Annotated in this window: 51 protein-coding genes, 8 pseudogenes and 1 CRISPR repeat array (1 of these 60 only partly in view); of the genes and pseudogenes, 24 read left to right on the forward strand and 35 right to left on the reverse strand. The window is 59.5% G+C overall.

What is annotated here, in order from left to right:
- Positions 1–71 precede the first annotated feature (71 nt).
- Positions 72–545, reverse strand: a pseudogene (locus HMPREF9371_RS06805) (CRISPR-associated endonuclease Cas3''); the annotation flags it as partial.
- Between the two features lie 261 nt (positions 546–806).
- Between HMPREF9371_RS06805 and hisB the strand changes: the two are divergent.
- The 3 genes and pseudogenes from hisB to HMPREF9371_RS06820 all read left to right on the forward strand — a co-directional run.
- Positions 807–1,397, forward strand: a pseudogene (gene hisB / locus HMPREF9371_RS06810) (imidazoleglycerol-phosphate dehydratase HisB); the annotation flags it as partial.
- A gap of 162 nt (positions 1,398–1,559) precedes the next feature.
- Entirely contained in the window at positions 1,560–3,491 is a 1,932-nt protein-coding gene (locus HMPREF9371_RS06815) for an ATP-binding cassette domain-containing protein (protein ID WP_009119276.1), read from the forward strand.
- A 13-nt stretch (positions 3,492–3,504) separates the two neighbouring features.
- Positions 3,505–4,026 carry a hypothetical protein gene (locus tag HMPREF9371_RS06820; RefSeq protein WP_009119277.1) on the forward strand — a complete coding sequence of 174 codons (522 nt, stop codon included), beginning with the start codon at positions 3,505–3,507 and terminating at the stop codon, positions 4,024–4,026.
- Positions 4,027–4,316: 290 nt separating this feature from the next.
- Here HMPREF9371_RS06820 and HMPREF9371_RS06825 read toward each other — a convergent pair whose 3' ends face one another.
- The 3 genes from HMPREF9371_RS06825 to HMPREF9371_RS06835 form a co-directional block, all read right to left on the reverse strand.
- Positions 4,317–5,780: a DegQ family serine endoprotease gene (locus HMPREF9371_RS06825; protein WP_009119278.1), complete on the reverse strand. Its 1,464-nt coding sequence runs from the start codon at positions 5,778–5,780 to the stop codon at positions 4,317–4,319.
- Positions 5,781–5,884: 104 nt separating this feature from the next.
- On the reverse strand, positions 5,885–6,106 hold the full coding sequence (locus HMPREF9371_RS06830; protein WP_156787002.1) for a DUF1653 domain-containing protein: 222 nt from the start codon (positions 6,104–6,106) through the stop codon (positions 5,885–5,887).
- A 96-nt stretch (positions 6,107–6,202) separates the two neighbouring features.
- The gene (locus tag HMPREF9371_RS06835) at positions 6,203–6,406 is read right to left on the reverse strand and encodes a cold-shock protein (RefSeq protein ID WP_009119280.1); all 204 of its coding nucleotides are present in this window, start codon (positions 6,404–6,406) and stop codon (positions 6,203–6,205) included.
- Positions 6,407–6,735: 329 nt separating this feature from the next.
- Here HMPREF9371_RS06835 and clpS point away from each other — a divergent pair, with 329 nt between their 5' ends.
- The 6 genes and pseudogenes from clpS to HMPREF9371_RS13480 form a co-directional block, all read left to right on the forward strand.
- Positions 6,736–7,047: an ATP-dependent Clp protease adapter ClpS gene (clpS, locus tag HMPREF9371_RS06840; RefSeq protein WP_009119282.1), complete on the forward strand. Its 312-nt coding sequence runs from the start codon at positions 6,736–6,738 to the stop codon at positions 7,045–7,047.
- 3 nt (positions 7,048–7,050) lie between these two features.
- The gene (gene clpA / locus HMPREF9371_RS06845) at positions 7,051–9,351 is read left to right on the forward strand and encodes an ATP-dependent Clp protease ATP-binding subunit ClpA (protein ID WP_009119283.1); all 2,301 of its coding nucleotides are present in this window, start codon (positions 7,051–7,053) and stop codon (positions 9,349–9,351) included.
- Between the two features lie 129 nt (positions 9,352–9,480).
- Positions 9,481–10,212, forward strand: a complete 732-nt coding sequence (locus HMPREF9371_RS06850; RefSeq protein WP_156787003.1) for a hypothetical protein — start codon at positions 9,481–9,483, stop codon at positions 10,210–10,212.
- On the forward strand, positions 10,209–10,388 hold the full coding sequence (locus tag HMPREF9371_RS06855) for a hypothetical protein (protein ID WP_009119285.1): 180 nt from the start codon (positions 10,209–10,211) through the stop codon (positions 10,386–10,388). Before HMPREF9371_RS06850 ends, HMPREF9371_RS06855 begins: the two co-directional genes overlap by 4 nt.
- Before the next feature lie 227 nt (positions 10,389–10,615).
- Positions 10,616–11,728 (forward strand): bifunctional diaminohydroxyphosphoribosylaminopyrimidine deaminase/5-amino-6-(5-phosphoribosylamino)uracil reductase RibD, encoded by a 1,113-nt coding sequence (gene ribD, locus HMPREF9371_RS06860; protein WP_009119286.1) that lies wholly within the window; start codon positions 10,616–10,618, stop codon positions 11,726–11,728.
- A 4-nt stretch (positions 11,729–11,732) separates the two neighbouring features.
- Positions 11,733–11,938 (forward strand): annotated as a pseudogene (locus HMPREF9371_RS13480) (hypothetical protein); the annotation flags it as partial.
- A gap of 135 nt (positions 11,939–12,073) precedes the next feature.
- Here the strand turns inward: HMPREF9371_RS13480 and HMPREF9371_RS06865 are convergent.
- From HMPREF9371_RS06865 to hpnD, 3 genes are all read right to left on the reverse strand, one after another.
- Complete coding sequence (locus tag HMPREF9371_RS06865; RefSeq protein ID WP_009119288.1) at positions 12,074–12,790, reverse strand: SDR family oxidoreductase; 717 nt, start codon at positions 12,788–12,790, stop codon at positions 12,074–12,076.
- 77 nt (positions 12,791–12,867) lie between these two features.
- A complete protein-coding gene (gene hpnE / locus HMPREF9371_RS06870; protein WP_009119289.1) occupies positions 12,868–14,181 on the reverse strand; it encodes a hydroxysqualene dehydroxylase HpnE in 1,314 nt (437 codons plus the stop codon).
- A complete protein-coding gene (hpnD, locus tag HMPREF9371_RS06875) occupies positions 14,178–15,029 on the reverse strand; it encodes a presqualene diphosphate synthase HpnD (RefSeq protein ID WP_040660317.1) in 852 nt (283 codons plus the stop codon). The genes hpnE and hpnD overlap by 4 nt, the downstream gene beginning before the upstream one ends.
- A 30-nt stretch (positions 15,030–15,059) precedes the next feature.
- On the opposite strand from hpnD, the pseudogene HMPREF9371_RS13485 reads away from it, so the two are divergent.
- Positions 15,060–15,279 (forward strand): annotated as a pseudogene (locus HMPREF9371_RS13485) (ATP-dependent exonuclease).
- Between the two features lie 44 nt (positions 15,280–15,323).
- Here HMPREF9371_RS13485 and purF read toward each other — a convergent pair.
- The 9 genes from purF to HMPREF9371_RS06920 all read right to left on the reverse strand — a co-directional run bounded on the left by purF (position 15,324) and on the right by HMPREF9371_RS06920 (position 24,134).
- Positions 15,324–16,847: an amidophosphoribosyltransferase gene (purF, locus tag HMPREF9371_RS06880; protein ID WP_009119291.1), complete on the reverse strand. Its 1,524-nt coding sequence runs from the start codon at positions 16,845–16,847 to the stop codon at positions 15,324–15,326.
- 7 nt (positions 16,848–16,854) lie between these two features.
- Positions 16,855–17,361, reverse strand: a complete 507-nt coding sequence (locus HMPREF9371_RS06885; RefSeq protein ID WP_009119292.1) for a CvpA family protein — start codon at positions 17,359–17,361, stop codon at positions 16,855–16,857.
- Positions 17,361–18,425, reverse strand: a complete 1,065-nt coding sequence (locus tag HMPREF9371_RS06890) for an SPOR domain-containing protein (RefSeq protein ID WP_009119293.1) — start codon at positions 18,423–18,425, stop codon at positions 17,361–17,363. Before HMPREF9371_RS06890 ends, HMPREF9371_RS06885 begins: the two co-directional genes overlap by 1 nt.
- A gap of 3 nt (positions 18,426–18,428) precedes the next feature.
- Entirely contained in the window at positions 18,429–19,739 is a 1,311-nt protein-coding gene (folC, locus tag HMPREF9371_RS06895) for a bifunctional tetrahydrofolate synthase/dihydrofolate synthase (RefSeq protein WP_009119294.1), read from the reverse strand.
- 62 nt (positions 19,740–19,801) lie between these two features.
- Positions 19,802–21,181 carry an FAD-binding oxidoreductase gene (locus tag HMPREF9371_RS06900; protein ID WP_009119295.1) on the reverse strand — a complete coding sequence of 460 codons (1,380 nt, stop codon included), beginning with the start codon at positions 21,179–21,181 and terminating at the stop codon, positions 19,802–19,804.
- 263 nt (positions 21,182–21,444) lie between these two features.
- Positions 21,445–22,425: a lipoyl synthase gene (gene lipA, locus HMPREF9371_RS06905; protein WP_009119297.1), complete on the reverse strand. Its 981-nt coding sequence runs from the start codon at positions 22,423–22,425 to the stop codon at positions 21,445–21,447.
- 46 nt (positions 22,426–22,471) lie between these two features.
- Positions 22,472–23,209, reverse strand: coding sequence for a metallophosphoesterase family protein (locus HMPREF9371_RS06910; RefSeq protein WP_009119298.1), 738 nt, complete (start codon positions 23,207–23,209; stop codon positions 22,472–22,474).
- 47 nt (positions 23,210–23,256) lie between these two features.
- On the reverse strand, positions 23,257–23,865 hold the full coding sequence (gene lipB / locus HMPREF9371_RS06915; RefSeq protein WP_009119299.1) for a lipoyl(octanoyl) transferase LipB: 609 nt from the start codon (positions 23,863–23,865) through the stop codon (positions 23,257–23,259).
- Positions 23,865–24,134 (reverse strand): HP0495 family protein, encoded by a 270-nt coding sequence (locus HMPREF9371_RS06920; protein WP_009119300.1) that lies wholly within the window; start codon positions 24,132–24,134, stop codon positions 23,865–23,867. Before HMPREF9371_RS06920 ends, lipB begins: the two co-directional genes overlap by 1 nt.
- Positions 24,135–24,332: 198 nt before the next feature.
- Here HMPREF9371_RS06920 and xseA point away from each other — a divergent pair, with 198 nt between their 5' ends.
- On the forward strand, positions 24,333–25,685 hold the full coding sequence (xseA, locus tag HMPREF9371_RS06925; protein ID WP_040660930.1) for an exodeoxyribonuclease VII large subunit: 1,353 nt from the start codon (positions 24,333–24,335) through the stop codon (positions 25,683–25,685).
- 131 nt (positions 25,686–25,816) lie between these two features.
- Here the strand turns inward: xseA and HMPREF9371_RS06930 are convergent, their stop codons facing one another.
- Positions 25,817–26,017 carry a hypothetical protein gene (locus HMPREF9371_RS06930; protein ID WP_009119303.1) on the reverse strand — a complete coding sequence of 67 codons (201 nt, stop codon included), beginning with the start codon at positions 26,015–26,017 and terminating at the stop codon, positions 25,817–25,819.
- A 309-nt stretch (positions 26,018–26,326) separates the two neighbouring features.
- On the opposite strand from HMPREF9371_RS06930, the gene HMPREF9371_RS06935 reads away from it, so the two are divergent.
- Positions 26,327–27,502 (forward strand): extracellular solute-binding protein, encoded by a 1,176-nt coding sequence (locus tag HMPREF9371_RS06935; RefSeq protein ID WP_009119304.1) that lies wholly within the window; start codon positions 26,327–26,329, stop codon positions 27,500–27,502.
- 78 nt (positions 27,503–27,580) lie between these two features.
- Positions 27,581–27,776: pseudogene (locus HMPREF9371_RS14025) on the forward strand (ATP-dependent exonuclease).
- 44 nt (positions 27,777–27,820) lie between these two features.
- Here the strand turns inward: HMPREF9371_RS14025 and HMPREF9371_RS06940 are convergent.
- Positions 27,821–29,053, reverse strand: coding sequence for a D-alanyl-D-alanine carboxypeptidase family protein (locus HMPREF9371_RS06940; RefSeq protein ID WP_009119306.1), 1,233 nt, complete (start codon positions 29,051–29,053; stop codon positions 27,821–27,823).
- Positions 29,054–29,430: 377 nt separating this feature from the next.
- Between HMPREF9371_RS06940 and ilvA the strand changes: the two genes are divergently transcribed.
- Together ilvA and HMPREF9371_RS06950 are read left to right on the forward strand one after the other, a co-directional pair.
- Positions 29,431–30,975, forward strand: a complete 1,545-nt coding sequence (gene ilvA / locus HMPREF9371_RS06945; RefSeq protein ID WP_009119307.1) for a threonine ammonia-lyase, biosynthetic — start codon at positions 29,431–29,433, stop codon at positions 30,973–30,975.
- Between the two features lie 18 nt (positions 30,976–30,993).
- Positions 30,994–31,395, forward strand: a complete 402-nt coding sequence (locus tag HMPREF9371_RS06950) for a hypothetical protein (protein WP_009119308.1) — start codon at positions 30,994–30,996, stop codon at positions 31,393–31,395.
- Between the two features lie 12 nt (positions 31,396–31,407).
- On the opposite strand, the pseudogene HMPREF9371_RS13490 reads toward HMPREF9371_RS06950, so the two are convergent.
- Positions 31,408–31,556 (reverse strand): annotated as a pseudogene (locus HMPREF9371_RS13490) (signal peptidase); the annotation flags it as partial.
- Between the two features lie 68 nt (positions 31,557–31,624).
- Between HMPREF9371_RS13490 and HMPREF9371_RS06955 the strand changes: the two are divergent.
- Positions 31,625–32,431, forward strand: a complete 807-nt coding sequence (locus HMPREF9371_RS06955; protein ID WP_009119309.1) for a carbon-nitrogen hydrolase family protein — start codon at positions 31,625–31,627, stop codon at positions 32,429–32,431.
- Between the two features lie 153 nt (positions 32,432–32,584).
- Here the strand turns inward: HMPREF9371_RS06955 and HMPREF9371_RS06960 are convergent, their stop codons facing one another.
- The 3 genes from HMPREF9371_RS06960 to HMPREF9371_RS06970 form a co-directional block, all read right to left on the reverse strand.
- Complete coding sequence (locus HMPREF9371_RS06960) at positions 32,585–34,045, reverse strand: protein adenylyltransferase SelO (RefSeq protein WP_009119310.1); 1,461 nt, start codon at positions 34,043–34,045, stop codon at positions 32,585–32,587.
- An 82-nt stretch (positions 34,046–34,127) separates the two neighbouring features.
- Entirely contained in the window at positions 34,128–34,511 is a 384-nt protein-coding gene (locus HMPREF9371_RS06965) for a YkvA family protein (protein WP_009119311.1), read from the reverse strand.
- A gap of 66 nt (positions 34,512–34,577) precedes the next feature.
- The gene (locus HMPREF9371_RS06970; protein WP_040660320.1) at positions 34,578–35,063 is read right to left on the reverse strand and encodes a SixA phosphatase family protein; all 486 of its coding nucleotides are present in this window, start codon (positions 35,061–35,063) and stop codon (positions 34,578–34,580) included.
- A 70-nt stretch (positions 35,064–35,133) separates the two neighbouring features.
- Here HMPREF9371_RS06970 and HMPREF9371_RS06975 point away from each other — a divergent pair, with 70 nt between their 5' ends.
- From HMPREF9371_RS06975 to HMPREF9371_RS06995, 5 genes are all read left to right on the forward strand, one after another.
- Positions 35,134–35,649, forward strand: a complete 516-nt coding sequence (locus HMPREF9371_RS06975; RefSeq protein ID WP_040660322.1) for a chorismate--pyruvate lyase family protein — start codon at positions 35,134–35,136, stop codon at positions 35,647–35,649.
- 55 nt (positions 35,650–35,704) lie between these two features.
- Positions 35,705–36,061 carry a DUF1294 domain-containing protein gene (locus tag HMPREF9371_RS06980; protein WP_198003618.1) on the forward strand — a complete coding sequence of 119 codons (357 nt, stop codon included), beginning with the start codon at positions 35,705–35,707 and terminating at the stop codon, positions 36,059–36,061.
- Positions 36,062–36,211: 150 nt separating this feature from the next.
- A complete protein-coding gene (locus tag HMPREF9371_RS06985) occupies positions 36,212–36,496 on the forward strand; it encodes a hypothetical protein (protein WP_009119315.1) in 285 nt (94 codons plus the stop codon).
- 17 nt (positions 36,497–36,513) lie between these two features.
- Positions 36,514–37,404: a 4-hydroxybenzoate octaprenyltransferase gene (gene ubiA / locus HMPREF9371_RS06990; protein ID WP_009119316.1), complete on the forward strand. Its 891-nt coding sequence runs from the start codon at positions 36,514–36,516 to the stop codon at positions 37,402–37,404.
- Between the two features lie 261 nt (positions 37,405–37,665).
- Positions 37,666–38,814, forward strand: a complete 1,149-nt coding sequence (locus HMPREF9371_RS06995; protein ID WP_009119318.1) for an iron-containing alcohol dehydrogenase — start codon at positions 37,666–37,668, stop codon at positions 38,812–38,814.
- A 738-nt stretch (positions 38,815–39,552) separates the two neighbouring features.
- Here HMPREF9371_RS06995 and hisF read toward each other — a convergent pair.
- The 4 genes from hisF to hisH all read right to left on the reverse strand — a co-directional run bounded on the left by hisF (position 39,553) and on the right by hisH (position 42,393).
- The gene (hisF, locus tag HMPREF9371_RS07000) at positions 39,553–40,320 is read right to left on the reverse strand and encodes an imidazole glycerol phosphate synthase subunit HisF (RefSeq protein ID WP_009119319.1); all 768 of its coding nucleotides are present in this window, start codon (positions 40,318–40,320) and stop codon (positions 39,553–39,555) included.
- Positions 40,321–40,446: 126 nt separating this feature from the next.
- A complete protein-coding gene (locus HMPREF9371_RS07005) occupies positions 40,447–40,815 on the reverse strand; it encodes a hypothetical protein (RefSeq protein WP_009119320.1) in 369 nt (122 codons plus the stop codon).
- 39 nt (positions 40,816–40,854) lie between these two features.
- Complete coding sequence (gene hisA, locus HMPREF9371_RS07010) at positions 40,855–41,595, reverse strand: 1-(5-phosphoribosyl)-5-[(5-phosphoribosylamino)methylideneamino]imidazole-4-carboxamide isomerase (protein WP_009119321.1); 741 nt, start codon at positions 41,593–41,595, stop codon at positions 40,855–40,857.
- A gap of 147 nt (positions 41,596–41,742) precedes the next feature.
- Positions 41,743–42,393 carry an imidazole glycerol phosphate synthase subunit HisH gene (gene hisH / locus HMPREF9371_RS07015; protein WP_040660324.1) on the reverse strand — a complete coding sequence of 217 codons (651 nt, stop codon included), beginning with the start codon at positions 42,391–42,393 and terminating at the stop codon, positions 41,743–41,745.
- Between the two features lie 219 nt (positions 42,394–42,612).
- Here hisH and HMPREF9371_RS07020 point away from each other — a divergent pair, with 219 nt between their 5' ends.
- Positions 42,613–42,831, forward strand: coding sequence for a hypothetical protein (locus HMPREF9371_RS07020; protein WP_040660326.1), 219 nt, complete (start codon positions 42,613–42,615; stop codon positions 42,829–42,831).
- A 14-nt stretch (positions 42,832–42,845) separates the two neighbouring features.
- On the opposite strand, the pseudogene HMPREF9371_RS12765 reads toward HMPREF9371_RS07020, so the two are convergent.
- From HMPREF9371_RS12765 to HMPREF9371_RS07045, 6 genes and pseudogenes are all read right to left on the reverse strand, one after another.
- Positions 42,846–42,991 (reverse strand): annotated as a pseudogene (locus tag HMPREF9371_RS12765) (lipoprotein signal peptidase).
- A gap of 77 nt (positions 42,992–43,068) precedes the next feature.
- On the reverse strand, positions 43,069–43,407 hold the full coding sequence (locus tag HMPREF9371_RS07025; RefSeq protein WP_009119324.1) for an AzlD domain-containing protein: 339 nt from the start codon (positions 43,405–43,407) through the stop codon (positions 43,069–43,071).
- On the reverse strand, positions 43,404–44,105 hold the full coding sequence (locus tag HMPREF9371_RS07030; RefSeq protein ID WP_009119325.1) for an AzlC family ABC transporter permease: 702 nt from the start codon (positions 44,103–44,105) through the stop codon (positions 43,404–43,406). Before HMPREF9371_RS07030 ends, HMPREF9371_RS07025 begins: the two co-directional genes overlap by 4 nt.
- A gap of 144 nt (positions 44,106–44,249) precedes the next feature.
- Complete coding sequence (gene bfr / locus HMPREF9371_RS07035) at positions 44,250–44,723, reverse strand: bacterioferritin (protein ID WP_009119326.1); 474 nt, start codon at positions 44,721–44,723, stop codon at positions 44,250–44,252.
- Positions 44,724–44,748: 25 nt separating this feature from the next.
- A complete protein-coding gene (gene bfr, locus HMPREF9371_RS07040) occupies positions 44,749–45,213 on the reverse strand; it encodes a bacterioferritin (RefSeq protein ID WP_009119327.1) in 465 nt (154 codons plus the stop codon).
- 684 nt (positions 45,214–45,897) lie between these two features.
- Positions 45,898–47,226, reverse strand: a complete 1,329-nt coding sequence (locus tag HMPREF9371_RS07045) for a DUF445 domain-containing protein (protein ID WP_009119328.1) — start codon at positions 47,224–47,226, stop codon at positions 45,898–45,900.
- Positions 47,227–47,568: 342 nt separating this feature from the next.
- Here HMPREF9371_RS07045 and HMPREF9371_RS13495 point away from each other — a divergent pair.
- Positions 47,569–47,735, forward strand: a pseudogene (locus HMPREF9371_RS13495) (ATP-dependent exonuclease); the annotation flags it as partial.
- A 465-nt stretch (positions 47,736–48,200) separates the two neighbouring features.
- On the opposite strand, the gene HMPREF9371_RS07050 reads toward HMPREF9371_RS13495, so the two are convergent.
- The 3 genes from HMPREF9371_RS07050 to HMPREF9371_RS07060 all read right to left on the reverse strand — a co-directional run bounded on the left by HMPREF9371_RS07050 (position 48,201) and on the right by HMPREF9371_RS07060 (position 54,826).
- Entirely contained in the window at positions 48,201–50,093 is a 1,893-nt protein-coding gene (locus HMPREF9371_RS07050; protein WP_009119330.1) for an aminotransferase class I/II-fold pyridoxal phosphate-dependent enzyme, read from the reverse strand.
- 856 nt (positions 50,094–50,949) lie between these two features.
- Positions 50,950–52,439: direct repeats of the CRISPR family, unit length 32 nt; unit sequence GTTTCAACACGCAGCCGCCCGTGGGCGGCTGA.
- 247 nt (positions 52,440–52,686) lie between these two features.
- Positions 52,687–54,150, reverse strand: a complete 1,464-nt coding sequence (gene der, locus HMPREF9371_RS07055) for a ribosome biogenesis GTPase Der (protein WP_009119334.1) — start codon at positions 54,148–54,150, stop codon at positions 52,687–52,689.
- 238 nt (positions 54,151–54,388) lie between these two features.
- Positions 54,389–54,826 carry a hypothetical protein gene (locus HMPREF9371_RS07060; RefSeq protein ID WP_040660329.1) on the reverse strand — a complete coding sequence of 146 codons (438 nt, stop codon included), beginning with the start codon at positions 54,824–54,826 and terminating at the stop codon, positions 54,389–54,391.
- Between the two features lie 287 nt (positions 54,827–55,113).
- Here HMPREF9371_RS07060 and uvrA point away from each other — a divergent pair, with 287 nt between their 5' ends.
- A protein-coding gene (gene uvrA, locus HMPREF9371_RS07065) for an excinuclease ABC subunit UvrA (protein ID WP_040660941.1) crosses the window boundary here: on the forward strand, positions 55,114–55,579 show its start. It continues 2,366 nt past the right edge of the window; 466 of the gene's 2,832 nt are visible here — the first part of the coding sequence; its start codon is at positions 55,114–55,116; the stop codon falls past the right edge of the window.

The following is a 55,579-nucleotide window of genomic DNA, read 5'->3' on the forward strand; positions in this document are numbered from 1 at the left end:
TTTTACATTGACCGGCTAAGATATTATCTGAAGGACTTGGCATATTTGTCTGCAGAATCGGCAACGCCAAACTTGACGCCCGGCATCGGCAATTTTTCAGGCAGCTGAATCTCTTGCCGCCACACCTCATCCAGCTTGGGAATATCGTGGATGCCTGTACCGAACGGCACGGCCAAGCGTTGGGTCAAGGTGCGGCGGTTGTCGCCTTCGCCGTCTCCATTGGCCAAGCCTGCGTGATGACCGGCGATGCAAAACGCCATCAGTCTGCCCTGCAAGCCCCAGCGCTCAAAGGCGATTTTTGCGCCAGCCGTGGCATGGTCCACCGATGGGCCGCCATGCAGGCGGCGGTTAAACTCCGGCGTGTATTTGCCCAAATCGTGCAGTTGGCCGGTGTAACGCGCCATTTCCTGCGCGCCAAAAAAAGCGGCAAACTCTGCGGCCGTATCACCCACATTGTGGGCATGGCTGCGCATGGTTTGCCAGTATTCGTAAGGTTGGTTTTCGGCGGAATGGGCGTAGTAAGTTTGGATAGGCTGAACAACCATGACGAAATATTCCTTGTAGAATAATTTTTATTTTCGTTATTTTAAGTTAATAAAATTTATAAGAGTAGATATACCACAACGCTGCCAGTAAGTGTGGCTGCTATCTTCTCAATCCCCAACTTGCTCACTGAATCCTCCTCTTTCTTCTTAAGAACGAAATTTCAAGCAAATAGGCCGGATCACAAAAATCCGCTAAAATAAGCGTTTTTCGTTTTCAGGTAGCCTCCGCTTCCGACACAGCTCTATCAGGATCACGATATGCGCACCGCCACCGTTACTCGCAACACCAACGAAACCCAGATTACCGTTTCCCTCAATCTCGACGGCTCCGGCCGTGCCAAATTCGATACCGGCATCCCGTTTTTGGAGCACATGCTGGACCAAATCGCCCGCCACGGCCTGATTGATTTGGACATCCACTGCAAAGGCGATCTGCACATCGACGACCACCACAGTGTGGAAGACATCGGCATCACCCTCGGCCAGGCATTGAAGCAGGCGCTGGGCGACAAAACCGGCATCCGCCGCTACGGCATGAGCTATGTGCCACTGGATGAAGCCTTAAGCCGCGTGGTGTTGGATTTGTCCGGCCGCCCCGGTCTCACCTACAACATCGAATTCACCCGCGCCATGATCGGCCGCTTCGATGTGGATTTGTTCAGCGAATTTTTTCACGGCCTGGTGAACCACAGTATGATGACCCTGCACATCGACAATCTGCGCGGCATCAATGCCCACCACCAAGCCGAAACCGTCTTCAAAGCCTTCGGCCGCGCCCTGCGCATGGCGGTGGAACACGATCCCCGCATGGCCGGCAAAATGCCCTCCACCAAAGGCACACTCACTGCATGATCTGCGGCCGCAACACAACAAAGGCTACCTGAAATCCTGTTTCAGGTAGCCTCAAACTTCAGCCACTACGGTTTGCTATCCCGACACCGCATCCGGTACACCAACCTTTATTACAGCTTGCCCAAGCTGCCCGAACCCCGTTTCAGGTAGCCCGTATTCCTCATGATCGAAATCAAAAACCTCTCCCTGCAACGCGGCTTGAAAGTTTTGCTCCAACAAGCCCAAGCCCAAATCACGCCCGGCCGCCGTGTCGGCCTAATCGGCAAAAACGGCAGCGGCAAATCCAGCCTGTTTGCCCTCATCAAAGGCGAAATCGTGGCCGATGGCGGAGACATCCGCCTGCCAGCCGGCTGGCGTTTGGCCTCCGTTGCCCAAGAAACACCCGCTCTGGAAACATCCGCACTCGATTATGTATTGCAGGGCGACGCCGAACTGCAACACTGGCAATCGGCCTTGCAAAGCGCAGAACAAAGCGGCGACGGCATCCGCATGGCCGAATGCCATGCCCGTCTCGAAGAAATCGGCGCCTATACCACCGCCGCCCGCGCAGCCAAACTGCTCAGCGGCTTGGGCTTCAGCCAGGAAGAACACGGCAAACCGGTCAGCGCTTTTTCCGGCGGCTGGCGGATGCGCCTGAACCTCGCCCAGGCCTTGATGTGCCGCGCCGATCTGCTGCTGCTCGACGAACCCACCAACCACTTGGATTTGGAAACCGTATTGTGGCTGGAGAACCATCTGGCCGCCCTGCCCTGCACCCAAATCATCATCTCGCACGACCGCGACTTCCTCAACGCCGTCACCACCCACACCATCGAGCTGGCCGGCCAGAAACTGGAAAGCTACGGCGGCAACTACGATTTCTACCAACAGGAACGCGCCCAAAGGCTGGCACAACAGCAGGCGGCCTACAGCAAGCAGCAAGCCCACATCAAACACCTGCAATCCTTCATCGACCGCTTCAAAGCCAAAGCCACCAAAGCGGTACAGGCCCAAAGCCGCATGAAAGCCCTGGCCAAACTGGAGCGCATCGCACCCGCCCATTTAGACAGCAGTTTCTCCTTCTCTTTCGAGCAGCCCGAACACCTGCCCAATCCCCTGCTCAAGCTGGATCAGGTCGATTTGGGCTACGGCGGAGAAACCGTGCTGCACAACACCAACCTGTCGCTGGAAAGCGGCGCCCGCTACGGCCTGCTCGGCGTCAATGGCAGCGGCAAATCCACCCTGATCAAAGCCCTTTCAGGTAGCCTTACCCCGCAAGCCGGGCAGATCATCCGCGCCGACAAACTGAACATCGGCTATTTCGCCCAACACCAGCTCGACATCCTGCGCGAAGACCAAAGCCCCGTCTGGCATATCCAACAGCTCTCGCCCGACGTGCGCGAGCAGGACATCCGCAACTTCCTCGGCGGGTTCAATTTTGTCGGCGACATGGCCATGCAGCCCATCGCCCCGTTTTCCGGCGGCGAAAAAGCCCGTCTGGCCTTGGCCATGATCGTGTGGCAGAAGCCCAACCTGCTGCTGCTCGACGAACCCACCAACCACCTCGACTTAGACATGCGCCACGCCTTAACGCTGGCCTTACAAAGCTTCCAAGGCGCCCTAATCGTGGTGTCGCACGACCGCAACCTGCTCGAAGCCACCACCGACCAATTCCTCCTCATCCACCAAGGCCGCCTACAAACCTTCGACGGCGACCTCAACGACTACCGCCAATGGCGTTTGACCCAAGAGCAGACCGCCGAACAACCCGCCGCTTCCGCCGCCGGACAAAGCCGCAAAGACAACAAACGGCTGGAAGCCCAGCTGCGCCAAGAACGCACCCGCCGCTGCAAACCGCTGCAGCAGAAAATCGAGCGGGCCGAGCGCGAAATAGCCGAGCTCGACCGGCAACGTCAGGAAAGCGAAGCCTTTCTGGCGCAGGAAGATGCCTATACGGAACACAATAAAGCCAAATTGCAAGAACACTTAGCCAAGCTGGCCGCGCTCAAAGTACAATTAAACGGCTTGGAAGAAAACTGGCTGCTCTGGCAGGAAGAACTGGAGCAGACCCGGCTGGCGGTTGAGCAGGAATTTGCCGCCACCGGCTTAAAATAAAAGGGAAAACAAAATGAAAACATCTGTTTTGCTGGCCTTGTGTGTGTTGCTCAGCCTGCCTGCAACCGCAGCTGTGTACGAATGCGGCGACGGCCGCTACAGCAACAAACCCGGCCCCGGCTGCCGGTCTGCCGATCTGCCGAAAATCGGCTCCTACAGCAGCGAACGCCCGCGCCCGGTGCGGCAGCCGCAGGCCGAAACCGCTGCTGCGCCCGCCCCGCAGCGCGCCGCCGCACCGGTACGCACGCCCGCCGCTTCACAACGCGCCGCTTACCAGGCGCCTGCCGCCCCCGTGGTCGCCCCACCCACCACGCGCACCAACAGCGGCCGCCGCATGATTCTCGAACAAGAGCTGGCCAACGAACGCCGGGCGCTGGCCGATGCGCAAAAAGCGCTCACCGAAAGCCGCACCCTGCCACGCGGCAACGGTGCCGCCTACGCCGCCCACCAGGCCCGCATCAACAGCCTACAAAGCGATGTGCTCGACCGCCAACAAAACATCCAAGCCTTGCAGCGCGAATTGAGCCGGATGTAGTGCAAAACTCCGCCCGCAACCTTCGCTCATGACATCTCAATACCAACAGGCTACCTGAAAACGAGCTGCGCGAGTTTCTGCGTAGCTAAAGCGTTTCAGGTAGCCTGAGACCTTTGCAAAACCCCCATCTGCGGCGCAGTTCTGCGTTGTGCGTTTATGCCCTATGGGTACTGCTCGCTCGCTTGCCTATCGTGTGATATGTCTGCGCTCGCTGCGCTGCTACGCCTTGAACTGCATCCACATCTGGGGGTTTTGCAAAGGTCTCAGCCTGTTTGCCGTAAAAGCCCGGTTTAACCGCGCAAATCCAAAGCCACAAAAACTTTGCTGTCGCCTCGGCGCACCAGCAAGGCCACTGTGTCATGCGCCTCGCCCAAAGCCCGAAGGAAGCTTTCCTTATCGTGCACCGGCTGGCGGTCCACCATCAACACCACATCGCCGCGACGCAAGCCGGCGCGCTGGGCCGGTCCGCCGGCCTGAATCACCGCCAAACCCTGTGCCGTGGGCAGCAACTGCAAACCAGCCTGTTCAACGGCAAAACCGCCGCCCTCGCCTACGATATATTCCGGCAGGCTTTCACGCGCAGACAGGGTATGATTCTCCTGGCTCGCGGCCAACACCACAGCCACATCCTGCTGTTTGCCGTCGCGCCAAATGCCCAAAGTCAGCGTGGTGCCGGGCGGCATCATGCCCACCAACACCGGCAAATCATTGGAGGACTTAACGGCTTCGCCGTTCACGCTCAACACAATATCACCGGGCTTCAAGCCGGTCTGGGCCGCCGGCCCGTCCGGCATCACCTCGGCAATCAGCGCGCCGTTGGCCGATTCCAAACCGAAAGATTTGGCCAAATCGTAGCTGACTTCCTGAATCACCACGCCGATGCGTGCACGCTGCACCTTGCCGGTGGTACGCAGTTGTTCGGCCACACTCATGGCCACATCAATCGGAATCGCAAACGAAATGCCCATAAAACCGCCGGACTGGCTGTAAATCTGCGAATTGATGCCGACCACCTGCCCTTTCAGATTAAACAGCGGGCCGCCCGAATTGCCGGGGTTGATCGCCACATCGGTTTGGATAAACGGCGTCATATGGCTCTCGTTCGGCAGGCTGCGGCCCTTGGCCGACACAATGCCTGCCGTCACGCTGTTGTCGAAACCGAAAGGCGCACCGATTGCCGCCACCCATTCGCCCACGCGCAAGGCTTTCACATCGCCTACTTTTACCACCTGCAGGTTCTGTGCGTCGATTTTCAGCAAAGCCACATCGGATTGGGTGTCCGACCCCACCAACACGGCCCGGTACTCGCGCCGGTCGTTCAGCACCACTTTAATGTTGTCCATGCCGCTCAGCACATGGGTGTTGGTCAGAATATAGCCGTCGGGGCTGATGATGAAACCGGAACCGAAATTGTGATTGTCTTCTTGCTCGGCAGGATCGGCGTGCGGCTGCAGCCGCTTGAAAAACTCGTAAAACGGATCGTTCTCCGGCAGGCCGTCCAGAGGCATTCCGGTGTCGGCCATGGCCTGTTCGTCGCGGGAAGCTTGAATACTGACGACTGCGCCCCCCTCCTGCTCCACCAGTTTGATAAAGTCCGGCAGCAGCATGGTGGCGGTGCCGCCTTGTCCGTCGGGCACGGCAACGGTTTGCACCAATACCTCGGACGCAGCCTGCTCATCATGACCGCCGCCGCAACCGTGCAGCAGAAAAACGGCGGCTAAAGCCAGTGCGGAATAAGGAAAAACAAATTTCATGGCAATTTCGGCAGTGTATGATGAAAATCAAAAGGGAGCGGATTGTAACGAAATTTTTAAAAAACCGCCAGCGATACCAAATGCTTAGATGGCTTTCAGGTAGCCTAAAAAGCCTTTTCCAAAGCAAAACGGGGCACCTCGCCCTCAGGCGTGGCCACCGGCTCGAGAAACAGGGTCACAGGCCGCACCCACAAACCGTAATCGCCATACAGGGCACGATACACCACCAGCCATTCCTCGCTTTCCGAGTGGCGGGCCACGTCCAATACTTCGTACCGCTTCCCTTTATAATGTCGGTAAATGCCCCGCCTTATTTTGCTCTGCACGTTTTTCCTTCCTTGGTTTACAATCAGACCCCCGCCCAATGCGCGAAACACGGCCGTAAAAAAAGCAGGCCGTGCCTGCTTTTCCCTCAGCGGAGATTAAACCGCTTGAATATTGGCGGCCTGTTTGCCTTTCGGGCCGGTGGTCACATCGAAAGAAACTTTTTGACCTTCTTTCAGAGTCTTGAAGCCGTTCATATTGATGGCTGAGAAGTGGGCGAACAAATCTTCGCCGCCTTCGTCGGGAGTGATGAAACCGAAACCTTTGGCATCGTTAAACCATTTAACAGTACCTGTTGCCATAGAAAAAATCCTATTCTGAATAAAACAAAAACAAAAAAGCAAAGCGGCAGAGCAGGTAAACGACAATATCCGTAAGGTGGCTTAAGCTGCTTGTTCTGAAAAAACTTTCAAGCTGCCTGGTTTGCGGAAGACTTTTTACCTAGCTTCCCAACTCTAGTCAAGCAATGTTTGAATGAAAAGTTAAAAATAGCAAAAAAAACACAGAAAGATGATTTTCTTCCCATATATTGCCTTCATCGGCGTGTTGCCGCCCGCCGTTTTCAGGTAGCCTTCCATCGTTTCTTTTATATATATTTTCACCCAACACCCGCACTACTCTAAATATCAATATGCCCGCCCCCCATACCGACACCACCCGGCAACAAGACCGGCTCGAACAACACACGCCGCCGCCCAAACAATACGGCGTTTTTCTGATTAACGACGACTACACCCCCATGGATTTCGTGGTCGGCATCCTGCAAGACATTTTCCGACTGCCCGAAGAACGAGCCGTGGCCGTGATGCTGCAAGTACACCACGAAGGCAAGGGCCTGTGCGGCATTTATCAGAAAGACATTGCCGAAACCAAAAGCCATCAAGTGCACAGCCGGGCCAAGCAGGCCGGCCATCCGCTGCTCAGTACCGTCGAGGAGGTTTAAACCGTGCTTTCCGAACAACTCGAACACATCCTGCAAATCACCTATGCCGAAGCCCGCGCCCGGCATCACGAATTCATCGGCATCGAACACTTGCTGCTGTCGCTGATCCGCGAAGACCGTGATGCGGAAGCCGTGCTGCAAGGCTGCGGTGTCAATCTGACCCTACTCGGCAAACAACTGGCCGAAAGCATTGAAGAAAACACCCCGCTGCTGCCCGAAGCCGCGCTGCCGCGCACCGAAACCGAACCTACCTTAGGCTTCCAGCGCGTGATGCAACGTGCCATTCTGCACGCCCAATCGGCCGACCAACGCCTGGTGCGGCCGGTGGACGTTTTGGTGGCCATATTGTCTGAAAAAAGCAGCCATGCCGTGTATTTCCTTGATCTGCAAGGCGTTGGCCGCAGCGAAGTGCTCAACTACATCGCCCACGGCATCCGCCCCGATTCGGAACAGGACAAGCAGGAATCGCCCAAAAACGAAGCGGGCGAGCCGGCCGAAGACACGCAAAACGCCTTGGGCAAATACACCGTCAATCTCAACGAAGAAGTCCGCGCCGGCCGCATCGATCCTCTCATCGGCCGCCAAGCTGAAATGGAGCGCCTGCTGCAAACCCTGTGCCGCCGCCGCAAAAACAACCCGCTGCTGGTGGGCGAAGCCGGCGTGGGCAAAACCGCGCTCGCCGAAGGCTTGGCATACCGGCTGGTTCACGGCGACATCCCCGAAGCCCTGGCCGGCAGCACCGTTTTCGCCCTCGACATGGGCGCCCTTTTGGCCGGCACCAAATACCGCGGCGACTTCGAAGCCCGCATCAAAGCCGTACTCAAACAACTGGCCGACACCGACAACGCCATTTTGTTCATCGACGAAATCCATACTATCATCGGCGCCGGCAGCACTTCCGGCGGCACGCTGGATGCCTCCAACCTGCTCAAACCGGCCTTGGCCAAAGGCCAGCTGCGCTGCATCGGCGCCACCACCTACAGCGAATACCGCACCATTTTCGAAAAAGACCACGCCCTCAGCCGCCGCTTCCAGAAAATCGACATCAACGAACCCAGCGTGCAGGAAACCGTACAAATCCTCAAAGGCCTCAAACCCGCCTTCGAAGCCTTCCACCAAATCCGCTTCAGCCCCAACGCCCTGCAAGCTGCGGCCGAGCTGTCGGCACGCTACCTGAACAACCGTTTCCTGCCCGACAAAGCCATCGACCTCATCGACGAAGCCGCCGCCGCCCAGCGCATCCTGCCCAAATCCAAGCAGCGCAAAACCATAGACAGCGCCCAGATTGAAGCCGTGGTGGCCAAAATCGCCCGCATTCCCGAAAAAACCGTTTCCCAAGACGACAAAGAAACCCTGCGCCACTTGGAACGCAACCTCAAGAGCATGGTATTCGGCCAAGACGCCGCCATCGAAGCGCTTGCCGCCGCCATCAAAATGTCGCGCGCCGGCTTGGGCCACAGCGACAAACCCATCGGCAGTTTCCTGTTTTCCGGCCCCACCGGCGTGGGCAAAACCGAAGTGGCGCGCCAGCTGGCCTACACCCTAGGCGTGCCGCTGCACCGCTTCGATATGTCGGAATACATGGAACCGCACGCCGTGGCCCGCCTCATCGGTGCGCCGCCCGGCTACGTCGGCTTCGAACAGGGCGGCCTGCTCACCGAAGCCGTCAGCAAACAGCCCTTCTGCGTGCTCCTGATCGACGAGTTGGAAAAAGCCCATCCCGACATCTACAACATCCTCCTGCAGGTGATGGACTACGGCACGCTCACCGACAACAACGGCCGCAAAGCCGACTTCCGCAACGTCATCATCATCATGACCACCAACGCCGGCGCCGAGAGCCTCAGCCGCCCCACGCTGGGCTTTACCGCCAAACGGCAGGCCGGCGACGAAGGCGAAGCCCTCAAGCGCACCTTCAGCCCCGAATTCCGCAACCGCCTCGATGCCGTGATTGCCTTCGCTCCGCTGGATGGCGAAATCATCGCCAAAGTAACCGACAAATTCCTGCTGGCCTTGGAACAGCAACTGCTCGACAAACAGGTGGAAGCCCGCTTCACGCCCGAACTGCGTGCCTATCTGGCCGAAAAAGGCTTCGACCCGCACTTGGGCGCCCGTCCGATGCAGCGCCTGATTCAAGACAAAATCCGCCGCGCCCTGGCCGACGAGCTGCTGTTCGGCCGCCTGAGCAACGGCGGCGAAGTGTTGATCGGCTACGATGCCGAGCGCGACAGCGTGACCCTCAGCATCCGCGACACCCCACCCGCCGCGGCCAAAACCGCCGGCGAAACCGCTCCCTCTGTTTAATCCTGACCGCACAGGCTACCTGAAACCCATCCTTTGATTGAGATTGCTAAAATATTAAGGTTTTTACTACCATAAAACGCTTATTACAGTAGAATGAAGGCTCCCAAACGTCTACAAGGAGAAAGCACCGTGATGCACAAAATACCCATATTGGCCGCCCTGCTGATTGCAGGCAGCGTGCAGGCTCAAAACGCTGCCCAGCAGCAGATGAACCGGGCAGCACAAGAGAGACTCCGGCAAGATATTTATCATCACCACATTCGACCCGGCCTGCAAACCCCTGCTCAAAACGGCACCAATCAGGGCGGCGTACGCATTACCGGCTATTATTATTTCAACGACGCCCGCCATGTCGCCTTTGCCATTGGCGCACAGCCGCACCGCGAAGAGCGGCATCGTGCAGGCCACCGCATCATCGACAGCCGCGCGGCCAGCTACGGCACCAATGCCGCACGCGGCGAACCCAATCTCGAACGGGTGCGGCACGAAACCTTGCAACGCTGCGCAGACGATGCAAACAGCCGCTGCCGCATCATTGCCGAAGCGGGCAACAGCTGCGTGGCGGTGGCGGAAGGTTTTGCCCATCCCTCAGGCAATCAGATCAACCGCTACCGTGCCGACGGCGAACTCTACCGCCGCTTCTACGTTGCACACTTAAGCGCGGAGGAGCGCGGCAATCCGCAAAGCGCAGTGAGTGATGCGCAAGTAACGGCCTGGCGGCAGATGCTGGCCGCCCGCGCGCGGCAGATGTGCCAGGCGGATCGCGCCCACCCCGTGCATGAGTGCCAACCGCTGAAAGAAGTGTGGGCCATGTGCGGCATAGACAGTGTGGCGCGTGGCGCCACGGGAGTGTATCAATGAAAAAGAAATGGTTTATCGGTTTATTGACAGCGTTGAGCGTATTCGCCCTTTCCGGCTGCGCCGCGACGGTCGGCCACAGCAGCCCCGACCATGTGCGCCTGAATCCCATGCATCAAGTGGGTGCCGATGGCGATGTGTGGGAGTGCAAAATGGGCAATTGCCAAAAAATACGCTGAAATCGTGGTTTCACCATGATGAAACGCTAAGCATTGCAGCATGTTCCTGCTAGCCAAACTGAGATTTGGTCCTAGTGAACCACGAAAATGCTCGCAAGATGCCCGATCTTGCGGGCATTTCCATTGCTCCGCAGAGGGCGATGCCCCCGGTGGGGAAGTTCTCCCATACCGTCTCCACGCTTTCTGACAACACGCTCCGAATAGCCCTTCCCCTTTTACCACCGCCCATGACCCCAAACAATTTCTCCCCGCAAGACCACGCCCATATGCGGCACGCCCTCGCCCTCGCCGAACAAGGGCGTTTTTCCACCTCGCCCAATCCCCGCGTCGGCTGCGTAATCGCCCTCGGCGGGCAAATCATCGGCCAGGGCTTCCATCTGCGCGCGGGAGAACCGCACGCCGAAGTGCACGCCCTGCGCCAAGCAGGAAGCGCCGCCCGCGGCGCCACCGCCTACGTTACCCTCGAACCCTGCGCCCATCACGGCCGCACCCCGCCCTGTGCCGCCGCCCTCATCCAAGCCGGCGTGGCCCGTGTGGTGGCCGCCATGCGCGACCCCAATCCCCTGGTGGCCGGTAAAGGCTTGGCCATGCTGCGCGAAGCCGGTATTCAGGTAGCCTGCGGTTTGTACGAAGCCGAAGCCCGCGAGCTCAACCGCGGCTTTCTCTCCCGCATCGAACGCGGCCGCCCCTTCGTGAAACTGAAAACCGCCGCCAGCCTGGACGGCAAAACCGCGCTGGCCGACGGCCGCAGCCAATGGATCACCGGCCCCGCCGCCCGCCAAAACGTGCAAACCCTGCGTGCAGAAAGCTGCGCCGTGCTCACCGGCGTCGGCACCGTGCTGGCCGATAACCCGCGCCTCAATGTGCGCAGCTTCCCCACCCTGCGCCAGCCGCTGCGCATCGTGCTCGACAGCCGCCTGCGCACGCCCGTACACAGCCACCTCATCCAAGACGGCCAAGCCACCCTCATCCTCACCGCCGCCGAAGACGACGGCCGTTTCGCCGCCTTCCCCGCCGTTCGCCTGCACCGCCTCCCCACAGATGCCGACGTTCGGCCTTCCCTTCCCGCCCTGCTCGCCTACCTGGCCGAACAAGGCATCGGCGAGTTGATGCTCGAAGCCGGCCACACCCTCCACACCGCTTTTCTGGCCGCAGACCTGGTGGACGAAATCGTCTGCTACCAAGCCCCCAAAATCCTCGGTCACAGCGCCCGCGGCCTGTTCGGGCTACCTGAAAACCCGGACGTGCTCAGCCGTGCGCCCCAATGGCAAACCCGCAGCGTCGAGATGCTCGGCGACGACATCAAATGGGTGCTGCGGCGGCGGTCTGATCCGGCTTGAACCCATGCCGGAGGCACGGCCAGAGACCTTTGCAAACCCCCATCTGCGGCGCATTTCTGCGTTGTGCGTTTATGCCCTATGGGTACTGCTCGCTCACTTGCCTATCTATATGATATGTCTGTCCCACAGGGATTCCTGACGTTCACGCTCGCTGCGCTGCTACGCCTTGAACTGCATCCACATCTGGAGGTTTTGCAAAGGTCTCGGCCAACCGCTCCGCTCCGATTCGGCAAAAACATTGCCGGCAGACATGGAAGCAGCGGCTGCGGACAAGCCGAAACGCAAAAAAACTTCAAGCAAGCTGCAGGCACAGCTTGCTTGAAGTTTTTTGTGGCCGGAAACCGCTTACAGATACACGATTTCGCCGCTGCGGCCTTTGCTTTCCGCGCTCTGCCAATACACGAAAGCCGGCGCGATGTCGCTGAGTTTGCGGCGTTCGCTGTTGGCTTCGCCGGGATGGGTTTTCAGGCGCTGCGGGGAGTTGACGGCGCCGGGAATCAGCACATTGGCGCGCATATTGGGAAAACGCGACCATTCGTCGGCCACCACTTTGCACAAATAATTCAATGCCGCTTTGGAGGCGCCGAAACCGCCCCAATAAGCCTGCGGGGTTTCGCTGTGGCTTTCGCCCACAAACACCACGGAAGCGTCTTCAGAAGCCTGCAAAAGCGGCAGGAAGGCACGGGTCAGGCCCATGGGCGCAACGGTGTTGATGCGGTATTGGTTGACCCACTCGGCCACGGTTTGGAAATCCAGCGGCGAGAGGGCGTAAAAATAGGCGGCGCTGTGGATGATGCCGTCCAAGCGGCGGCCGGTGGCTTCCGCCACAGTGGCGGCCAGCTGAGCAAATTCTTTTTCTTCCGCAGTCAGCAGGTCGAACACCACGGCATAAGGCTCCGGCCAGCCGGCGGCCACGATTTCGTCGTACACTTTTTCCAGCTTTTTCTGATGGCGGGCCACCAGCACCACGGTGGCGCCTTCGGCGGCACAGGCACGGGCGGCTTCGGCGCCGATGCCTTGCGAAGCGCCGGTGACCAGAATCACTTTGTTTTGCAGTTTCATAAACGGGTTTTCTCGCTACGGTAGGGAATCCAGTGAAAACAGGGTGGTGCCGGACAGGCTGAGACCTTAGGGCAGCATCATAACATTGCCGGGCCCAAACGCGCCCAATCGGCCATCAACAGGGCCGCGGCCTGTTCGCCGCTTTGCACGGCCGCTTCCAGCGTGGCCGGATAGCGCGGGTGCAGATAATCGCCGGCCAGATAAACGCGCTGCTGGCGCAGCCAGGCCTGCGGAACGGCGGGTGCGGAGATTGCGGCGGCGGACGTGGCGCGTTTTTCGGTCAGCGCAAAGCCGGCCAGCGGTTCGCCCAAATCGGGACAAACGCGCAGCACGTCGCGGTGCACCCGTTCTATCCATTGTTCGCGGCTGAGCGCGCCGTGCTGTTCCGACAACGAAATCACCGCCGACAACTCGTGCCAACCCATGCCCAGGGCGTGGCGGTCGATCAGCCATTGCGCGGTACCCTCGGCCAAGCCGGTCATCGGCGCGGGCAGCTTCGGCGCCTGCGCATAACGCAGATAAACGGTGGTGATGGCGTGATAGCGCAGCTGCGACAAGGCATCATGCACCTCGGCCGGCGTACCTGCGGGCAGCAGGGCGGGCGCATGATAAGGCGCAGCCGCCACCACCACCGCATCAAAGGTTTCGCCGGCCAGCTTCAGGCTACCTGAAAGGCCGATTTCCGGCGCACCGACCCGGGTTTGCAGCCGCAGGCGCACGCCGTGTTTGGCCAAACGGCGGCACAAGGGCGCCACCAAAAGGCTGCCCAAATCGCGCCGCGGCAGCAGCATATCGCTGCCGGTTTTGCTGTGCCACACGCCGTCGCGCAGCACATTCTGCAAACGCCACAAAGCGGCCTGCTCCAAATCGGTGTTCATCGCGCCCCAAACCAAGGGCTGCCAGAACATCTGCCACAAATGGCGCGACACCTGCTGCTGTCGCAGCCAGGCCGCCACGCTCATGTCGGGCGACGCCGAATAACTTTGCAGCGCGCGCATCTGGCGCAGCAAAGCCAACCGGCCGCCCTGCCCCGCGCCTTTGGCCGTCAGCACGCCGGCCAAGAGATGAAACGGAGCCGGCAGGTTTTTGGCGGCGAAAGAGAGGCCGCCGTGCATCCGCCACTGCATCGGCAAACGCAGAAAAGCATCTTCTTCAGCCACGCCGCAGCGCGCCAGCAGGGCCAGCACCTGACGGTAGGCACCGAGCAAAATATGCTGCCCGTTGTCCAGGCGGGCAAAGCCGCTGCCTTCGCCGGCCAGCGCACGGGCGCGGCCGCCGGCGGTTTTGCCGGCTTCGAATACGGTAACTTCGGCGCGGCCGCACAACTGCTCGGCCGCCGCCAAACCGGCCCAGCCGGCGCCGATAACGGCGATATTCGGTTTGCGTTTCACGGTTGGAACCCCATGAGCCAGGTTTTCAATGCCAAACGGATTTTGCGCGGTTTGGGAATCGCCAGCTTGTAGCGCAGCACATTGGCGGCGCCGTCGCGCTCGATTTCGTTCAGCAGCGCGTAATAAATCGCCGCCATGATGAGGCCGGCACGCTGGTTTTTCCGTTCTGCCGCCGGCAGCAGACGCACGGCTTCGCGGTACGTTTCCCGCGCACGGGCTACCTGAAAAGCCATCAGCTCGGCAAACTGAGGGCCGGCGCGGCGCTGCAGGATGTCGGCCGCCGGCACTTTGAAGCGCTGCAAATCCTCCACCGGCAGATACAGCCGGCCCATGGCGGCGTCTTCGCCCACGTCGCGGATGATGTTGGTCAGCTGCAGGGCGAGGCCCATTTTGTCGGCATAGGCCAATACCGCCGGATCGCGGAAACCCAAAATGCGCGCAATCAGCCGGCCGACCACGCCCGCCACGCAGTGGCAGTATTCGGCGAGCGCGGCAAAATCGGCGTAACGGCGCGGCTGCACATCCATTTCCATACCGTCGATGACGGCGGCCAATTCGCTTTCAGGTAGCCCGTATTTCGGCGCTTCCATCCGCAAAGCCTGATGCACGGGGTGTTCGGGCACGCCATCGGCATGAAAGGCTTTGGCCAGATCCTGCCGCCACCAAGCCAGCGTCTGCGCCGCCACATGGGCATCGGAGCAATCGTCGGCCACATCGTCCAGCTCGCGGCAATAGGCATAGAGCACCGTCATCGCGCGGCGTTTGTCGGCGTTGAGGAAGCGGAAGCCGGCCAGAAAACTGGAGCCGCTGGCAGCGGCTTTGTCTTCGCAGTATTGGTAGGGCGTCATAATATTCGTGAAAAAAGCAGGCTGAGACCTTTGCAAAACCCCCATCTGCGGCGCATTTCTGCGTTGTGCGTTTATGACCTAGGGGTACTGCTCGCTCGCTTGCCTATCGTGTGATATGTCTGTCCCACGGGGATTTCCGGCGTTCACGCTCGCTGTGCTGCTACGCCTTGAACTGCATCCACATCTGGGGGTTTTGCAAAGGTCTCAGGCTGGGTCGAAACATATATCAAGGCCGGCTTTGCCGGCCTGAAAGCGGCGGGTCGCTTTCAGGTAGCCTGCGGATACGGGCGGCGTTTATTCCTCGCTGCGGCTTTGACCCAACACGCTGTGCTCCACCAAGCCGGCGCGGATGCCGGTTTGGTTTTTGCCGTCGGAGAGGCGTTGCAGATAGGCTTCGTCGATGTCGCCGGTGGCGTAGCAGCCGTTGAAGCAGGAAGAATCGAATCCTTCGATGGCGGGGTTCAATTCGCGGATCACGTTTTCCAAATCGGCCAAATCCTGAAACACCACGCCGTCGGCTTCGATTTCGGCGGCAATCTGCTCGGCGGTGCGGCCGTTGGCAATCAGTTCGGCACGGGTGGGCATGTCGATGCCGTACACATTGGGGTAACGCACCTCGGGCGCGGCGGAGGCGAAATAGACTTTTTTCGCGCCGGCCGCCCGCACCATTTCCACAATCTCGCGGCTGGTGGTGCCGCGCACAATGGAATCGTCCACCAACAGCACCGATTTGCCGGCAAATTCGTATTCCATGGGGTTGAGTTTCTGACGCACAGACTTTTTGCGCGTGGCCTGGCCCGGCATGATGAAGGTGCGGCCGATGTAGCGGTTTTTGATCAGGCCTTCGCGATAGGGTTTGCCCAAATGGTGGGCCAGCTGCATGGCGCTGGGGCGGCTGGTATCCGGAATCGGCATCACCACGTCGATTTCATCCAAATTCAGGCTGCGCTTCACTTTTTCCGCCAGCGTCACGCCCATATTCAAACGCGACTGGTACACCGATACGCCATCCACCACCGAATCGGGGCGGGCGAAATACACGTATTCAAACAAACAGGGCAGTAAGCGCGGGCGCTCGGCGCATTGGCGGCTGTGGAAACTGCCGTCGAAGCCGACAAACACCGCTTCACCGGGCGCAATGTCGCGCTCCAGCTCGAAACCCAAGCTGGGGAAAGCCACCGACTCGGACGACACCACATAGGCGGTGCGCTGGTCGGCATCGGTGTGTTTGCCCAACACCAAGGGGCGGATGCCGTTGGGGTCGCGGAAGGCCAGCATGCCGTAGCCCGCAATCAGCGCCACCACGCCGTAAGCGCCGCGCACTTGGCGGTGCAGGCTGGCGACGGCGTCGAAAATATTGTCCACGCTCAAAGTGGCGCGCCCCTGCACCGCTTGGCGCAGCTCGTGCGCCAGCACATTGAGCAGCACTTCGGAATCGGAGCCGGTGTTGATGTGGCGCAGATGGCGGTGGCACAGGTTTTGATACAGCTCTTCGGTGTTGGTGAGGTTGCCGTTGTGGGCCAAAACAATGCCGAAGGGCGAGCTCACGTAAAACGGCTGCGCTTCGGCATCGTTGCCGGCATTGCCGGCGGTGGGATAACGCACATGGGCGATGCCGGCATGGCCGGTGAGGTCGCGCATATTGCGGGTGCGGAATACGTCGCGCACCATCCCCTTGCCTTTATGCATATGGAACATGCTGCCCTCGGCGGTTACGATGCCGGCCGCATCCTGCCCGCGGTGCTGCAGCACCTGCAGACCGTCGTAGAGCAACTGGTTGACCGGCTCGAAAGCCACCATACCCAAAACACCACACATAATAAACTTACTCCGTCGATAAAGGCTGATAGTGGATCTGCTCGGCCACGAAAGGCGGCAGATAAGGCACGGCCAAGCTGGCCAGGCCTTCAAAAACAAAGGCGGTTTGCGAATCGCGCCATTCGGGGCTTTGCGGCAGCTCGGTGAAAGCACAGGCCAACACCGCCACGGTTACCGCCAACACGCCTTTTAGCGCGCCGAACGCCGCGCCCAGCAGGCGGTTGGCACCGTCCAGGCCGACCGCCCGCACGCCGGCAGACAGCACCGACTGCAACAGCATCATGCCGAGGCGGACCGCCAAAAAGACCAAAATAAAAGCAGCCACCACCGCCAGCGCAGGCGGCTCGATGCTGCGCAACCCGGTATCGGCCACCGGCACGGCCAAGAAGCGGGCCGCAATAAAGGCCGCCACCCAAGACAGCAGCCCCACCAATTCGTGCAACACGCCGCGAAACAGGGAAATCAGGGTGAAAGCGGCCACCGTACCCAAGGCCAAATAGTCAAACAGCGTCATCAGCGTTCCAACAGCATGCCGTCCAAGCCCTGCGCTTTAATCTTGCCCAAGGCCTGATTGGCGGCGGCGGCAGAAGGGTAAGAGCCGGTGCGCACGCGGTAAAGCCGGTTGCCGTTGCTTTCGGAAGGCGCCACATAGGCGCTCACGCCGGCATCGGCCAAGCGTTTCTGCACCGCCCGCGCCTGCTCTTCGCTGGTGTAGGCGCCCACTTGGATCACGGTGCGGCGCGGCTCGCTGCGGCCGTTGAGGATGTCTTGCGGGTCCGAGCGGCCGGATTCGGCTTGGCGGGCGGCGCGGTTATTCAAAATTTCTTCCGGGCTCAAACCGGACCAGCTGTTCTTCGACGGTTCGCGGCGCTCGGGGCTACCTGAAGCGGCTTGCGCCGGACGGCGGGCGGGAGACTCCGCCTGTTGGCGGCGCTCGCGCTCACCCGCCGGTTTGGCGGTATTCTGACGGCGGCCTTCTTCGGCCTGCTGCGGGCTCGGCGGGCGGGCGGCACGGCTTTCGGCCGGCTTGGGCGTTGACTGGGCGGCAGGTTGGGGAGATTCGGACTTCGGCGGTTCCGTTTTAGCCGGCGGCGCCGCGCTTTCCTCGCGCGAAGCAGGCGCTTTGGCAGGCGGCGCATCGGCCGGCTTGGCCGCTTCGCGCGGGGCGGGCGCCGGTTTGCTTTCCGGCGGGGTCGGCGCTGTTTTGCCGGTCAGCGGATTGGGCAACACGGTTACCCGGGTCTGTTTGCCTTCGTCTCGCTCTGCGCTGTCCGCAGGCGGCACCGGCACGGCGGCTTCAGCCGCATCCCCAACGGTTTCGCTTTCGGAACGCGCCGCCGCTTCTTCGGCATCCGCCGGGGCCACCTGAACGGCAGGGGCAGACACTTCCGCCCCCCCGTCGCTCACCGTAATGCTGCCCGGCGCATCGGTGTTTTCACTGCCGCCCAACACTTTGGCCAGCAGCAGGGCGGCAATGCCGGCCATCAGCAAAGCGCCCACCAAGCGGCGGCGGTTTTTGCGCTTCATCTGCTCGTATTCTTCCAAGCGGCGCAGGCGGGGGTTGTATTGGGGCGGCATAAGCTATTCCTGTGGCGGCAGCAGGGCCATGATTTCCGCTACCGTGTGAAACGAACCAAATGCGGCGATTCTATCATTTTCCCCCGCCTCGGATAAAGCCGCGCGGTAGGCCGAAGCCACATCGGGAAACCGGCGCACGTTCTCCACACCGGCAGCCGCCAGCCTTTCCTGCAGCGCTTCGGCGCTGAGGCCGCGCGGCATGGCCAAGGGAGCCACCAGCCATTCGTCGAACTGGTCTTTCAAGAGCGACACCACGCCGGCCAAATCTTTATCGGCCAGCATGCTGAACACCGCCAGCCGTTTTTCGGCAAACGGCAGCGCCATCAGGCTCTGCCGCATCGCCCGCGCGGCATGGGGGTTGTGGCCGACGTCCAGGATGGTGAGCGGGCGGCCGGGCAGCACTTGGAAGCGGCCGGGGTTCACCACCGTCAGCAGGCCGCGCTTGATGGCGCCGATGTCCACCGGCAGCCGGCTGTTGAGACATTCCAACACCGCCAGCGCACAGGCCGCGTTGTTGAGCTGATAGGCGCCGCGCAACGCCGGCAGCGGCAGGGCGTTGCGGTTGCGGCTACCTGAAAACCAGGTACTCTGTTGCGGATGCCAGTGAAACGACCATTGTTGCTGCTCCAAGCGGCTAAAACCGTAATCGCGCCCCACCAGCAGCAGATCGGCGCCGATGTCTTCGGCGTGGCGGCGCAGCGATTCGGGCGGCGGATGCTGGGCGCACACGGCGGGTTTGCCGGTACGGAACACGCCGGCTTTCTCAAACGCCACCTGCTCCACCGTGTCGCCCAAAAAGACCTGGTGATCCAAATCCACCGAAGTCACCGCCGCCACATCGGCATCGAACACGTTAACCGCGTCCAAACGCCCGCCGAGGCCGACTTCCAAAATCATCACCTCCACCTGTTCGCGGCAGAAAATATCCACCGCCGCCAGCGTGTTGAACTCGAAATAAGTGAGCGGGATGTCGCCGCGCGCCGCTTCGATGCGCTCGAAAGCGGCGGTAATCGCCTCGTCGGCCACGGGCCGGGTATCGATGCGGATGCGCTCGTTATAGCGCAAAATGTGCGGGCTGGTGAGCACGCCGGTTTTGAAGCCGGCTTCGGTATAGATGCGGGCGAGAAAAGCACACACCGAGCCTTTGCCGTTGGTGCCGGCCACCACCACCACCGGGCAGGCGGGCTTGAGCCCCATTTTTTCTTTCACCGCGCCTACCCGCTCCAGCCCCATGTCGATGACGCCGTTGCTGTGCGCCACCCCGCCGGTGTAGGCGTTTTCCAGATGGCCCAGCCAGTCTTGCAGTGTTTTCATTCGATTCCTCAGTGGATACAGGCTACCTGAAACGCACCATGCGCCTGTTCAGGTAGCCCGGCTTACATCGGCGGCAACAACTTGCCCGGATTCATCAATTGGTGCGGATCCAGCTGCGCCTTCACCGCCCGCATCAGGGCGATTTCGGCCGGCGTACGCACCTGCGGCAGCCAGTGGTTTTTCACCTGGCCGATGCCGTGTTCGGCGGCAATCGTGCCCTCGCAGGCCAGCGTGTGGCGGTACACCACTTCGTTCACCGCCGCCTCGTAACGGTACACTTCTTGATCCAGCACACCGGGCAGGAAGGTGTTGTAATGCAGGCTGCCGTCGCCCAGATGGCCGAACACCACGATTTGGATGCCGGGGAAGGCCGCCTCCAGCGCTGCGCCGGTTTGGCGCACCCATTCGGCCACCCGCGCAATCGGCACCGCGATGTCGTGCTTGATGCTGGCGCCCAAATCGCGCTGCGCGGCCGACACGTTTTCCCGCAACCGCCACAGCATCTGTCGCTCGCTGCCCGACTGCGCCAGCACCGCATTGTCAAAGCCGTTCTGCATCAGGCATTCGGCCAGGCTGCCGTCCAAGTCCTGCGCCGGCAGGCTGTCGTTCAACTCCAGCAGCACATGCCACTCGGCGGCCAAGGGCGCCGGCGTACCGCTGTAACGGGCCGACAACTCCAGCGCCCACGCGCTGAGCAGCTCGAAACTGCACAGGCGCTCGGCAAACTGTCCCTGCATCAGGGTTAAGAGCGCCACCGCCGCTTCGATGCTGTCCACGCCCACCCAGGCCGTGGCCGTGCTTTGCGGGCGGGCAAACAGCTTCAGCGTGGCCGCCGTGATCACACCCAGCGTGCCTTCGCTGCCGATAAACAGATGGCGCAGATCGTAGCCGGTGGTGTTTTTGTGCAGCGGCGCCAAATGCGACACCAATTCGCCGTCGGGCAGCACCACTTCCAAGCCCAACACCAAATCACGCATGCTGCCGTAACGCAGCACATTCAGGCCGCCGGCATTGGTGGCGATGTTGCCGCCGATTTGACAGGAGCCTTCGCTGGCCAGACTGAGCGGAAACAGCCGCCCGGCCGCCGCCGCCGCTTGCTGCACCGTCTGCAGCACCGCGCCGGCCTCCACCGTGATGGCGTTGTCGGCCACTTCCACGAGGCGGATGCGGTTTAAGCGACTCAGGTTGAGCAACACCCCGCCCTGCGGCACCGCCCCGCCGCACAGGCCGGTGTTGCCGCCCTGCGGGGTGATGGGAATGCGGTGTTCGGCGCAGAAACGCACAATGCGCTGCACCTGCGCCACGCTGTCGGGCAGCACCGCCGCCGCGGCTTCGCCGGTATAGCGGCGGCGTTGGTCGGTGAGCAGCGCTTCGGCATCGGCGGCGATTTCGTGCGGCGATAAAAAAGCCGACAGCTTGTGCAGCAAGGCGTGATCGGGCATACGGGTTACCTGAACGGGGAAATACTTTCAGGTAGCCTGTTGCTCGATATAGAAAACAGGCACGGGCTACCTGAAAACAGTAGTTACGGATCGGATACGGGTATCCGACAACCATTCAATACTTGTCTGAACCGCCCGGGATAGCGGGCGTTTCGGGATGGGTCGATGCAAGAATCCGACCCAAGCCCGAACAGAAACAATATCTTCAGGTAGCCTGTTGCACACAGCAAAGCAGCCGGCACGGGCTACCTGAAAACACCGCCTCAAGCGGTTTGGCTTTCTTTCAACGCCTCTTCCGCCTGCACGTCGGCGTGGTAGGAACTGCGCACCATGGCGCCGATGGCGGCGTTGGTGAAGCCCATGGCGTAGGCTTCCTGTTCGAATTCCTTAAACTGCGCCGGCGTCACATAACGCAGCACCGGCAAATGGCCGTTGGACGGCTGCAGATACTGGCCCACGGTAATCATTTCGATGTCGTGCGCGCGCATATCGCGCATGATTTCGCGCACTTCCTCATCCGTTTCGCCCAGCCCCACCATGATGCCGGACTTGGTCGGCACCTGCGGCACCATGGCTTTGTAGCGCTTGAGCAAGTCCAGCGAATGCTGGTAATCGGAGCCGGGGCGCGCCTGTTTGTAGAGGCGCGGGTGGGTTTCCAGATTGTGGTTCATCACATCGGGCGGGTTTTTGGCCAGAATGTCCAAGGCGATATCGAGGCGGCCGCGGAAATCGGGCACCAAAATCTCGATTTTGGTATCGGGGCTGCGCTCGCGGATGGCGTTGATGCAGTCGGCAAAATGCTGGGCGCCGCCGTCGCGCAAATCGTCGCGGTCCACCGACGTGATCACCACATAGCGCAGCTTCATCGCCGCCACGCTCTCGGCCAGGTTTTTCGGCTCGTCGGGATCCAGCGGATTGGGGCGGCCGTGGCCGACGTCGCAGAAGGGGCAGCGGCGGGTGCAGATGTCGCCCATAATCATAAAAGTGGCCGTGCCTTTGCTGAAGCATTCGCCGATATTGGGGCAAGAGGCTTCTTCGCACACGGTGTGCATTTTTTGGTCGCGCAAGATGTTTTTGATTTCGAAAAACTTCTTGCCGGTGGGCAGCTTGGCGCGGATCCACTCGGGCTTTTTCAGCTTTTCTTCCAGCGGCACCACCTTAATCGGAATGCGCGCGGTTTTGGCGGCGCCTTTGTGCTTCACGCCTTGGGCGTTGTCGAGGGGCTTGGCGGGTTCGGTGCTCATAACAGTCTCGTTGGATGGTGTTGATTCATGTGTGTGGCGGTATGGCTCAGGCAGCCGGCAAATAGCCGTATTGCAGGGCATGCGCCCAATCGGGGCGGTTTTCTTGTTGCGCTTTGGCCGCTGCGGCCCGATGGTCGTAGGGCACGCTGTGGAGCGCCACCGTCCAACCTTGTGCCGTCTGCGCCACCAGCGCATAGCGGGCATGCGGCGAGCCGTTTTCCACTCGGTGCGGCGGATGGTCGTCGTCATAAGCGGGCAAACCGACGCTGCCGGGATTCACTATCTGGCAGCCGTCCACACACAGGCTGCGCGGAATATGGGTATGGCCGCAGGCCAGCAGGGACACCCGCACACCGGCCAGACGCTCGCGAATCACGCCGGCGGCCGCCAATACCGTTTGGCCGTCGCAGATGTCTTCCGTCAGATAGTGCACATCGCTGTGCGGCGTACCGTGGCAAAGCAGCACGTCATCACGCAAATACCGCTGCGGCGGCAAGGCGGCCAGCCAGGCGCGCTCGGCTTCGCCCAAGGCAGCGGCGGCAAAGCGGTCGGACAGATTCTGCCGCTGCGGCGGCAAGGTCAACAGCTGCCGTTCGTGATTGCCGGCAATGGTCGGCCAGTCCTGCGCCATCAGGAAACGAGCGGTTTCCAAGGGCCACAAGGGGCCGGACAGGCAGTCGCCCAAATTGGCAATCACATCGCAGCCTTGGCGGCGGATATCGGCACACACCGCCTCCAAGGCGGGCAAATTGCCGTGGATATCGGAAATCAGGGCGAAACGCATGGCTCGTCTTTCTCAAATAGGCTACCTGAATGCCATCACACGGCGTTTCAGGTAGCCTGCAATTGTTGGGTTAAATGGGCGGTCAGCTTGGCCGCCACTTCGTCAAGAGCGGGGGCGGCGGGCAGCAAATCGGCCATCTGCACCATTTCCATGCCGGCATAGCCGCAGGGGTTGATTTGGCGAAACGGGGCCAAATCCATGTTCACATTCAGCGCCAAGCCGTGATACACCGCGCCGTGTTTGATGCGCAGCCCGAGAGAGGCGATTTTGCGGCCGGCCACATACACGCCGGGGCGTTGCGGGTCGGCGGCGGCGGCGATGCCGTAGTCGGCGAGGGTGGTGATGATGGCGTTTTCCAAACGGCTCACCAAATCGCGTACGCTGATGCGGCGGCGTTTGAAGTCGATGAGCGTATAAACCACCAGCTGGCCGGGGCCGTGGTAGGTAATCTGGCCGCCGCGGTCCACTTTCACCACCGGAATCTCGCTGGCGGCCAAGAGATGCTCGGCCTTGCCGGCCATGCCTTGGGTGAACACCGGCGGGTGCTCCACCACCCACAATTCGTCTTCGGTGGCTGCGGTGCGCGCTGCGGTAAACGCCTCCATGGCGCGGAATACCGGTTCGTAGTCGGCCAAGCCCAGGGTGACGGTTTTCACTACAGCACCACTTTCACCATCGGATGGGCGGTGAGAGCGCGGTAGAGATTGTCGAGCTGCTCCTGGCTTTCGGCGCGGATGGTCACGGTGCAGCTGAGGTAGTTGCCCTTGCTGCTGTCGCGGGTATTAAGGTGTTTTTCCTCGGTGTCGGGGGCGTATTCGCGCACCACATTCAAAATAGTGGCGGCAAATTCGGGATGCTGCGCGCCCATGATTTTAATTGGGAAATCAGTAGGAAATTCAATCAGATTTTGGCGGGTTTCGCTCATGATCGGCTCTGGCTGGAATGAAAGCTTGCCGCCCGGCTTAGGCAAGCGGGCGGCCGTATGATGGAAAGGGGTGTATTCTAACGCAAAGCCGTCTTATCAGGCTACCTGAAAGCCGCCGTGCCAAACGGCGGCGGTGTAAACGTTTGCACCCGCCCAAGCTCGGCTATAATGCCGGCTTTTTGCCCTGCCCCGCCCGTCATGTCCGAACTGTCCGCCCCCGCCGCCCTCTCGGTTTCCGAACTCAATGCCCTGGCCAAAAACCTGCTGGAACAACACCTGTTCGGGCTGTGGATTGCCGGCGAAGTGTCCAACCTCACCAAAGCGGCCAGCGGCCATTATTATTTCTCGCTCAAAGACCAGCAGGCGCAGGTGCGCTGCACCCTGTTCAAATACGCCGCCCAACGCCTGACCGCGCCTTTAAAAGAAGGCGACCACATCGAGTTGAGCGGCCGCATCACGCTTTACGAAGCGCGCGGCGAATTTCAAATCAACGTCAGCGACGTGCGCCACAAAGGCTTGGGGCAGCTGTTTGAAGCCTACGAACGGCTGAAACAACGCCTGCAAGCCGAAGGGCTGTTTGACCCCGCCAAAAAACGGCCGCTGCCCGCCCATCCGCAGTGCATCGGCATCGTGACCAGCCTGGCCGCCGCCGCTTTGCGCGACGTTGTCTCCACTCTGCGGCGGCGCGCCCCCGCCATTCCCGTCGTGGTGTACCCCACCGCCGTGCAGGGCGCGGGCAGCGAGTTTCAGGTAGCCGCCGCCATCGAAGCGGCCGCCCGCCACGGCGCGGCGGATGTGTTGATTGTTTGCCGCGGCGGCGGCAGCATCGAAGACTTGTGGGCGTTTAACGAAGAAGCCGCCGTGCGCGCCGTGGCCGCCAGCCCGATTCCGATTGTCAGCGGCGTCGGCCACGAAACCGACTTCACCCTTACCGATTTCGCCGCCGACCTGCGCGCCCCCACGCCCACCGCCGCCGCCGAACTGGTCAGCCCCAACCGTTTGGAACTGATCAACCGGCTCGCCCACATCCGCCGCCAACAGCAGCAGATGCTGTTGCGCCGCTATGCCGACGCCGCGCAAAAACTGGATTGGGCGGCACAACGCCTGCGCCATCCGCGACAGCAAATTCAAGAGCAGCACATCTGGCTGCAAAACTGCCGCAACCAGCTGCAGCAGGCCGCCCGCCGCCATTGGCAGGGTCGACAGGAAAAACTTGCCTATTTGGCGAATGTGCACCTGCTGCACCGCCCCGCCGTCGAACCTACCCGCCAACAGCTAATCCGCCAACAGCAGCTGCTAAAACACCAGTTTGCCACCCTGCTGCAACAACGACTCGCCCGATTGCAGGAACAGCAGGCGCTCTTAAGCGCCCTCTCGCCGCAACACATTTTGGCCCGCGGCTACAGCGTGGTCAGCGACCGCCACGGCAAAGTGGTGCGCGACGCCCACCGCCTGCGCCCCGGGCAAATGCTGCACATCCGCTTCGCACACGGCGAAACCGAAGCCCGGGTGGCGCCGCAGGCAGCCGGACAAGCGGATTTGTTCGACTGACATCGGCAAGCAATGATCAAGCCGCAACCAATCTGAGGCTACCTGAACACCGCGAACCGATTTCCCAAGCTTTCTCAACCCAATAAAAACAGCCCCCGCAGGGGCTGTGGCATCATCTAAGGAACGGCGGTTCAGGCAGAAAAACCCTCCCCGTTCAACGCGGCTTTAAAGGCTTCCACATCGAAACCCTCGCCATGGGTAATCACCACGCGGCCGTCTTCATGGTTGGCATTCACCATTTTCACGCCGGCTACGGTTTCACCCTTGGCCACCAAACGGTCGGCATCGGTTTTGTTCGCCATGCCGGCTACCTGAATCAACATTTGCGGCATACTGTCCTCCTAAAATTAAAAAACGGGTTTTTAAGACGCAGTGGTGCCGTCGCCTTATCGTTTTTCGGAATCGCTTAATAAAACTTGCATATCGGGAATCCGCCGCCCGCCCCTTACACCGCACCGGCCCGGTAATGCCGGCGCCCAGGCCGCAGACAGCGGCGCTTATTGTGCCCGCATCGCCACCCCTTGTCCAGCCGACATTGCCAATTAAAGCGCGATTCTTTAAAATGCGCGACTTTTTTGCGGCCGGGGGAACCCTGCCGTTTTTGCCAACCGACCCATGTCTTGACAGGAACTGCAAACATAATGAAAAAAAGCCTTTTATTCAGCGCCTTATTCGGTCTGTTTTTAAGCGCCTGCGGCGGCCAGAGCAATCAGGCCCCGCAAAACAGCGATGCCGCCTCTGCCGCATCCGTCCCCACGCCCACCGCATCCGAAACGGCAGCCGCCGATGACACCGCCGGCGGCACCCTCAACATCTACAACTGGTCGAACTACGTGGATGAAAGCACGGTGAAAGACTTTGCCGAGCAAAACCGAATCAAAGTCAATTACGACTACTACGAAAACAACGAAACCTTGGAAGGCAAAGTGCTCTCCGGCAGCACCGGCTACGACCTGGTGGTGCCCGGCATCGCCTTCCTGCCCCGTCAAATCCAGGCCGGCGCCTACCAGCCCGTCAATAAAGACCTCATTCCCAACTACGCCAACATCGACCCAGAACTCCTGAAAATGATGGAAACCGCCGACCCGGGCAATAAATACGCCGTGCCCTATTTCTCCGGCGTCAACACCTTGGCGATCACCGACAAAGCCCGCGAAATCCTCGGCGGCCAGCTGCCCGAAAATGAATGGGACCTGCTGTTCAAACCCGAATACACCAACAAGCTCAAACAATGCGGCATCTCGCTGTGGGACACCCCCAGCGAAATGTTCCCCATTGTGCTGAACTATCTGGGTAAAGACCCGGCCGGCGCCTCCGCCGACGACATCAAAGCCGCCGCCGACGTGCTGCGCGCCATCCGTCCCGACGTGAAACGCTTCAGCCCCGCCGTCATCGACGAGCTGGCCCGCGGCGAAGTGTGCCTGACCGCCGGCAACGGCGGCGACCTGAACATCGCCAAAACCCGCGCCGAAGAAGCCAAAAACGGCGTCAACATCGAAGTGCTGACGCCTCCTGGCATGGGCTTCTGGATCGAATCCTGGCTGATTCCGAAAGACGCCCGCAACCTGGAAAACGCCCACAAATACATCAACTGGACGCTGGACCCCGAAGTGGCGGCCAAAAACGGCAACTTCGTTACCTTCGCCCCCGCCAGCAAACCGGCGCGGGAGAAAATGGACCCCGCCATCGTGGCCACCCGCTCCATCTTCCCGAACAGCGAAGACATGAAAAACGGCTTCGTGATGCCGCAAATGAGCGACGACGCCAAACGCCTGAGCGTGCGCTTGTGGCAGGAAATTTCCGTCGGCGGTAAATAAGCTGACACAGCAAACGCCCCGCAATGATCTGCGGGGCGTTTTTTTGCATCCAAGGCTGAGACCTTTGCAAAACCCCATCTGCGGCGCATTTCTGCGTTGTGCGTTTATGCCCCATGGGTACTGCTCGCTCACTTGCCTATCTATATGATATGTCTGTCCCACGGGGATTCCTGGCGTTCACGTTCGCTGGCTGCTACGCCTTGAACTGCATCCACATCTGGGGGTTTTGCAAAGGTCTCAGAGGCTACCTGAAAGCCTTTCCGCTTTCAGGTAGCCTGCCGTACAAACTCAAAACTGCTTGGGCTGAAACAGCCCGAATCAGCCTTCGCCGCCGCCGAACAAACCTTTAAACCACAGCACGATGCTGTCCCAGGCGCGGCCGAAGAAGCCGGCTTCGGGCACATCGCTGAGCGCCACCACGTCTTTCTGCGCCACCACCTGCTGGTTGGCGTCCACAAATTTGATGGTGCCCAACACCTGGCCTTTGGTAATCGGCGCCAATACGGGCTGCACGGTTTCCAACAGCGGGGTCAGGCGTTTGCCCTCGCCGTGCGGCACGGTGATGTAGGCCGCTTCGGTGAAACCCACGTTCACGGTATTGCTGTCGCCCTTATACACTTTCACCTGCGAAATCGCCTGATCGGCATCGTACAGCTTGGGCGTGTCGAAAGACTGCAGCGCCCAGTTGAGCAGCTTGCTGCTCTCGGTGGCCCGCGCCTGCATGCTTTCCGTGCCCATCACCACCGAAATCACGCGGCGGCCGTTGCGCTTGCTGGAGGCCACCAAGTTGTAGCCCGCGCTGGCGGTATGGCCGGTTTTCATGCCGTCCACATTCGGATCGCGGTAGAGCAGCAGATTGCGGTTGGGCTGGTTGATGTTGTTGTAGCTGAACGATTGGATGGAGTAAATCGGATAATGCTGCGGATAATCGCGGATGATGGCGGTGGAGAGCGTAATCAGGTCTTTCACCGAGGTGTAATGCTCGGGGCCGGGCAGGCCGGTGCTGTTTTCAAAACGGGTTTCCGTCATGCCCAAACGCTGCGCTTCGGCATTCATCAAACGCACGAATTCGGCTTCGCTGCCGGCCACCGCTTCGGCCAAGGTCACCGCTGCGTCGTTGCCCGATTGCACAATCAAACCTTTGAGCAAATCGTCCACCGAAGCCGGTTTTTTCGGATCAAGGAACATGCGCGAGCCTTCGGTTTTCCAGCCCTGTTCCGACACGGTAAAGCTGTCTTCCGGCTTCAAACGGCCTTCTTCCAAGGCTTTGAATACCAAATAAGCCGTCATCAGCTTGGTGAGTGAAGCGGGCTCCACCCGCTCGTTGAGGTTTTTCTGCGCCAGCACCTGGCCGCTTTGCACATCGTACACCGCATAGGCGGCCGCGGCGATTTCCGGCACTTGCGGCATGGCCGCCGCAGGGTTGGGCGCCGCCGCTGGCGTAACGGTTGCGGGTGCGGAGGCCGGAGCGGCCGCAGGCGGGTTTTGCGCTTGAACGCCGGCTGCAGCCAATAAAAAGGCAATGCTGCCGACAGCAAATATCTTCTTCATACACAACTCTCGATTGGGGAAACCGCCGGCAGCCACGCAGCGGCCGTTTCCGTGATGGTTCTTCCGTTCGGGCTACCTGAAAACAGGCGGGCCGCAAACCTTGGTGCTGATGCTCGCCGACTGCCGCATCCGGCAGGCTGTTTGCTACGCCACAGCATCGGCAAAACGCCCGGATTATAACGGCTAACGCCCGTCTAAGCAGCCGTTTAACGTGTTTTTTCCGCCTCCGGGCCTAGCGCTCGGCCGCCGTACGCCCGCCGCGACCCGCACGCCATTGCCGCCAAGCTGCCGGCCGGCGCTTTTCAGGTAGCCTGCCCCTTGCCAGCCCGGCCGCTAAGCGTTATCTTGCCCGCTTTGTTCCCACACCACACGCCGTCATGAAGTACGCCTATACCGACTACCTCACCCGCATCCTCACCGCCTCTGTTTACGATGTGGCGCACGAAACCCCGCTCGACCCCGCCCGCAACCTCTCTGCCCGTTTGAACAACCAGATTTTCCTCAAGCGCGAAGACCTGCAGCCGGTGTTTTCCTTCAAAATCCGCGGCGCCTACAACAAAATGGCCAAGCTGCCGCCCGATGCATTGGCCAAAGGCGTGATCACCGCCAGTGCCGGCAACCATGCCCAAGGCGTGGCCCTATCAGCGCAACAGCTCGGCTGCCAAGCCACCATCGTGATGCCGGAAACCACTCCGCAGATCAAAGTGGATGCCGTACGGGCGCGCGGCGGCAAAGTGGTGCTCAAAGGCACGTCTTATAACGATGCCTACGACCACGCCGTCGAACTCACCGCCGCCAGCGGCCTCACCTACATTCCGCCTTTCGACGACCCCGATGTGATCGCCGGCCAAGGCACCATCGGCCTCGAAATCATCCGCCAACACCCCAAACCGATTGATGCCGTGTTCGTACCCATCGGCGGCGGCGGCCTGGCCGCCGGCGTGGCCGTGTTCATCAAACAGGTGCGGCCGGAAATCAAGGTCATCGGCGTGCAAACCGACGATTCCTGCGCCATGAAAACCTCGGTCGATGTCGGCCGGCGGGTCGAACTCAAAGACGTGGGCCTGTTTGCCGACGGCACCGCGGTCAAATTGGTGGGCGAAGAAACCTTCCGCCTGTGCCGCGACCTGCTCGACGACATCATCACGGTGGACACCGACGCCGTTTGCGGCGCACTGAAAGACATTTTCGACGACACCCGCAGCATCTGCGAGCCTTCCGGCGCCCTTGCCCTGGCCGGCCTGAAAGCCTACATCGCCCGCGAAGGCGCCGAAGGGCAAACGCTGGTGGCGATTGCCAGCGGCGCCAATATGAACTTCCACCGCCTGCGCCACGTGTCCGAGCGCAGCGAGCTGGGCGAAGGCAACGAAGGCATTTTTGCGGTCAGCATTCCCGAGCGCCCCGGCAGCTTCCTAAAATTTATCAATATCTTGGGCAACCGCAACATCACCGAATTCAACTACCGCTACGGCGATGAGCGCACCGCGCATATTTTTGTCGGCATCCAGAGCGCCGGGGCCCAAGACTTGGCCAACATCAGCGCCGAATTGAGCGCCGCCGGCCTCGAGAATACCGACCTCACCCACGACGAAATGGCCAAAATCCACATCCGCTACATGGTGGGCGGCCGCACCGACAAAGTGGCGCACGAACGCCTGGTGAGCTTCGAATTCCCCGAACGCCCCGGCGCACTGGCCCGCTTCCTCGGCCAGATGCAGACCGACTGGAACATCACCCTGTTCCACTACCGCAACCACGGCGCCGACTACGGCCGCGTCTTGGTGGGCATCGACGTGCCGCCCAAAGACGATGCCGCCTTCTCCGCCTTTTTGGAAGAGCTGGGCTACGCCTACGCCGAACAAACCGACAACGCCGCCTACCGGCTGTTTTTGGGCAAACAAACCGCCGCCGGCATTCGTTAGGAAAGCAAGGGAAGACGTATGCAGCAAGCCTATACCCGCCTCCGCCGTTTTTCCGCCCGAACACTGGGCCTGATGTTTGCCGGCCAAACCGCCGCTTTTTGGCTCAGCCCCTACTTCGGGCTGCTCAAAAGCCTGCTGGCTGCAGGCTGGGTGATACTGCCTCTGTTGCCCGCCCTGCCTTTTCTGTTTGCCGGCAACCCCTTGCGCACCCTCGGCGCCTGCACAGCCTACCTGCCGCTGCTGGTTTTCTGCTACTACGCCGAGTTTCTCGCGCCCGTAGCAGCCGGCAACGGCGCCCCCATGGCCTATGTGGCGGCGTTTCTCTACGGCGTGCCGCTCATCTTGCTGGCGCTGTGGCTGTCGCCCTATGTGTTCCGATGCTTCGGCATCACCGCGGTAAACGACAAAACGGCGGAATAAGCCCAATACCATAGGCTGAGACCTTTGCAAAACCCCCAGATGTGGATGCAGTTCAAGGCGTAGCAGCGCAGCGAGCGCAGACATATCACACGATAGGCAAGCGAGCGAGCAGCGCACAACGCAGAAATGCGCCGCAGATGGGGGTTTTGCAAGGGTCTCAGGCTACCTGAAAGCCTGCCTACACCTTTTCAGGTAGCCTCCCATTCTCCCAACCCACGGAAAGATTCGCATGCACACCCTCCGCGCCGCCACCGTCCAACTGGTTTCCCACACCGATCCCGCCGTCAACCGCGAAAGCGTCAAACGCCTGGTAGCCGAAGCCGCCGCAGCCGGCGCCGACTGGGTGCTGCTGCCGGAATACTGGCCGATTATGGGACAGCGCGACACCGACAAACTGGCCTTGGCCGAACCGTTCGGCAACGGCCCGCTGCAAGAGATGATGGCCGCCTTGGCCGCCGAACACGGCATTGTGCTGTTCGGCGGCAGCATTCCGCTGGCCGGCGCCACGCCCGACAAAATCCTCAACAGCCTGCTGGTTTACGGCCGCGACGGCCGCTGCCTGAGCCGCTACGACAAAACCCATCTGTTCGGCTTCACCGGCTTGGGCGAAAGCTACCGCGAAGCCGACACCATCGAAGCCGGCAACCGCATTCCGCCCGCCGGCGAAGCCGACGGCTGGCGTTACGCCCAAGGCATCTGCTACGACCTGCGTTTCCCCGAATTTTTCCGCGCCCAACAGCCGTTTGACGTACTGTTGCTGCCCGCCGCTTTCACCTACACCACCGGGCTGGCGCATTGGCAGATGTTGCTGCAGGCGCGGGCGGTGGAAAACCAATGCTACGTGATTGCATCCGGCCAAGGCGGCACCCATGCCAACGGCCGCCGCACTTTCGGCCACAGCATGATCATCGACCCCTGGGGCGAGATCTTGGCCTGCCTGCCGGAAGGCGAAGGCGTGGTAACGGCCGAACTCAAACCGGAACGCCTACGCACCGTGCGCAGCAAACTGCCTGCCCTGCAACACCGCCTGTTCTGACCCCGCCTCCCGGCGGAGTATCAAATCAACCATGCTGCGGCCAAATCTTGCTGCAACATGGTTTTTATGCGGAATTCTTCAGCTTAAATCTGTCTAACACCACACACAGAACGCTTCATCCTGCCCGTACAGACGCGGCTTCAAACGGCAGCGTCAGCTGGAGCAGCTGATGCAGATGTCGGCCGCCCAGTCGGGCGGGGTGTCGGCCAGGTCGGCATATTCGGCACGTTCGGTGAACGGATCTTGCCAGCAGGCCTGTAGGCGGCGGACGCCGTCGAAATCGCCGTGGTCGCGGGCTTGGGCGATGGCCTGTTCGAGCAGGTAGTTGCGCGGGACATAGAGCGGGTTGACCGCGTCCATCTGCCGTTTGCGCTCCGCCGGGGGCAGGTTTTCCTGGCGCAGGCGGCGTTTGTAGCGGCCGCTCCAGTGGATGAGGCGCTCGGCGTGGGGAAACAGGCGCAACAGGCTGTCGGGCAGCGGGGCCTGGTGTTCGGTGGGCATTTCGGCTAAGCGGCGGAAAAACAGGGTGTAGTCGGCTTCGGCCTGTTGCAGCACGTCGAGCAGGTCGTGGACGAGTTCGGCGTCGTCGGGCTGGCTGTGGCTGAGGCCGAGTTTCTGCCGCATGGCGTTCAGGTAGCCGGTTTGGTAGTGGCCGACAAAGCTTTCGATGACGGCGATGAGTTCTGCTTCGGCGGCCAGCGGCAGGAAGGCGGAGCCGAGTTTGAGCAGGTTCCATTGTGCCACATAGGGCTGTTCTTTGTAAGCGTAGCGGCCGCCGGCGTCGGAATGGTTGCAGACGTGGTGGCGGTTGAAGCCGTCGAGAAAGCCGTAGGGGCCGTAGTCGATGGTGAGGCCGAGCAGCGACATATTGTCGGTATTCATCACGCCGTGGCAGAAGCCGACGGCCTGCCATTGGGCGATCAGGGCGGCGGTGCGGCGGGTAACGGCCTCAAACAGGGCAAGGTGGGGGTTTTCGGCTGCGCGGCATTCGGGGTAGTGTTCAGCGATCAGGTAGTCGGCCAGCGGGGCGAGGTGCTGGTGTTGGCGGCGGTGGTAAAAATATTCGAAGTGGCCGAAACGCAGAAAACTGGGCGCGGCGCGGGTGAGTACGGCGGCGGTTTCGGGTTGTTCGCGGTAAACGGGGTCGGGCGAGACGGTAATGGCCAACGCGCGGGTGGTGGGGATGCCGAGCGCGTGCATGGCTTCGGAGGCAAGGTATTCGCGGATGGTGGAGCGCAATACGGCGCGGCCGTCGGCGAAGCGGGAAAACGGGGTTTTGCCGCTGCCTTTGAGCTGAATTTCCCAGCGGCTGCCGTCGGGGGCGACCAGGTCGCCCAGCAGCATGGCGCGGCCGTCGCCCAGTTGCGGCACATACACACCGAATTGGTGGCCGCTGTAAACGGTGGCGGTGGGGGCGGGGTCGTAGTGGGCGGCGCTGCCGCTCAGTTGTGCCACGGTGTCGGCTTGGACGAACACGGAGTCGGGGATGCCGAGTTCGGCGGCGAGCTCCGAACTGAAAACCGGTAGCTCGGGGCGGCTCAACGCTTCGGGGCGGACGGTTTCGCAGAGGAAACCGAGGCGTTGCAGGCGGGGCAGGTGCAAGGCGAGGGACATGGTGTGTGCGGTGTTTATGAATATGGATGGGAAAAAGCTTTCAGGTAGCCTTTCAGGCTACCTGAAAAAAGCAGAAAATGGTTTATGAATTATTGTCGATGAGTTTTTGGGCGGCGATTTTGGCGCGGTTTTTGAGGTCTTCGGTGAGGTATTGTTTCATTTGGGCATAAACTAGGGCGATAACGGCCAAATCGTCGCTGAAACCCAAGGGGCCGAGCAGGTCGGGAATGCTGTCGATGGGGCTGAGGAAATACACCAGTGCGCCCACAATAATCAGCTTGGCGCGTTTGGGGGTATGCGGCGATTGAAACAGAAAATAAAGCGCATACAGCTGCTGTACGGCGGGGCGGCCGAGGCGCAGGGAGAAGCGTTTCAGTTTGCGCAAAAAGCTACCTTCGTCGAGACGGCGCCGGCGGAATTCGGGAATGAACGATTCGGGACGGCGGGGTTCGCGGGTGTTCGGCATGGCTGGTCCTTTTGAGTGTTTGAGTGTGTGAAAACTGGCACTTACATGGGTGCCGTGCGCAGGGTTTCAAGTTTCGCCTTGCCCGGGCGGCAGCATTTGCGGCGTGACGGCGGCCTTCAGTTTGGCCTGCGGACGGCATTCGGCGTCGAAATGCAGCTCAAACCACCAAATGCCGGATTTTTTTACCGACCAATATGGCTCCTCAGTCCAGCGGCGGTTGAGCAGATAGGCGCACAATTGGCCGATCCACGGCTGGTGGCCCACCCAGACGATGCAGTCCCGGCTGCGGCAGCTGTGCAGCAGGGCGGGCAGTTTTTCCACCGCATTGACGGGATTGAGCGCGGGCACGATGCGGTAAGGCAGGCCGAGGGCGGCGGCGGTTTCCTGGCTGCGCAGGGCTTCTGAAGCCCACACTTCGGCGTGTTCGGGCAGGTAGCCGCGCAGCCAGCGGGCGGCGGCTTGGGCTTGGGCGTGCCCTTTTTCGGTGAGGCGGCGTTGCAGGTCGTCGTGGCCTTCTTCGGCTTCGGCGTGCCGCCAGAGAATCAGATTCATGCGTTTTTCCTTTCGGTGTACAATGCCGCCCATCTTAGCGTTTTTGCCCCACAGGGGCTACCTGAAACCGATGAAGCATCCTTCCGCTGCCCGCCCGCCGCTCGACTGGCGGCCGCAATTTTCCGACGTGGCGCCCGCCTTGGCCGAGTTGATGCGCCAACAGTCGCTTACCGCCGCTCTGATGGCCACCGGAGCGGCGTTTGCCGTGCAGGTGCGCCATCAGGGGAAAGCGCGGGATTTGTGGGCGGACGAATGCCTGCCGGCCGAAGCGGCGGCGTTTTATGCCCGCGAAGTACACCTGCTGCTGGACGGCGAGCCGGTGGTGTGGGCGCGCAGCGTGTGTGCCGACGATGCGGCGGGCTGGAAGCAGGTGCTCGATTGCGGCACCCAGCCTTTGGGTGCGCAGCTGTTCGGCGGCGGCATCCGCGCTTCGCGCAGCCCGTTTGCCTTTGCCCGCGTTCCTGCGGGCTGGCTGGGTGCGGCGGACGGCAGCGTGTGGGCGCGCCGTTCGCTGTTTGCCGCCGGCGGCGAGGTGTTGGGTTTGACCGAATGCTTTTTGCCCGCCCTGCAAGGTTTTTTTAGGTAGCCTGAAGATGGCGCGGCGGCCGAAGCCTGGGGTGCCGTACCGGCGGCGCGGCTCTGTGACGGCGGTGTTGGGGCTGGTGCTGTATACCGGCATTTTGGCCGCGCTGGTGTTTACTGGCCGCCTGCCGCCGTTACCGGCCCTGTCTTATCTGCCGGCCGCCGCTTTGCTGTTTGCGGTCTATGCTTACGACAAAGCCGCGGCGGTGCGCGGTTTCAGACGGGTGCCGGAGCGGCTGTTGCACGGTTTGGCCTTGGCCAACGGCTGGCCGGGCGCTTGGCTGGCACAGGCTTTTTTGCGCCACAAAACCCGCAAGTCCGGTTTTTTGCGGGTGTTTTGGCTGACGGTGTGTTTGGAATGTGGCGGCCGTGATCGGCTGGGCGCTGTGGCTATCTGGATGAAGCAGGCTACCTGAAAGTCAGGTAGGCCGGATTCTTAATCCGACACATGGATAATGCGCTTAGGAAAAATCTTTCAGGTAGCCGTAAGCTTGATCGGATACAAGTATCCGACCTACGTTTGACTTTTCCCTTGGATTAAACCGATTGAAGCAGGAAGCGAAGCGATGAATGCTCCTTACCAACCTCCTTTGCCGCCGGCGGATGACAAGGCTGTGGCACCGGTGATGACGGTGGGCGACTGGCTGCTGACGCTGGTGTTGTTGTCCGTGCCGCTGTTGAATGTGGTACTGCTGTTGGTGTGGGCATTTGACGGGCGCACACATCCGAACAAAGCCAATTTCTGTAAAGCCTATCTGATTGTGATGGTGGCGGTAACGCTGCTGGCCGTGTTGCTGCTGCTGGGCTTCGGCTTCTTAATAGAAGCCAGCGGCTACGGGCGCGCGGTTTGAACGGAGGAAGCGCCGCCATGATGCAAACCATTTTCGCCGCTTTGCCGCCCGTTTGGGTCGACCGCCTGAGCGTGTACCTCCAACTGATGCGTGCCGACAAACCCATCGGCACGCTGCTTTTGCTGTGGCCGACTTGGTGGGCTTTGTGGATTGCCGCCGACGGCCTGCCGCCGTGGCCGATTGTGGCGGCGTTTACTGTGGGCACGTTTTTGATGCGCAGCGCCGGTTGTGTGATCAACGACTTTGCCGACCGCCATTTCGACGGCGCGGTGACGCGCACCAATCAGCGCCCGTTCGCCGCCGGCCGGGTGAAGGAAAAAGAAGCACTGTGGTTGACCGCCCTGTTGTGCCTGTTGGCGGCGTTATGCCTGCTGCCGCTCAACCGCCTCACTTGGCTGATGAGCCTGCCGGCGCTGTTTTTGGCGTTGACCTATCCGTTTACCAAGCGGTTTTTCCCGCTGCCGCAATTTTATCTGGGGCTGGCGTTTTCCTTCGGCATTCCGATGGCGTTTGCCGCGGTGCAAAACCAAGTGCCGTGGCAGGCTTGGGTGCTGTATGCGGCCAATGCGGCGTGGACGCTGGCTTACGATACGGTGTATGCGATGTCGGACAAGGAGGACGATTTGAAAATCGGCATCCGCACTTCGGCCATCACGTTTGGCCGCCATGATGTGGCCGCCACCATGCTCTGCCACGGGCTGTTTGTGCTGCTGATGGCGGGGGTGGGCGTGTGGATGGAGGCTTTATGGCCGTATTGGCTGGCGCTGCTTTATGTGCTGTGGCACCAATGGGGGCAGTACCGTGAGATGCGTCGCGGCGACCGCTGGCAGCACTTCCGCACCTTTCTGAGCAATAACCGCATCGGCTGGGTGGTGTTTGTCGGCATCTTGGCCCATTACAGTGCATGAAGGTGAATGGGCCAAACGGCCTCATCACAACAAGGCGGCAACTCAGTTGCCGCCTTGTTGTTTGCGCCCTTGCCGTATTTTTTGCGCGAAGTTTGACTTGGCGCAAAGTTACGGCACACCGCAGCTGCAGGGGCGGCGTACAATTCAAAGCGAAGTCAGGCAACTGGCCGTATCCGGTTTCCTGAAGCGTACTGCTCCGCTGCCTGCTGTCTTGAAACAGCTGTGAACGGAGCCCCACCATCACTATCAAGGAGCACAACCATGGCCGTTTCTCAGTTTTTTATGCCTACCCGCAACCTGATCGGCGCCGGCGCCTTAGACGAAGGCGTGGCTCAAATTGCCCGTCTCGGCTTTAAAAAAGCACTGATTGTTACCGACAAACCCTTGGTGTCGCTGGGTTTGGCCCAGCTGGTGGCCGACAAACTGGCCGCAGCCGGCGTCGAGTCGGCAGTGTTTGACGGCGTACAGCCCAACCCTACCGTGGGCAATGTGAATGCCGGTTTGGCGGTATTGAAAGAGAGCGGTGCCGATTTCGTGGTGTCGCTGGGCGGCGGTTCGCCCCATGATGCGGCCAAAGGCATTGCTTTGGTGGCCACCAACGGCGGCAAAATCGAAGACTACGAAGGTTTGGACAAATCCGACAAACCGCAGCTGACCTTGGTGGCCATCAATACCACCGCCGGCACCGCTTCGGAAATGACCCGCTTCACCATCATCACCGACGAAAGCCGCCACGTGAAAATGGCGATTGTCGATAAACACGTAACCCCCACCCTGTCGATCAACGATTCTTCGCTGATGGAGGCCATGCCTGCGTCGCTGACCGCTGCCACCGGCATGGACGCGCTGACCCACGCGGTTGAGGCTTATGTGTCCACCATCGCCACCCCGATTACCGATGCCTGCGCCATCAAAGCCATCGAACTGATTGCCGCCTACTTGCCCACCGCCGTGGCCGAGCCGAACAATCAGGAAGCGCGCGAACAAATGGCTTACGCGCAGTTCCTCGCCGGCATGGCCTTCAACAACGCTTCTTTGGGCTATGTGCATGCCATGGCGCACCAGCTCGGCGGTTTCTACGACCTGCCGCACGGCGTCTGCAACGCGCTGCTGCTGCCGCATGTGGAAGCCTACAATATGCGTGCCGCCGAAGCGCGCCTGAACCAAGTGGGCCAGGCCTTGGCCGACAACAATGCCAACTTGGCCGGCTTGGGCGTGATTGAGGCCATCAAGAAACTGGCCGATTTGGTGGGCATTCCCAAATCATTGGAAGAGTTGGGCGTGAAACGCGAAGACTTCACCGTTTTGGCCGAAAACGCGCTGAAAGACGTTTGCGGCCTGACCAATCCGGTGCAAGCCAGCTTGGAAGACATCATCGGCATCTTCGATGCCGCTTACGGCAAACGCTGAGCATCCGGCAGGCTAGCTGAACCGCCAAAAGTTGAGGCCCCGCATCCTCTCATGTGCAACGCAACGTATATCACTCCAAGAATCCCTGATAGAACAAAATAGGCCAGCGAGTAAGCAGCAACCATATGCCAAATACACAACGCTGGAATACTCTCTAAATGGATCTTGAACACCAGTCTCATTGTTGATAGCCCGCACACAAAATATCCCTGTCCAATTGGGCAGGGATATTTTTTGAACTGGATAAAATGCTCGGTAGAAGTTTAAACAAGTATGCCGTATGGCTTGCAAGGGAGAGCCATGACTTCCCGATCTCAATCGCACGGCACACTCAAAGCGCTGTTGTACGGACTTGTACCGCTCATAACACCTTCATCACAACAGTAAGCAGTGGACTTTAACTGGCTTGCGCCGCCTGGCTGACTGGTTCATGAATTTACTGACGGTATTACTCGCCTGCTTGTCTTCCCCTACAAGGGGCTGCTCCGTTGTGTGCCCGTCTCAGATCAGTGCATAAAAAGGCGGAAGCGTGAAAGGGATTTTGAGGAAGGTACGCTGTATCTTGCTTTACTTGCCGCCTGATTCGTCGCAGCTTAATCCTATAAAGGGGGGCTGGCCGTCAATCAATGTAAGTTGGGCAATGATTAGATTGGGGAATGGATTGGCGCCAAACCGCAGAGCAGGCTTTTGTAGTATATGGGACAAAAAGCGTTACACACTTAACCTACCAACCTTTTATTACAACCGAACCTCAATGCCCGCCGCCTGCATCGCCAGTTTGGCCTCGCGGATGCTGACTTCGCCGAAGTGGAAAATACTGGCCGCCAACACCGCATCGGCTTTGCCTTCCTTCACGCCGTCAATCAGATGCTGCACATTGCCCACGCCGCCGGAAGCGATCACCGGAATGCTCACCGCCTCGCTGATGGCGCGGGTGAGCGGCAGGTTGAAACCGATTTTGGTGCCGTCGCGGTCCATGCTGGTGAGCAGGATCTCGCCCGCCCCGCGCGCCTGCATGTTTTTCGCCCATTCCACCGCATCGATGCCGGTGGCTTTGCGGCCGCCGTGGGTAAACACTTCCCAGCGCGTGTTTTCGGGATTGACCGCTTTGGCATCAATCGCCACCACAATCGCCTGCGAACCGAAAAAACTGCTCGCTTCATTCACCAGATCGGGGTGGGTAACGGCGGCGGTGTTGATGCTGGCTTTGTCGGCACCGGCATTCAGCAGTCGGCGCACATCGGCCACCGAGCGCACGCCGCCGCCAACGGTAAGCGGAATAAACACTTGCGAGGCCACTTCTTCGATCACGTGCAAAATGGTGTCGCGGTTGTCGGACGAAGCGGTGATGTCGAGAAAAGTCAGCTCGTCGGCGCCTTCGTCGTTATAACGCTTAGCCACATCCACCGGATTGCCCGCATCGCGCAGGCCGACAAAGTTCACGCCTTTCACTACACGGCCGTTGTCCACATCCAAACAGGGAATAATGCGTTTGGCCAATGCCATCTCAGGCTCCTCAAGAAAAACAACGGCATGGCCCGCGCCGTATGCCGATAGGGAAGGGGAAGAAAACAGGCAGGCTACCTGAAAACGCAGCCAGGCGTTTCAGGTAGCCTGATGATATGCCGATCATCAGGAATTGGGCTGCGGCGCGGGCGTGCCGGAAATACACTGCTGCGCGCTTTCGCCCAGCCAGCCGGCCGCCATGCCGCAGCCGTTTTGCTCCAGCCAGAAATAGCCGCCGCCGGCCACCAAGGCAATCACCAGACGCAGGCCGAGGTTACCGCCGAAGGTGTCGGACAAAAACAGCATCAGCGCCGCCCAAGCCGCCACCACGCCCCAATGCACCATCCACACGGTGTCGGGGTTCGGTATCTGCCAATTCATGAAACCGTTGATGACGATGGCGAGGATGGCGAAAAACAATCCTTCAAACAAAACCTTGGGCTCGCGGTCGCCCAGCCAGATACACCAAAAGCCCAATACAAATGCGGCCAACATGATACGCTCCCTTGTCAAAAAACAAACAAAACAATCGGATTATTGAATGAGACTGTCTGCCAGACGCTGTGCCTCGGCAAAGTCTATGCTGCCTTCGTAAATCGCCCGTCCGGTGATGGCTCCGGCCACGCCTTTGTCCGCCACCGCACACAGGGCGCGGATGTCGTCCAGATTGGTCAATCCGCCGGAAGCAATCACCGGAATGCGTACCGCTTCGGCCAGCTTGACCGTGGCTTCGATATTGACGCCGCTCATCATGCCGTCGCGGCCGATGTCGGTGTAGATGATGCTGTTGACGCCGTCGTCTTCAAAACGGCGGCTCAAATCAATCACATGATGCTCGGTGACCGTGGCCCAGCCGTCAATCGCCACCCTGCCGTCTTTGGCATCGAGGCCCACGATAATGTGGCCGGCAAACTCACGGCAGGCTTCGCGCACGAAGTCGGGGTTTTTTACCGCTGCGGTGCCGATGATCACATCGTGCAGGCCGAGTTTCAGGTAGCGTTCGATGGTGGCCAGATCGCGGATGCCGCCGCCCAACTGCACGGGAATGTGGCTGCCGACGGCTTCCAAAATCTCGCTGATGGCGGGAAAGTTTTTCGGCTCGCCGGCAAAAGCGCCGTCCAAATCCACCAAATGCAGACGGCGCGCGCCTTGTTTGAACCAATGTGCCGCCATTTCGGCCGGACGGTCGGAAAAAACGGTGGCGTCTTCCATCAGGCCTTGGCGCAAGCGCACACATTGGCCGTTTTTCAAATCGATGGCGGGGATCAGCTGCATGGGGATATTCCGTGGGTAAACAAAAGAAACAGGCTACCTGAAAGCGGTTATTTTACTGAATTTATTATAAACCGACAAATTCTTACATTTCAAAACGCATCAGCTGTTGCTTCTGAAGAATTCAGAAGGCGCGGCACAGACCGGCCTTTAGGCCTGGCCGTCCCAATTCAGAAAATTGCGCAACAGCAAAAGGCCGCCGTCGTGGCTTTTTTCGGTGTGAAACTGGGTGGCAAACACATTGTCTCGGCCGACAATGCAGGCAAAGGGGCTGGGATAATCGCTTTCGCCCAATACCAGCGCCGGATCAGCAGGCGCGAAGTAATAGCTGTGCACAAAATAAAAGCGGGTCTCGTCGGCCAGGCCGCGAAACAGCGGATGCGGACGGCTTTGGCGCACACTGTTCCAGCCCATGTGCGGCACTTTCAGGCGCTCGCCGGCTGCATCGCGCAAATCGGGCGCAAAGCGTTTCACCTCGCCGGCAAACCAGCCCAAGCCGGCGGTATCGCCCTCTTCGCTGTGCTCAAACAGCAGCTGTGCGCCCACGCAAATGCCGAAAAAAGGCTTGTGCTTGAGCGCATCCTGTAAAGCCTCGCCCAGGCCGCTGTTTTGCAGTGCGGCCATGCAGTCGGGCATGGCGCCTTGGCCGGGAAACACGATTTTATCGGCTGCCGCCACCGCATCGGGGCAGTCGGTAAGCCGGATTTCGGCATCGACGCCGGCCAAGTGGCGGGCCGCTTCCACCGATTTATACACAGAATGCAGGTTGCCCATACCGTAATCGACAATCGCCACTTTCATCATACATCCCTTATCGCAAAACGCCCGCAACCGCGCGGGCAGGCGATTGTACCCGCCGCCGCTGCAGGAAACAATCGGCAGGCAGGGTTTCGGCACTGCGGTACGCCGTGTAGAATGTCGCGCATCTTCTGCTGCGGATGCGCGGCCTTCCAGCCGCTCAAGCTGCCTGAAAACAGGCGGCGGGGCAGTTTTCTTTACCCACAGATAAGGAGTTGGACGATGCAGAGTTTTGGCCGTGCTTTAGTGTATTTGGGCGTGTTCGCCATCATTTTGAACTTCTTCAATTTCGTGCCCAAATTATTGGTCTGGATTTACCAGTGGGGCGAAGGCCCGGCTTGGGGCATCAAAATCGGCCTGATTATTGTGGGCGGCATCTTGTGGCAACTGGGCCGGCAGCAGGCAGCCCGCGCCGCCGTACACGATGAGGGCGAAGAATAAACCGCCGGCAGCATTCAGGTAGCCTGAGACCTTTGCAAAACCCCCAGATGTGGATGCAGTTCAAGGCGTAGCAGCGCAGCGAACGCAGACATATCACACGATAGGCAAGTGAGCGAGCAGCACACAACGCAGAAATGCGCCGCAGATGGGGGTTTTGCAAAGGTCTCAGCCTCTTGTGCTCCTGACACCAAGCGCCATCGGCCTGCCACGGGCTGTTGGCGTTTTTGCTGCCCGCTGCTAAAGCAGGCCGGCCCACCACAGAATGCCGTTGAGCACGCCGATGCCGGTGGCCAGACTGAGCAACATATTGCGCCGCCAAGCATGTATGCCAAGCACGGCCAGCAAAGCGGCCAGTTCGGCCGCCAAGCGCAGCCCGCCCTGCCCGCCGTCGGGCAGGCTCAGGCCGCTCAAAATCAGCAACACCAACACCACCAACGGTAGGGCGGCATTCACGTCTTGCAGCAATTTGGCTTTCAACCAGCTTTTCGGCAGCATCAAAGGTGCGGCGCGCAAAGCAAACGTGACGCTGCCCATCAGCAAAACCGTGAGCCACCATTGCCAAGCCTGCGCCGTCATCGGCCTGCCCTCCCCGTCCACACCGCCGAGCGGCACACGATAAACACCACACTCAAAGCCACGGCCAACAGCAGCAGATATTGCTGCGTGAAGGCGCCTGCCGTCCAGAAAGCGGCGGCGGCCAACAAGCAGGGCCACCATTCGCGGCGGTTGCGGTATTGCTCGTAAGCCAAAATCACAAACAGGCAGTTCAACGCAAAGCCCAAATTCGGGATCCACTCGCCCAAGCCGCCGCCCACGCCGACGCCGGCCAGGGTGCCGAGCACCCAATACATCTGGTTGCAAAACACAATCCGCCCCATCAATGGCCGGCGCAAGGGGGGCGGCAAGGTAGTCAGCACCGAAAAGCTTTCATCGGTCAGCGCAAACAGACTGTACCAACGCACCCATTTGCGCTCGGGCAGATCGTCTAACAGCGGCATGGCGTAAAACACATGCCGCAGATTGATGATGAAGGTATTGAGCGTCATCGCCAACACACCGGCCCCGCCGGCAAACATGGCCACCGAGGCATATTGCGCGGCACCGGAATACATAATCAGGCTGGAAGCCGCCGACAACCAAGCCGGCAAACCGGCGGCGCTCATCAGCACGCCGAAGGCCACTGCCGCGGGGACATAGCCCAAGGCAATCGGATAAGAATAATGCAGCGCCAGCCGCCATTTGCGGGCGCCCGACAAATGCTCCGAATCGCTCATCGCTTCACCAAAGGGAATCAACAAAAGGCGGCGATTGTAAGCAGGCGCGGTGCATTCGGCAAGCAGCAGAAAGGCTACCTGAAAGCGAAAACACTTTCAGGTAGCCTGATACCGGAATCGGAGGTTTTGGCAGTGGTTGTGGTTTTAGTCCTCTTGCGCCCCGGTTTGCAGATAATTGGCCAAGCCTACGGAAGCAATCAGCTCCTGCTGGGTTTCCAGCCAATCAATGCGTTCTTCGTTTTCATGCTTCTGTGCCTGCAATAGCTGGCGGGAAACATAGTCCTGCTTCGCTTCGCACTCGGCGATGGCTTCCACCAGCGCAGTGTGCTTTTCCTGCTCTTTTTGCAAATCGCAGCGGATGATTTCTTCCACATTCTCACCGATCAGCAGCTTGCCCAGCTCTTGCAGATTGGGCAGGCCTTCCAAGAGCAGAATGCGCTCGATCAGATCGTCCGCCGCCTTCATTTCGGTAATCGACTGTTTGTAGAAATAGCCGCCCAGCTCTTCAAAACCCCAGTTTTTCAGAATGCGGGCATGCAGGAAATATTGGTTGATGGTCACCAACAGCAGGCCGAGGTTGCGGTTGAGCTGGCGGATAACGTCGCGGTCGCCTTTCATGGCAGTACTCCTTCAAATAGTTGGCTTACAGCTGGCTTTGCAGGTAGTTTTGCTCGCCCACCAGCTTGATCAGACGCAACTGCTGCTCCAACCAATGTGCGTGGTCTTCTTCGGTGTCTTTCAATTGGTTCACCAGCATCTCGCGGGTCACGTAGTCTTGCTGCTCTTCGCACAGCTTGATGCCTTTTTTCAGGTTGTCGCGCACTTCGTATTCGGTTTCCAAATCAAACTGCAGCATCTCGGCCACATCTTTACCTACGCGGATGGCGCTGGGTACGCACACGGGAGTGCCGCCCAACATCAGAATGCGGCGGATAAAGTTTTCGGCGTGCAGGGTTTCGTCTTCCATTTCGTGGCCGATGCGCTCGAACAGCTTGGTGTAGCCCCATTCGGCGTACATACGGGAATGGATGAAGTATTGGTCGCGGGCGGCCAATTCGCCGGCCAACATCTCGTTCATATAATCGATAACTGCTTTATTGCTTTGCATGGTTTTGCTCCTTAAGTGATGTGAGGTTGCAGAGCAACGCCCTTACGGCGGCCCGCTGTTGATGGCTGCGCATTATACGCGGCTTATTGAGAAAATTCTCATCTCCGCTTTTTAATGCGAATAATTCTTTTATAAAACAACCACCTCGCCCAAATAGATTAAAATAAAATCCTTATAAAATATAAAGGCTTAATATGATACTGGTTTTCAATTAAATATAACAATGATTACCATCCACCTGGATATTTACACAGCTTTACTTCAAAAAGACAAAAAAGTGAAGACAAACATTAACTTGCAGATGATAACCATTGACATTTCTCACTCATCAACCTGATGCTTTTACGAAGCAGCTAAATTTGAGTGCCATTCAAGACATAAGCTGTGCAACGGGCATGAACACGAGAAATCTCTTTAATACAGGCAGACACATACAAGACTAAGCAAGCAGGCCTTTCCCTAAGACAGCAACATACTAATAAATAGAGCAGAAATCTGCTGCAGATGGGGGCTTCGCAAAGGTCTCGGACTACCTGAAACCAATACAACCGCTCACCGCTACCAGCCAAAACCAAACGGCCGCAATATGCGACCGTTTTGACATCATGATCCCTATCCGTCTTCAATCCAACCGGAAAGCCACCGCTTCTCCGGCAAAGCTATCCACTGCCCGCCAAACAGCCGCTACCACTGCGGCAGCCAACGGGAAACCGTGTAAATCAGCAAACCCACCAGGCCGCCGACCAAGGTGCCGTTGATGCGGATAAACTGCAAATCGCGGCCCACGCTCAATTCCAGCTTGTCCGTCATCTGGCGGCTGTCCCAGCTTTTCACTTTTTCCGCCACAAACTGCGCCCCGCGGTGTTTGTAGCGCTCCACCGCATCGCGTACCAACAGGGCGATGCGGGCGTCGATGCGGCGCATAAACTGCGGATAGGCATCGGCCTGATGCTGCATATGGCGCAGCAGGCGCGTCAGCTGGGCCACGGTGAGCGAATCGGCGCGGCGCACGTCGCGCTCGCTCCAGCGGATCAACCCCTGCCACAGCAGCGCGCACTGGCGGTAGAGCGCCGGCGAAGCGGCCAGCTGCTGTTTGCCGCTTTCCAAACGGCGGTGCCACTCCGGCGATTCGCGCAAATTCTGCATCAGCGCCGCATATTGCGCCTCGAAGCCGGTACGCAGGGAGTGTTGCTCGTCGGCCAGCGCCGCAGCGGCATAGCTGTCGACCCAATCCAGCGCTTTCTGCGCCACCCAGCCGTCCACTTGGCCGACCAAAGTGCCTTTGAGCTGCGCCTTCAAACGCGCCCAGGTATCGGGTTTGTCGCTTTCGATTTTCTGCGCCCACTCCAGCAGATTCGCTTCCAGCAGGGCGCGGGTTTCCGGCTGCCGCAGCCAGCCGCGCAGCTGCACCAGCCCCGCTGTCAGCAATACCTGGTGCAGCCCTTGGCTGCGCAACAGGCCCAGCATCTCGGCCGAGGCTTTGCCAATTTTGTCGCCGCTGTATTGTTCGGCCAACAGCTGGGTGGTAAAGCGCGCCACGTGCTCGGGCTTGGCGATGCGCAGCAGCACCGGCAGTTTGGCCGCCAGCGCGGGCAGCCAAACGCGCAGGCTTTCTTTCTGCGTAAACCACGCCAGCAGGCGGTCGGACGGATGCATGCGGTACACGCGCAGGGCAATCGGCCGGCCGAGCAGGAAGTTGTTCTCGATAAAACGCCCCAGCTCCTCGGCAATCCGCGTTTGGCTGCGCGGCAGAATGGCGGTGTGCGGTATCTTCAGGCCGAGCGGATGGCGGAAGAGCGCAGTGACTGCAAACCAATCCGCCAGCGCGCCTACCATGGCGGCCTCGGCAAAGGCTTTCAGGTAGCCCAAAGCGGGATAACGGCCCAGCAGCACGGAAGAAAGCACAAACAGCGCCGCCGCCAGCAGCAGCAGGCCCAAGGCCCACGCGCGGGCGCGGCGCAGGCGGGCGCGGGCATCGGCTTCGCGGCTGTGTTCGGTTAGGATACGGCTCATGGCAGATTTCCGTAAATCCTTAAAAATCAGTCATCTGTTAACAAGTAGTATCACGGCAATGTTTCGGCCCAAGTCGTTTTCTTCTGCGTCGGACATATTTGTCAAACGCACAATCTATGGCCTCACCATCTCACAACATTGTTTTAATGAAAAATTAACTCAACCCTTGGCAATCTATGGAGCAACCATGTGAAAGGCGGGGACCAAGTATGCAAAAGGCAGAACAAAACGAGAGTCGGCCCTACCGTCAGCGTCTTCTTTACATACCAACGGCGGGAATTTTTAATTCCCCAACCACCCTCCACCCATTGACACTCATCCTGAGACCTTTGCACCCCTCATCTGCGGCGCATTTCTGCGTTGTGCGTTTATGCCCTATGGGTACTGCTCGCTCGCTTGCTTATCTAGATGATATGTCTTTCCCACGGGGATTCCTGGCGTTCACGCTCGCTGCGCTGCTATGCCTTGAACTGCATCCACATCTGGCGGGTTTGCAAAGGTCTCAGCCTATTAAACTCAGGTTTGACAATATTCAATTCAACAGTAGCTTCACAGAGCATCAGCTTTACTCATCATCAGAAAGCGATTGGGGATCAAGATTGCCCCGAAAAACGGTTAGCCAGATGATGCCCTATGATTCAGTAGAACATGAGGTGAGCCGGCCAATACAATTGAGCCTGGGTAGGCAGAGCATGACCCAGCCAATTTTCATTTCGTTCGCCACAGGAACAATATCAACAGCCTGAAACGCCGCACAGAATTTAGACAGCTGGCCGTATTCTCGCTAATTTTTGCAGGATACAAGCTATTCTTTACATTGATAATCAAACAAAAAATATCTCTGCTGAATTTTATTTCATACAAATCAAAGCTTCGTCAGTTGATGTTGAGAAAGCACATCAGGCTACCTGAAAGCCGCTTTCCATTTTCAGGTAGCCCGATAGGTGATTGTCAGGCGGCAGACCGGAGGCGGCCTATTCGGCCGAAAGCTCGGCCTGCTCGGCGGCGCTCAGCACGCGGATGCTGCCGTCGGGGGTGAGGCCGTGGATTTCTTTGTCATCGCTGCCGGCCTGCATGCGGGCAAGGAAATCGAGAATGTCGGCGCTGATTTCCTGACCGGGTACCAGCACGGGGATGCCGGGCGGATAGGGCACGATTTGGTCGCAGCAGATGCGGCCGATCAGGGCGGGATTGGCTTTTTTGCCGTTCAACAGCGGCAAGCGTTCGCCGTCGCTGTAGAAGGCGTCGCGCGGCAGGCAGGCCAAGCGGCTGAAATGCGGCACTTTGAGCGGCGGCGCTTTCAGGCTGGCTTTGCGTTTCGGCTGCTCCTGATCCAGGGTGTTAAGGGCGTGGATGAGGCGCATGGCTTTTTCGGCGGTGGTACCGATGGTCACCAACACGCTGACGGTGGCGAAGGTGGCTTTTTCTACCTGAATATTGAAACGCTCGAACAGGATGTGTTGGATTTGGTTGCCGGAGAAGCCGCTGGTGCGGGTGTCGATGGTGATCTTGGTGGGATCGAGGCGCACATTGTCGCGGCGGATGCTGTCGGGCATCAGTTCGTCGATGGAGGCTACCTGAAAATGATGCAGGGCGTTGATCCGTTCGCGCAGCATGGCGGCAATGCCCAAGGCTTGCGACAACAGACCGTAGCCTTCCATCACCATTTGCTGGCGGGCCACGTCGAGGCTGGCGATGATGCTGTATTGCGGGCTGGTGGAAGCGTGCATATTGAAGGTTTCGCGCAGCAGGTGCGGGTCGTGCTCCGGGTCGTTCACATGCACCATGCTGGCCTGCGAAAAGGCGGACATGGTTTTGTGGGTGCTTTGGGTCACGTAGTCGGCACCCAGCTCCAGCGCGGTGGGGCGGAAGGCGGGGTGGAAACGGGCAAAGCCGTACCAGGCTTCGTCGATGATGACCTTCATGCCCTTGGCGTGGGCGGCTTCGATAATCGGTTTGAGGTCGTAGCAGAGGCCGTCGTAGGTGCTGCTGGTGAGAATGAGCGCGGTGGCGTAGGGGTGTTCTTCGATGGCGCGCAGAATGGTCTGCTTGGGCACCAGGCCGAACAGGCCGAGGGCTTCGTTGGTGCTGCTGTCCAGATACACCGGCCGCGCGCCCGACAAAATCACGCCGTGGTGCACCGATTTGTGGCAATTACGGTCGAGCAGCAAGGTGTCACCAGGGGTGAGCAGGGTTTGCAGAATCACCTTGTTGGCGGTGGAGGAGCCGTTGGTGGCGAAATAGGTGCGGCGGGCGCCGAAAGCTTGGGCGGCCAGGTTTTGCGCTTCTTCGATGACGCCTTCGGGGTGCAGCAGGGAATCGAGGCTCTGCACGGAAACGGACAAGTCGGCCTGCCACATACTTTGGCCGACAAAATGGTAGAAATCGCTACCCCAAGCGCTGTGGCGCAGCGAATCACCGCCGGAATGGCCGGGGGTGTGCCAAGAATCAGGCTTGCGGTTGACGTAGCTTTGCAGGGCGGAATAAAACGGGGTGGCACTTTGTTTTTGCAGATCGGCGGCCACGGCGTCGCGCACGGCGTTGCCGTCGCGGCGCGACAACGGCAGGCGGCGGGCGGCTGGACAATGGGCGGCCTTGCCTTCGTCGTCGCTCCACAGATACAGCGGCACTTCGGCGCGCCAGCTCAGGCTTTGGCGGGCATCGCCGATGGTTTTGAGCTGCTTTTGCGTGAGTTTGGCGGCGTCCAACACCACGGCCTGCACGCGCGGATCGTTGAGGGCGGTTTCCCAATCATCGAAGGGATAATTGTCAAACACCAGCGTCATGCTGCCGGTGATGTGCATTTGGTCTTTGAGGGGGCTCATGCCGTCTTTGGACAAGACGATCACGCTGCTGATGGCGCTCATCAAATTTCTCCTGTATCTGTGTTATTGGTATGGAGGGCGCCCAGCCTGCATCTTGACGTTTCTCTTATGCATATCGGCCGGCTACCCGCCTGAAAATCAAGCGGGCGGATTATTCCAAGCCTGAAGCAGAATGGCAAGGCCGATGTGGCTGTTGAATGAGCATAGGCTACCTGAAGCGGAGTGTTTCATTGCAGCACTTGATTAGGGCTTATCATCATAATAATGCTTGCGAAGCGGTTTTTTGAGGTAACAGCTGCAACTGCTAGGCAAAAAGCGCAGTAAGATTGGACATCTTGCGAGCATATTTAACGCCGTAGGTGCGGATTTTCACCCCCAATACCGCCACAGCGCTTGGTGACGACATCATAGATAACCTGAGACCTTTGCAAACTCCTCAGATGTGGATACAGTTCAAGGCGTAGCAGCGCAGCGAGCATGAACGCCAGGAATCCCCGTGGGACAAACATATCATATAGATAGGCAAGCGAGCGAGCAGCACACAACGCAGAAATGCGCCGCAGATGGGGGTTTTGCAAAGGTCTCAACCTATGCATATAGGCCTATTGTTCATGGACGCCTTCTACTGACACTTTGTTCCCAACCTCCCTATGACGGCTAAGAGAGACCCCGCAATGAATACTTTGCTCATCTATCTTTTTAAACACGCAGCCGCCCGTGGGCGGCTGAACAGACGCAGCCCTTGGCAGCGCATACCCTCATTGTTTCAACACGCAGCCGCCCGTGGGCGGCTGACTGGAACCGGTGGAGGGCGAGTAATGGACTATTACCTGTTTCAACACGAGCCGCCCGTGGGCGGCTGATTTAACAATGTTAGGGGTGTGAAATGTTTATTTCTGTTTCAACACGCAGCCGCCCGTGGGCGGCTGACAAACCGTAGCCCATGATTTCGGCCATATCGGCGGTTTCAACACGCAGCCGCCCGTGGGCGGCTGATTGAAACCTTGAGAGCAGCGCTAGACCATCTTTCAGTTTCAACACGCAGCCGCCCGTGGGCGGCTGACTCGATAGCCTGATTGAGCAAGGCTACACCTACGACGTTTCAACACGCAGCCGCCCGTGGGCGGCTGAGAACGTCAGGCTGTAACGCCTGCTAAAGCTCCCGTTTCAACACGCAGCCGCCCGTGGGCGGCTGAAGGTAAAAACGTACATGGCGGCCATCGTGCCGAAGTTTCAACACGCAGCCGCCCGTGGGCGGCTGAGCCTTCGGCATCACGCGCTGGAATACCTGCTACCGTTTCAACACGCAGCCGCCCGTGGGCGGCTGATTGATTGTCTCTTATAACCTTTTCCCACCAGTCGTTTCAACACGCAGCCGCCCGTGGGCGGCTGATTTCGTTATTTAAGAAAGAAATAATATCGGGTGGGTTTCAACACGCAGCCGCCCGTGGGCGGCTGATTTGGTGGTGGAAACCATCCGAAAGGCAGTTTATGGTTTCAACACGCAGCCGCCCGTGGGCGGCTGATTTGAATATTGGCCCAGTCGATTTGCTCCCCCGCTGTTTCAACACGCAGCCGCCCGTGGGCGGCTGAGTCGTGGCGGATATGGATTTTGAAACGCAGAAAGTGTTTCAACACGCAGCCGCCCGTGGGCGGCTGACCACAGGTGCAGCCGACTTTCTCCAAAATTTCTTGTTTCAACACGCAGCCGCCCGTGGGCGGCTGATTTTGCTATGACCTTCGCGCTTGTTTGGATGGTGTAGTTTCAACACGCAGCCGCCCGTGGGCGGCTGACCTACTTGGTTGTTACCCTAGCATTCCTACGGGTGTTTCAACACGCAGCCGCCCGTGGGCGGCTGAATGGAACCATTGTTGGATGCGTGTCCACCATGAAGTTTCAACACGCAGCCGCCCGTGGGCGGCTGAATGCGTTTGCCGACAGCTTTATGTCGGCCAATCGTTTCAACACGCAGCCGCCCGTGGGCGGCTGAATACGCTGCGCCGTCCGGCAGCAGCAGGCGCATGGTTTCAACACGCAGCCGCCCGTGGGCGGCTGACTACCATTTGGCCGGCATCGAGTTGCCGGAACACGTTTCAACACGCAGCCGCCCGTGGGCGGCTGAATCCGCTGGCCTTGGTCGGGCTACCTGAAACGGTAGTTTCAACACGCAGCCGCCCGTGGGCGGCTGAGCTACAACCATACGTCCATCAATACACATAGATGGTTTCAACACGCAGCCGCCCGTGGGCGGCTGACGCCTGGAACATATGATGATGTTACATCCAAGTTTGTTTCAACACGCAGCCGCCCGTGGGCGGCTGAGGAAGCAAATACCTTAGTCCCCAAGTTAATGTGGTTTCAACACGCAGCCGCCCGTGGGCGGCTGAAGCCCTGTCGGAAAGCCTTGCCAATCCAAGCCAAAACCGCCTGTTTTCGCTAAAAGCCTCCTAATGGGCACAAAGCGGATGATAGCATCATCCGCTTTCTATCCAATCTACTGAATTATTAAAGATATCAACCTTCGCCAACCTACCGGGAAAATCATGAGCACCACAGTTTGGCGATTGGCTAATCGAATGCTGCAGGCTACCTGAACAACGCCGACACCGCTTTCAGGTAGCCCGACCCGGCCGTTTACTTCGCCTGCTGCTTTTTCACGCTCACTTGGCGTTTTTTCGGCTTGCGGATGCGGTCTTTTTCGGCTTTTTGGTTTTCCCGTTTGGCGATGCGGTTGCTGAGGGACACGCGGCGCAGGGGTTTGTTTTTCACCTTGTCCGCGCTCTCCTCATACGGGTTGTCCGATACATTGTATTGAATGCGCAAGGGTGTGCCTTGCAGATTGAAGGCTTTGCGGAAGGTTTGGGTGAGGTAGCGGGTGTAGCTGTCGGAAATATGCTGCAGGGCATTGCCGTGCACCACGATCACCGGCGGGTTCATGCCGCCTTGGTGGGCGTAGCGCATCTTGGGGCGCACCAGGCCGGCGCGCGGCGGGGCTTGGCGCTCGACGGCGGATTGCAGCACGCGGGTGATTTTCGGCGTCGGCATGTTGATCATCGCCGCGTCGTAGGCGGCTTGGATGCTGTCAAACAGGCCGTCGATGCCTTTTTCTTTGAGGGCGGAAATGTAGTGGAAACGGGCGAAATCGAGAAAATACAGCTTGCGGGCGATGTCGCGCTTGATTTGCTCGCGCCGCTCTTCATCGATGCCGTCCCATTTGTTGACCGCCACCACCAGCGCCCGCCCGGCCTCCAGCGCAAAACCGGCAATGGTGGCGTCTTGGTCGGCAATATCTTGTTGCGCGTCCAACACCAACACCGCCACATTGGCCGCCTCAACCGCCTGCATGGCTTTGATCACGGAAAACTTTTCCACCGCTTCTTCCACCTTGCCGCGGCGGCGCACGCCGGCGGTGTCAATGATGGTAAACGGCCGGCCGTGGCGCTCGAAATCGATGTGGATGCTGTCGCGGGTGGTGCCGGCCATATCGAAGGCGATCACGCGCTCTTCGCCCAAAATGGCGTTTACCAGCGTGGATTTGCCCACATTGGGGCGGCCGATCACGGCAAACACGGGGTGTTTGGCGCTCTCGCCCTCTTCTTCGGCATCGGGGAAACGGCCGAGAATGTCTTCCATCAAATCATACACGCCGTCGCCGTGGGCGCCGGAAATCACATACGGTTCGCCCAGCGCCAGCTCGTAAAACTCGGCCGCCAGCACCGCCTGATTGCCGCCCTCGGCTTTGTTCACCGCCAAAAACACCGGCCGCGGGCTTTGGCGCAGGCGGTCGGCAATGATTTTGTCTTGCGGCGTGAGGCCGGTGCGCGCGTCCACCAGAAACACCACCGCGTCGGCTTCGTCCACCGCCTGCAAGGTTTGCTTGGCCATTTCGTGCAGAATGCCGCTGTCCACCACCGGCTCGAAACCGCCGGTGTCCACCACCAGATAAGGCTTGCTGCCCACGCGGCCGTGGCCGTAGTGGCGGTCGCGGGTGAGGCCGGGCAAATCGTGCACCAGCGCATCTTTGGTGCGGGTGAGACGGTTGAACAGAGTGGATTTGCCCACATTGGGGCGGCCGACGAGGGCGATGGTGGGTTTCATACAATTCTTTCTGTTTCAGGCTACCTGAAAAACCGGCGGCGGCAGGTATTTGGAAAAACGCACGCTGTGCTTCAATTTCGATTCGGTAAAGTGGTAAACACTTGAAGGTTTTCAGGCAGCCTTAGGCTGCCTGAAAACCTTGTGACAAACGGCAATCCGCATCCTAAGGCGTGGCCACCAAGCGTTGAGGCGGTATTTTCGGCTAACAACCGCCGCCCAAGCACGATGACGACACGCCCTAACGCGGGCAACGGAAAAATACCATGGGATTGTCATGCCAATCCGAGCTGTCAATCAAAAGGCCTCTACGGTCGATCGACCATTCCCACCGCTGGTTGTTTTTGCGCACCACCGTCTCGTCTTCCGAATCCATACGGATGGAAGCCCGTCCTTCCAGCTCAATGCTGTTGGCACGGCTGATTCTGATGTTCAGGCTGTCGATGCCGCCGTCGTATTCGAAAATTCGAAAACCGCGCGGATTCACCCGCATAAAAAACACTTCCTGATCCGCATACTTATCCGGACGCTGACAATACTGGCGCATTTGCGCCCGCGTGGGTTGGGTGGCTTGATAAAACCCGGCCCACTTGCCCTGGAATTCGGCAGGAATGGTCTGAGCCAGCGCCGGGATAGCCGATGCGCCCAACAGGGCGGCCAATAGCAAGAGTTTCCGCATGATCATTCTCCTTTATTTATTGTTTGATATATTTTTGTCAAGACTGAAACCTTTTCACTATCCAGTCAATCATATACCGGCCAAATGATGTCTATCCCGGCGCCGGCGCCATTGAAGAGAAAAACAGCTTTCAGGTAGCCTGAACACAGCATACAGGCTACCTGAAAAGATTCGTTCAAATGGGCGGCGATTTTAGCACAATCATGATTCGCCCGTATTCGGGCTACCTGAAAAAGGGCGCGGAAGGTGTTAAAATCGCGCGTTTATTTTCCGCTTCGGCAGCCATCATGAGCAAGCAAGACAACGACACCATCCGCATCCGCGGCGCACGCACCCATAATCTGAAAAACGTCGATCTCGACATCCCCCGCCACAAGCTCGTGGTGGTAACGGGTTTGTCGGGCAGCGGCAAATCCTCGCTCGCGTTCGACACGCTTTATGCCGAAGGCCAGCGCCGCTATGTGGAAAGCCTTTCGGCCTATGCGCGCCAGTTTTTGCAGATGATGGATAAGCCCGATGTCGATTTGATCGAAGGCTTGTCGCCCGCCATTTCAATCGAACAAAAATCCACCAGCCACAACCCGCGCTCCACCGTCGGCACCGTAACCGAAATTCACGATTATCTGCGCCTTCTGTATGCCCGCGTCGGCACGCCGCATTGCCCCGAACACGATTTGCCTTTGAGCAGCCAAACCGTATCGCAAATGGTGGATGCCGTCTTAAAACTGCCTGAAGACACCCGCGTGATGATTC

The organism is Neisseria shayeganii 871, from assembly GCF_000226875.1.
GTDB classification, from domain to species: Bacteria; Pseudomonadota; Gammaproteobacteria; order Burkholderiales; family Neisseriaceae; genus Eikenella; species Eikenella shayeganii.

Excerpts from the sequence above, each read along its gene's own strand:
- HMPREF9371_RS06995 (WP_009119318.1), top strand. The coding sequence starts at position 37,666 with ATGGCCGTTTCTCAGTTTTTTATGCCTACCCGCAACCTGATCGGCGCC.
- HMPREF9371_RS06975 (WP_040660322.1), top strand. The coding sequence starts at position 35,134 with ATGAAGCATCCTTCCGCTGCCCGCCCGCCGCTCGACTGGCGGCCGCAA.
- ribD (WP_009119286.1), top strand. The coding sequence starts at position 10,616 with ATGACCCCAAACAATTTCTCCCCGCAAGACCACGCCCATATGCGGCAC.
- HMPREF9371_RS06920 (WP_009119300.1), bottom strand. The coding sequence starts at position 24,134 with ATGAGCGAAACCCGCCAAAATCTGATTGAATTTCCTACTGATTTCCCA.
- clpS (WP_009119282.1), top strand. The coding sequence starts at position 6,736 with ATGCCCGCCCCCCATACCGACACCACCCGGCAACAAGACCGGCTCGAA.
- HMPREF9371_RS06960 (WP_009119310.1), bottom strand. The coding sequence starts at position 34,045 with ATGTCCCTCGCCTTGCACCTGCCCCGCCTGCAACGCCTCGGTTTCCTC.
- HMPREF9371_RS07025 (WP_009119324.1), bottom strand. The coding sequence starts at position 43,407 with ATGACGGCGCAGGCTTGGCAATGGTGGCTCACGGTTTTGCTGATGGGC.
- HMPREF9371_RS06970 (WP_040660320.1), bottom strand. The coding sequence starts at position 35,063 with ATGAATCTGATTCTCTGGCGGCACGCCGAAGCCGAAGAAGGCCACGAC.
- HMPREF9371_RS07030 (WP_009119325.1), bottom strand. The coding sequence starts at position 44,105 with ATGAGCGATTCGGAGCATTTGTCGGGCGCCCGCAAATGGCGGCTGGCG.
- purF (WP_009119291.1), bottom strand. The coding sequence starts at position 16,847 with ATGTGTGGTGTTTTGGGTATGGTGGCTTTCGAGCCGGTCAACCAGTTG.
- HMPREF9371_RS06855 (WP_009119285.1), top strand. The coding sequence starts at position 10,209 with ATGAAAAAGAAATGGTTTATCGGTTTATTGACAGCGTTGAGCGTATTC.
- hisA (WP_009119321.1), bottom strand. The coding sequence starts at position 41,595 with ATGCAGCTGATCCCCGCCATCGATTTGAAAAACGGCCAATGTGTGCGC.
- HMPREF9371_RS06890 (WP_009119293.1), bottom strand. The coding sequence starts at position 18,425 with ATGCCGCCCCAATACAACCCCCGCCTGCGCCGCTTGGAAGAATACGAG.
- HMPREF9371_RS06985 (WP_009119315.1), top strand. The coding sequence starts at position 36,212 with ATGAATGCTCCTTACCAACCTCCTTTGCCGCCGGCGGATGACAAGGCT.
- HMPREF9371_RS07020 (WP_040660326.1), top strand. The coding sequence starts at position 42,613 with ATGCAGAGTTTTGGCCGTGCTTTAGTGTATTTGGGCGTGTTCGCCATC.
- HMPREF9371_RS06825 (WP_009119278.1), bottom strand. The coding sequence starts at position 5,780 with ATGAAATTTGTTTTTCCTTATTCCGCACTGGCTTTAGCCGCCGTTTTT.
- HMPREF9371_RS07050 (WP_009119330.1), bottom strand. The coding sequence starts at position 50,093 with ATGAGCGCCATCAGCAGCGTGATCGTCTTGTCCAAAGACGGCATGAGC.
- HMPREF9371_RS06910 (WP_009119298.1), bottom strand. The coding sequence starts at position 23,209 with ATGCGTTTCGCCCTGATTTCCGATATCCACGGCAATTTGCCCGCCTTG.
- HMPREF9371_RS06935 (WP_009119304.1), top strand. The coding sequence starts at position 26,327 with ATGAAAAAAAGCCTTTTATTCAGCGCCTTATTCGGTCTGTTTTTAAGC.
- HMPREF9371_RS06835 (WP_009119280.1), bottom strand. The coding sequence starts at position 6,406 with ATGGCAACAGGTACTGTTAAATGGTTTAACGATGCCAAAGGTTTCGGT.
- HMPREF9371_RS06865 (WP_009119288.1), bottom strand. The coding sequence starts at position 12,790 with ATGAAACTGCAAAACAAAGTGATTCTGGTCACCGGCGCTTCGCAAGGC.
- HMPREF9371_RS06900 (WP_009119295.1), bottom strand. The coding sequence starts at position 21,181 with ATGCCCGATCACGCCTTGCTGCACAAGCTGTCGGCTTTTTTATCGCCG.
- HMPREF9371_RS06950 (WP_009119308.1), top strand. The coding sequence starts at position 30,994 with ATGCAGCAAGCCTATACCCGCCTCCGCCGTTTTTCCGCCCGAACACTG.
- folC (WP_009119294.1), bottom strand. The coding sequence starts at position 19,739 with ATGAAAACACTGCAAGACTGGCTGGGCCATCTGGAAAACGCCTACACC.
- HMPREF9371_RS06940 (WP_009119306.1), bottom strand. The coding sequence starts at position 29,053 with ATGAAGAAGATATTTGCTGTCGGCAGCATTGCCTTTTTATTGGCTGCA.
- lipA (WP_009119297.1), bottom strand. The coding sequence starts at position 22,425 with ATGAGCACCGAACCCGCCAAGCCCCTCGACAACGCCCAAGGCGTGAAG.
- HMPREF9371_RS07005 (WP_009119320.1), bottom strand. The coding sequence starts at position 40,815 with ATGTTGGCCGCATTTGTATTGGGCTTTTGGTGTATCTGGCTGGGCGAC.
- HMPREF9371_RS07060 (WP_040660329.1), bottom strand. The coding sequence starts at position 54,826 with ATGCGGAAACTCTTGCTATTGGCCGCCCTGTTGGGCGCATCGGCTATC.
- hisH (WP_040660324.1), bottom strand. The coding sequence starts at position 42,393 with ATGAAAGTGGCGATTGTCGATTACGGTATGGGCAACCTGCATTCTGTG.
- HMPREF9371_RS06885 (WP_009119292.1), bottom strand. The coding sequence starts at position 17,361 with ATGACGCTGTTTGACTATTTGGCCTTGGGTACGGTGGCCGCTTTCACC.
- bfr (WP_009119326.1), bottom strand. The coding sequence starts at position 44,723 with ATGAAAGGCGACCGCGACGTTATCCGCCAGCTCAACCGCAACCTCGGC.
- HMPREF9371_RS06820 (WP_009119277.1), top strand. The coding sequence starts at position 3,505 with ATGAAAACATCTGTTTTGCTGGCCTTGTGTGTGTTGCTCAGCCTGCCT.
- hisF (WP_009119319.1), bottom strand. The coding sequence starts at position 40,320 with ATGGCATTGGCCAAACGCATTATTCCCTGTTTGGATGTGGACAACGGC.
- der (WP_009119334.1), bottom strand. The coding sequence starts at position 54,150 with ATGAAACCCACCATCGCCCTCGTCGGCCGCCCCAATGTGGGCAAATCC.
- xseA (WP_040660930.1), top strand. The coding sequence starts at position 24,333 with ATGTCCGAACTGTCCGCCCCCGCCGCCCTCTCGGTTTCCGAACTCAAT.
- HMPREF9371_RS06930 (WP_009119303.1), bottom strand. The coding sequence starts at position 26,017 with ATGCCGCAAATGTTGATTCAGGTAGCCGGCATGGCGAACAAAACCGAT.
- ubiA (WP_009119316.1), top strand. The coding sequence starts at position 36,514 with ATGATGCAAACCATTTTCGCCGCTTTGCCGCCCGTTTGGGTCGACCGC.
- HMPREF9371_RS07045 (WP_009119328.1), bottom strand. The coding sequence starts at position 47,226 with ATGAGCCGTATCCTAACCGAACACAGCCGCGAAGCCGATGCCCGCGCC.
- hpnD (WP_040660317.1), bottom strand. The coding sequence starts at position 15,029 with ATGACGCCCTACCAATACTGCGAAGACAAAGCCGCTGCCAGCGGCTCC.
- bfr (WP_009119327.1), bottom strand. The coding sequence starts at position 45,213 with ATGCAAAGCAATAAAGCAGTTATCGATTATATGAACGAGATGTTGGCC.
- HMPREF9371_RS06965 (WP_009119311.1), bottom strand. The coding sequence starts at position 34,511 with ATGCCGAACACCCGCGAACCCCGCCGTCCCGAATCGTTCATTCCCGAA.
- ilvA (WP_009119307.1), top strand. The coding sequence starts at position 29,431 with ATGAAGTACGCCTATACCGACTACCTCACCCGCATCCTCACCGCCTCT.
- HMPREF9371_RS06815 (WP_009119276.1), top strand. The coding sequence starts at position 1,560 with ATGATCGAAATCAAAAACCTCTCCCTGCAACGCGGCTTGAAAGTTTTG.
- HMPREF9371_RS06955 (WP_009119309.1), top strand. The coding sequence starts at position 31,625 with ATGCACACCCTCCGCGCCGCCACCGTCCAACTGGTTTCCCACACCGAT.